This is a genomic window from Pseudomonas sp. AU12215 (assembly GCF_001675465.2).
GTDB classification, from domain to species: Bacteria; Pseudomonadota; Gammaproteobacteria; order Pseudomonadales; family Pseudomonadaceae; genus Pseudomonas; species Pseudomonas nitroreducens.
Genome location: NZ_MACM02000118.1, coordinates 1 through 55056 on the forward strand (window position 1 = coordinate 1; position 55056 = coordinate 55056).

Annotated in this window: 54 protein-coding genes and 1 rRNA gene (1 of these 55 only partly in view); 30 read left to right on the plus strand and 25 right to left on the minus strand. The window is 66.2% G+C overall.

What is annotated here, in order from left to right; all coding sequences use genetic code 11:
- Positions 1-156: 156 nt before the first annotated feature.
- Positions 157-272, plus strand: a 5S ribosomal RNA gene (rrf, locus tag A9513_RS15395).
- Positions 273-448: 176 nt separating this feature from the next.
- On the opposite strand, the gene A9513_RS15400 is transcribed toward rrf, so the two are convergent.
- The 6 genes from A9513_RS15400 to A9513_RS15425 all read right to left on the minus strand — a co-directional run bounded on the left by A9513_RS15400 (position 449) and on the right by A9513_RS15425 (position 7944).
- Positions 449-907 carry a GNAT family N-acetyltransferase gene (locus A9513_RS15400; protein WP_065327583.1) on the minus strand — a complete coding sequence of 153 codons (459 nt, stop codon included), beginning with the start codon at positions 905-907 and terminating at the stop codon, positions 449-451.
- A gap of 118 nt (positions 908-1025) precedes the next feature.
- A complete protein-coding gene (gene fabB, locus A9513_RS15405) occupies positions 1026-2243 on the minus strand; it encodes a beta-ketoacyl-ACP synthase I (protein WP_024766931.1) in 1218 nt (405 codons plus the stop codon).
- Positions 2244-2253: 10 nt separating this feature from the next.
- On the minus strand, positions 2254-2769 hold the full coding sequence (gene fabA, locus A9513_RS15410; RefSeq protein WP_017517389.1) for a 3-hydroxyacyl-[acyl-carrier-protein] dehydratase FabA: 516 nt from the start codon (positions 2767-2769) through the stop codon (positions 2254-2256).
- A 231-nt stretch (positions 2770-3000) separates the two neighbouring features.
- On the minus strand, positions 3001-4917 hold the full coding sequence (locus tag A9513_RS15415; RefSeq protein ID WP_024766930.1) for an ATP-binding protein: 1917 nt from the start codon (positions 4915-4917) through the stop codon (positions 3001-3003).
- Positions 4914-5834, minus strand: a complete 921-nt coding sequence (locus A9513_RS15420; protein ID WP_051445714.1) for an ABC transporter substrate-binding protein — start codon at positions 5832-5834, stop codon at positions 4914-4916. Before A9513_RS15420 ends, A9513_RS15415 begins: the two co-directional genes overlap by 4 nt.
- 1 nt (position 5835) lies before the next feature.
- Positions 5836-7944, minus strand: a complete 2109-nt coding sequence (locus tag A9513_RS15425) for a TonB-dependent siderophore receptor (RefSeq protein ID WP_065327584.1) — start codon at positions 7942-7944, stop codon at positions 5836-5838.
- Positions 7945-8126: 182 nt separating this feature from the next.
- On the opposite strand from A9513_RS15425, the gene A9513_RS15430 reads away from it, so the two are divergent.
- The 11 genes from A9513_RS15430 (at position 8127) to A9513_RS15480 (ending at position 17951) form a co-directional block, all read left to right on the plus strand.
- Positions 8127-9149 (plus strand): NAD(P)H-dependent glycerol-3-phosphate dehydrogenase, encoded by a 1023-nt coding sequence (locus A9513_RS15430; protein WP_037015951.1) that lies wholly within the window; start codon positions 8127-8129, stop codon positions 9147-9149.
- A gap of 12 nt (positions 9150-9161) precedes the next feature.
- Positions 9162-9518, plus strand: coding sequence for a DUF4389 domain-containing protein (locus tag A9513_RS15435; RefSeq protein WP_037015948.1), 357 nt, complete (start codon positions 9162-9164; stop codon positions 9516-9518).
- On the plus strand, positions 9515-9979 hold the full coding sequence (sixA, locus tag A9513_RS15440; protein WP_037015946.1) for a phosphohistidine phosphatase SixA: 465 nt from the start codon (positions 9515-9517) through the stop codon (positions 9977-9979). The genes A9513_RS15435 and sixA overlap by 4 nt, the downstream gene beginning before the upstream one ends.
- Before the next feature lie 257 nt (positions 9980-10236).
- Positions 10237-11904, plus strand: coding sequence for an AMP-binding protein (locus A9513_RS15445; RefSeq protein WP_065327585.1), 1668 nt, complete (start codon positions 10237-10239; stop codon positions 11902-11904).
- Positions 11905-11924: 20 nt separating this feature from the next.
- Positions 11925-12350 (plus strand): hotdog fold thioesterase, encoded by a 426-nt coding sequence (locus A9513_RS15450; RefSeq protein ID WP_017517381.1) that lies wholly within the window; start codon positions 11925-11927, stop codon positions 12348-12350.
- A gap of 196 nt (positions 12351-12546) precedes the next feature.
- Positions 12547-13350 carry an AraC family transcriptional regulator gene (locus tag A9513_RS15455; RefSeq protein WP_024766924.1) on the plus strand — a complete coding sequence of 268 codons (804 nt, stop codon included), beginning with the start codon at positions 12547-12549 and terminating at the stop codon, positions 13348-13350.
- A 44-nt stretch (positions 13351-13394) separates the two neighbouring features.
- A complete protein-coding gene (locus A9513_RS15460) occupies positions 13395-14042 on the plus strand; it encodes a LysE family translocator (RefSeq protein WP_065327586.1) in 648 nt (215 codons plus the stop codon).
- Positions 14043-14190: 148 nt separating this feature from the next.
- Entirely contained in the window at positions 14191-14991 is an 801-nt protein-coding gene (locus tag A9513_RS15465) for an alpha/beta fold hydrolase (protein WP_065327587.1), read from the plus strand.
- 9 nt (positions 14992-15000) lie between these two features.
- A complete protein-coding gene (locus tag A9513_RS15470) occupies positions 15001-15864 on the plus strand; it encodes an alpha/beta fold hydrolase (protein WP_065327588.1) in 864 nt (287 codons plus the stop codon).
- 81 nt (positions 15865-15945) lie between these two features.
- Positions 15946-16833, plus strand: a complete 888-nt coding sequence (locus A9513_RS15475) for a DUF4892 domain-containing protein (protein WP_083196146.1) — start codon at positions 15946-15948, stop codon at positions 16831-16833.
- 62 nt (positions 16834-16895) lie between these two features.
- The gene (locus A9513_RS15480; protein WP_065327589.1) at positions 16896-17951 is read left to right on the plus strand and encodes an AI-2E family transporter; all 1056 of its coding nucleotides are present in this window, start codon (positions 16896-16898) and stop codon (positions 17949-17951) included.
- A gap of 278 nt (positions 17952-18229) precedes the next feature.
- Here A9513_RS15480 and A9513_RS15485 read toward each other — a convergent pair whose 3' ends face one another.
- The 5 genes from A9513_RS15485 to A9513_RS15505 all read right to left on the minus strand — a co-directional run bounded on the left by A9513_RS15485 (position 18230) and on the right by A9513_RS15505 (position 23072).
- Complete coding sequence (locus tag A9513_RS15485) at positions 18230-19510, minus strand: MFS transporter (RefSeq protein ID WP_024766920.1); 1281 nt, start codon at positions 19508-19510, stop codon at positions 18230-18232.
- Between the two features lie 53 nt (positions 19511-19563).
- On the minus strand, positions 19564-20211 hold the full coding sequence (locus tag A9513_RS15490; protein ID WP_037016845.1) for a FadR/GntR family transcriptional regulator: 648 nt from the start codon (positions 20209-20211) through the stop codon (positions 19564-19566).
- 127 nt (positions 20212-20338) lie between these two features.
- Positions 20339-21121, minus strand: coding sequence for an EF-hand domain-containing protein (gene xopAW, locus A9513_RS15495; RefSeq protein ID WP_065327590.1), 783 nt, complete (start codon positions 21119-21121; stop codon positions 20339-20341).
- Between the two features lie 108 nt (positions 21122-21229).
- Positions 21230-22336, minus strand: a complete 1107-nt coding sequence (locus A9513_RS15500) for a cell wall metabolism sensor histidine kinase WalK (protein WP_065327591.1) — start codon at positions 22334-22336, stop codon at positions 21230-21232.
- Positions 22317-23072, minus strand: a complete 756-nt coding sequence (locus A9513_RS15505) for a response regulator (protein ID WP_037018411.1) — start codon at positions 23070-23072, stop codon at positions 22317-22319. The genes A9513_RS15500 and A9513_RS15505 overlap by 20 nt, the downstream gene beginning before the upstream one ends.
- A gap of 321 nt (positions 23073-23393) precedes the next feature.
- Between A9513_RS15505 and kdpF the strand changes: the two genes are divergently transcribed.
- The 6 genes from kdpF to A9513_RS15535 all read left to right on the plus strand — a co-directional run bounded on the left by kdpF (position 23394) and on the right by A9513_RS15535 (position 31661).
- The gene (gene kdpF, locus A9513_RS15510) at positions 23394-23483 is read left to right on the plus strand and encodes a K(+)-transporting ATPase subunit F (RefSeq protein ID WP_037007992.1); all 90 of its coding nucleotides are present in this window, start codon (positions 23394-23396) and stop codon (positions 23481-23483) included.
- An 8-nt stretch (positions 23484-23491) separates the two neighbouring features.
- Positions 23492-25186, plus strand: a complete 1695-nt coding sequence (kdpA, locus tag A9513_RS15515) for a potassium-transporting ATPase subunit KdpA (protein WP_065327592.1) — start codon at positions 23492-23494, stop codon at positions 25184-25186.
- Between the two features lie 12 nt (positions 25187-25198).
- A complete protein-coding gene (gene kdpB, locus A9513_RS15520) occupies positions 25199-27259 on the plus strand; it encodes a potassium-transporting ATPase subunit KdpB (protein WP_065327593.1) in 2061 nt (686 codons plus the stop codon).
- Positions 27260-27448: 189 nt separating this feature from the next.
- Positions 27449-27997, plus strand: a complete 549-nt coding sequence (gene kdpC, locus A9513_RS15525) for a potassium-transporting ATPase subunit KdpC (protein WP_024767301.1) — start codon at positions 27449-27451, stop codon at positions 27995-27997.
- A gap of 270 nt (positions 27998-28267) precedes the next feature.
- Positions 28268-30925: a sensor histidine kinase KdpD gene (locus tag A9513_RS15530; protein WP_065327594.1), complete on the plus strand. Its 2658-nt coding sequence runs from the start codon at positions 28268-28270 to the stop codon at positions 30923-30925.
- Between the two features lie 43 nt (positions 30926-30968).
- On the plus strand, positions 30969-31661 hold the full coding sequence (locus A9513_RS15535) for a response regulator (RefSeq protein WP_065327626.1): 693 nt from the start codon (positions 30969-30971) through the stop codon (positions 31659-31661).
- 473 nt (positions 31662-32134) lie between these two features.
- Here the strand turns inward: A9513_RS15535 and A9513_RS15540 are convergent, their stop codons facing one another.
- Together A9513_RS15540 and A9513_RS15545 are read right to left on the minus strand one after the other, a co-directional pair.
- Entirely contained in the window at positions 32135-32485 is a 351-nt protein-coding gene (locus tag A9513_RS15540) for a hypothetical protein (RefSeq protein WP_065327595.1), read from the minus strand.
- Positions 32482-33519 (minus strand): patatin-like phospholipase family protein, encoded by a 1038-nt coding sequence (locus A9513_RS15545; RefSeq protein WP_065327596.1) that lies wholly within the window; start codon positions 33517-33519, stop codon positions 32482-32484. Before A9513_RS15545 ends, A9513_RS15540 begins: the two co-directional genes overlap by 4 nt.
- Before the next feature lie 106 nt (positions 33520-33625).
- On the opposite strand from A9513_RS15545, the gene selD reads away from it, so the two are divergent.
- Both selD and mnmH read left to right on the plus strand, forming a co-directional pair.
- A complete protein-coding gene (gene selD / locus A9513_RS15550; protein WP_065327597.1) occupies positions 33626-34660 on the plus strand; it encodes a selenide, water dikinase SelD in 1035 nt (344 codons plus the stop codon).
- Positions 34660-35760: a tRNA 2-selenouridine(34) synthase MnmH gene (gene mnmH / locus A9513_RS15555; protein WP_024767320.1), complete on the plus strand. Its 1101-nt coding sequence runs from the start codon at positions 34660-34662 to the stop codon at positions 35758-35760. The genes selD and mnmH overlap by 1 nt, the downstream gene beginning before the upstream one ends.
- Positions 35761-35838: 78 nt before the next feature.
- Here mnmH and A9513_RS15560 read toward each other — a convergent pair whose 3' ends face one another.
- Positions 35839-36186 carry a GFA family protein gene (locus tag A9513_RS15560; RefSeq protein ID WP_065327598.1) on the minus strand — a complete coding sequence of 116 codons (348 nt, stop codon included), beginning with the start codon at positions 36184-36186 and terminating at the stop codon, positions 35839-35841.
- Between the two features lie 150 nt (positions 36187-36336).
- On the opposite strand from A9513_RS15560, the gene A9513_RS15565 reads away from it, so the two are divergent.
- Together A9513_RS15565 and A9513_RS15570 are read left to right on the plus strand one after the other, a co-directional pair.
- The gene (locus tag A9513_RS15565) at positions 36337-36615 is read left to right on the plus strand and encodes a hypothetical protein (RefSeq protein WP_024767322.1); all 279 of its coding nucleotides are present in this window, start codon (positions 36337-36339) and stop codon (positions 36613-36615) included.
- A gap of 64 nt (positions 36616-36679) precedes the next feature.
- Positions 36680-37288 carry a flavin reductase family protein gene (locus A9513_RS15570; protein ID WP_065327599.1) on the plus strand — a complete coding sequence of 203 codons (609 nt, stop codon included), beginning with the start codon at positions 36680-36682 and terminating at the stop codon, positions 37286-37288.
- A gap of 24 nt (positions 37289-37312) precedes the next feature.
- On the opposite strand, the gene A9513_RS15575 is transcribed toward A9513_RS15570, so the two are convergent.
- Positions 37313-37687, minus strand: a complete 375-nt coding sequence (locus tag A9513_RS15575; protein WP_065327600.1) for a hypothetical protein — start codon at positions 37685-37687, stop codon at positions 37313-37315.
- A gap of 274 nt (positions 37688-37961) precedes the next feature.
- On the opposite strand from A9513_RS15575, the gene A9513_RS15580 reads away from it, so the two are divergent.
- Positions 37962-39923 (plus strand): methyl-accepting chemotaxis protein, encoded by a 1962-nt coding sequence (locus tag A9513_RS15580; protein ID WP_065327601.1) that lies wholly within the window; start codon positions 37962-37964, stop codon positions 39921-39923.
- On the opposite strand, the gene A9513_RS15585 is transcribed toward A9513_RS15580, so the two are convergent.
- Both A9513_RS15585 and A9513_RS15590 read right to left on the minus strand, forming a co-directional pair.
- Positions 39891-41639: a SulP family inorganic anion transporter gene (locus A9513_RS15585; protein WP_065327602.1), complete on the minus strand. Its 1749-nt coding sequence runs from the start codon at positions 41637-41639 to the stop codon at positions 39891-39893. The two genes, A9513_RS15580 and A9513_RS15585, sit on opposite strands and share 33 nt — an antisense overlap.
- Before the next feature lie 190 nt (positions 41640-41829).
- Positions 41830-42834 carry an NADP-dependent oxidoreductase gene (locus A9513_RS15590; RefSeq protein ID WP_065327603.1) on the minus strand — a complete coding sequence of 335 codons (1005 nt, stop codon included), beginning with the start codon at positions 42832-42834 and terminating at the stop codon, positions 41830-41832.
- Between the two features lie 228 nt (positions 42835-43062).
- Between A9513_RS15590 and A9513_RS15595 the strand changes: the two genes are divergently transcribed.
- Together A9513_RS15595 and A9513_RS15600 are read left to right on the plus strand one after the other, a co-directional pair.
- Entirely contained in the window at positions 43063-43824 is a 762-nt protein-coding gene (locus tag A9513_RS15595) for an SDR family oxidoreductase (RefSeq protein WP_024765409.1), read from the plus strand.
- A gap of 434 nt (positions 43825-44258) precedes the next feature.
- The gene (locus A9513_RS15600; RefSeq protein ID WP_065327604.1) at positions 44259-45149 is read left to right on the plus strand and encodes a bile acid:sodium symporter family protein; all 891 of its coding nucleotides are present in this window, start codon (positions 44259-44261) and stop codon (positions 45147-45149) included.
- A gap of 113 nt (positions 45150-45262) precedes the next feature.
- Here A9513_RS15600 and A9513_RS15605 read toward each other — a convergent pair whose 3' ends face one another.
- Genes A9513_RS15605 through A9513_RS15615 form a run of 3 tightly spaced genes read right to left on the minus strand, consistent with a single transcriptional unit; the run spans position 45263 to position 48289 of the window.
- Positions 45263-46426: an AAA family ATPase gene (locus A9513_RS15605; RefSeq protein ID WP_024765411.1), complete on the minus strand. Its 1164-nt coding sequence runs from the start codon at positions 46424-46426 to the stop codon at positions 45263-45265.
- A gap of 47 nt (positions 46427-46473) precedes the next feature.
- Positions 46474-47673, minus strand: a complete 1200-nt coding sequence (locus A9513_RS15610) for a benzoate/H(+) symporter BenE family transporter (RefSeq protein WP_024765412.1) — start codon at positions 47671-47673, stop codon at positions 46474-46476.
- 13 nt (positions 47674-47686) lie between these two features.
- A complete protein-coding gene (locus tag A9513_RS15615) occupies positions 47687-48289 on the minus strand; it encodes a LysE family translocator (protein WP_024765413.1) in 603 nt (200 codons plus the stop codon).
- A 162-nt stretch (positions 48290-48451) separates the two neighbouring features.
- Here A9513_RS15615 and A9513_RS15620 point away from each other — a divergent pair, with 162 nt between their 5' ends.
- Positions 48452-49099, plus strand: a complete 648-nt coding sequence (locus A9513_RS15620) for a hypothetical protein (RefSeq protein WP_065327605.1) — start codon at positions 48452-48454, stop codon at positions 49097-49099.
- On the opposite strand, the gene A9513_RS15625 is transcribed toward A9513_RS15620, so the two are convergent.
- Positions 49096-49536, minus strand: coding sequence for a MarR family winged helix-turn-helix transcriptional regulator (locus tag A9513_RS15625; protein WP_024765415.1), 441 nt, complete (start codon positions 49534-49536; stop codon positions 49096-49098). The two genes, A9513_RS15620 and A9513_RS15625, sit on opposite strands and share 4 nt — an antisense overlap.
- Before the next feature lie 82 nt (positions 49537-49618).
- Between A9513_RS15625 and A9513_RS15630 the strand changes: the two genes are divergently transcribed.
- The 4 genes from A9513_RS15630 to A9513_RS15645 all read left to right on the plus strand — a co-directional run bounded on the left by A9513_RS15630 (position 49619) and on the right by A9513_RS15645 (position 53167).
- Complete coding sequence (locus A9513_RS15630; protein WP_024765416.1) at positions 49619-50776, plus strand: PLP-dependent aminotransferase family protein; 1158 nt, start codon at positions 49619-49621, stop codon at positions 50774-50776.
- A gap of 10 nt (positions 50777-50786) precedes the next feature.
- Positions 50787-51389 carry a glutathione S-transferase family protein gene (locus A9513_RS15635; protein WP_024765417.1) on the plus strand — a complete coding sequence of 201 codons (603 nt, stop codon included), beginning with the start codon at positions 50787-50789 and terminating at the stop codon, positions 51387-51389.
- A gap of 370 nt (positions 51390-51759) precedes the next feature.
- A complete protein-coding gene (locus A9513_RS15640; protein ID WP_024765418.1) occupies positions 51760-52221 on the plus strand; it encodes a bacteriohemerythrin in 462 nt (153 codons plus the stop codon).
- Positions 52222-52318: 97 nt separating this feature from the next.
- Positions 52319-53167, plus strand: a complete 849-nt coding sequence (locus A9513_RS15645; protein WP_065327606.1) for a cache domain-containing protein — start codon at positions 52319-52321, stop codon at positions 53165-53167.
- Between the two features lie 64 nt (positions 53168-53231).
- Here the strand turns inward: A9513_RS15645 and folE are convergent, their stop codons facing one another.
- The 4 genes from folE to A9513_RS15665 form a co-directional block, all read right to left on the minus strand.
- Positions 53232-53777 carry a GTP cyclohydrolase I FolE gene (folE, locus tag A9513_RS15650; RefSeq protein WP_024765420.1) on the minus strand — a complete coding sequence of 182 codons (546 nt, stop codon included), beginning with the start codon at positions 53775-53777 and terminating at the stop codon, positions 53232-53234.
- Between the two features lie 143 nt (positions 53778-53920).
- On the minus strand, positions 53921-54478 hold the full coding sequence (locus A9513_RS15655) for a Smr/MutS family protein (RefSeq protein ID WP_054908448.1): 558 nt from the start codon (positions 54476-54478) through the stop codon (positions 53921-53923).
- Positions 54479-54548: 70 nt separating this feature from the next.
- Entirely contained in the window at positions 54549-54869 is a 321-nt protein-coding gene (locus tag A9513_RS15660) for a hypothetical protein (protein WP_024765422.1), read from the minus strand.
- Positions 54870-55042: 173 nt separating this feature from the next.
- On the minus strand, positions 55043-55056 hold the 3' end of the coding sequence (locus A9513_RS15665) for a cysteine hydrolase family protein (RefSeq protein WP_024765423.1). 583 nt of this gene lie beyond the right edge of the window; the window shows 14 of its 597 coding nt (coding positions 584-597); the start codon falls outside the window, past its right edge; its stop codon occupies positions 55043-55045.

Genomic DNA, 55056 nt, shown 5'->3' on the forward strand with positions numbered 1-55056 from the left:
CGCCGATGGTAGTGTGGAGTTTCTCCATGTGAGAGTAGGTCATCGTCAAGCTCCTATCCCAAGACCCCTGGTCAGCTTCGCTGGCCGGGGGTTTTGCTTATTAGTGTAAGCAGCCCGAATTCGGATGAGCGCTTAGGCGAGCATCCAACCGAATTGCTTGACGACCATAGAGCATTGGAACCACCTGATCCCATCCCGAACTCAGTAGTGAAACGATGCATCGCCGATGGTAGTGTGGAGTTTCTCCATGTGAGAGTAGGTCATCGTCAAGCTTCTAATTCCAAAGCCCCTGATCAGCGAAAGCTGGTCGGGGGTTTTGTTTTTGGGGCGGAAAAAAATGCCGACAGGATGCTTCGGTATGGTGCTGCCCTCTCCCTGAGTGGAAAGGGGAAGGGAGTCGTTCCCGGGCTGGAACCTTGAGGGATTCGGTTCGCGAGCAAGCTCGCTCCTACAGAGGGACAAGGCGCTTGGTCATGATGATGGTGCGCTCTTCTCCCTGGAGTTGTTCGCGTACGACGTGATAGCCCAGATGCGAGTAGAGGCTCTCAGCGGTGAGGGAAGACGGGACCAACAGGGCGTCTATACCGCGCTCCAGGGCGGCCTTCTCGATTTTCCTCATCAGCCCCTGGCCGACGCCTTTGCGTTGCTGCTGAGGCGCTACGAAGAGGCTGCACACGGCATTGCCATCCAGTGCGCCTGTGCCGACCACCTGGTTGCCCAGCAGGGCGACGAACGCCAACCGATGTTCGAGTAATTCCATCACCCGTTCAGGCGTGAAGTGCGCCACCACCGACTCGATGACGCTCGTCGGGTAGTCCTGGCCGTTGCTCTCCCTGACCGCCGCCACGATCACCTGGCTGATGGCCTTGGCGTCGTTGCTGCGGGCTTGTCTGATCATCAAATCCATCTGCGTACTCCCTTTTATCAGCCTGTTCATCCTGACCGGATCGAGCGCGGGAGGGTAGGGCGGAATCGCAGGCAACAAAAAAGGCGCCCTGAGGCGCCTTTTTTGTTTGGATCACCGATCAGCCGTTGTGGCGTTTCAGGACCAGGGTGGCGTTGGTGCCGCCGAAGCCGAAGCTGTTGCTCATGACGGTGTCGATCTTCGCGTTTTCGCGGGTCTCGCGCAGGATCGGCAGGTCGGCGACCTCCGGGTCCAGTTCGTCGATGTTCGCGGAGCCGGCGATGAAGTTGCCTTCCATCATCAGCAGGCAGTAGATCGCTTCGTGAACGCCGGCAGCGCCCAGGGAGTGGCCGGACAGGCTCTTGGTGGAGCTGATGGCTGGGGCGTTGCTGCCGAACACTTCGCGCACACCACGGATTTCAGCGACGTCGCCGACCGGGGTGGAGGTGCCGTGGGTGTTCAGGTAGTCGATCGGGGTGTCGACGGTGGCCAGGGCCTGCTGCATGCAGCGGATGGCGCCTTCGCCGCTCGGGGCGACCATGTCGTAGCCGTCGGAAGTGGCGCCGTAGCCGACGATCTCGGCGTAGATCTTGGCACCACGCTTGAGGGCGTGTTCCAGCTCTTCGACCACGACCATGCCGCCGCCGCCGGCGATGACGAAGCCGTCACGCTTGGCGTCGTAGGCGCGGGAAGCCTTTTCCGGGGTGTCGTTGTACTGGGTGGAGAGGGCGCCCATGGCGTCGAACAGGCAGCTCTGGCTCCAGTGTTCTTCCTCACCGCCGCCAGCGAAGACGACGTCCTGCTTGCCCAGCTGGATCTGTTCCATGGCCTGGCCGATGCAATGCGCGCTGGTGGCGCAGGCCGAGGAGATGGAGTAGTTCACGCCCTTGATCTGGAAGGGAGTGGCCAGGCACGCGGATACGGTGCTGCCCATGGTGCGGGTCACGCGGTATGGGCCGATGCGCTTGACGCCCTTCTCGCGCAGGGTGTCGATGGCTTCCATCTGGTTCAGGGTGGAAGCACCGCCGGAGCCGGCGATCAGGCCGGTGCGCGGGTTGGAGATCTGCTCGGGGGTGAGGCCGGAGTCCTTGATCGCCTGTTCCATTGCCAGGTAGGCGTAAGCGGCGGCGTCGCCCATGAAGCGGAAGACCTTGCGGTCGATCAGCTCTTCCAGGTTCAGGTTGACCGAACCGGACACGTGGCTGCGCAGGCCCATCTCGGCGTAGCTGGGATTGTGGCGGATGCCAGCACGGCCTGCGCGAAGGTTGGCGGAGACGGTGTCTTTGTCATTGCCCAGGCAGGAAACGATGCCCAGACCGGTGATCACGACGCGACGCATGCGGATACCCTTAGAAGCTGTCAGTGGAAGTGAACAGGCCGACGCGGAGGCCTTCGGCGCTGTAGATTTCGCGGCCATCGACGCTGACGGTGCCGTCGGCGATGGCCAGGATCAGCGAACGATTGATCGTACGCTTGATGTGAATGTTGTAGGTGACTTTCTTGGCGGTCGGCAGGACCTGGCCGAAGAACTTCACTTCGCCCGAACCCAGGGCGCGGCCGCGGCCGGGATTGCCCTGCCAGCCGAGGTGGAAGCCTACCAGCTGCCACATGGCGTCGAGGCCCAGGCAGCCCGGCATGACGGGGTCGCCTTCGAAGTGGCAGGCGAAGAACCACAGGTCCGGGTTGATATCCAGCTCGGCGACCAGTTCGCCCTTGCCGTACTTGCCGCCGACATCACTGATGTGGGTGATGCGGTCGATCATCAGCATGTTCGGGGCGGGCAGTTGCGCATTACCCGGGCCGAAGAGCTCGCCGCGGCTGCAGCGCAGCAGGTCTTCTCGGGTGAAGGCGTTTTGTTTGGTCATGCGAGCTCCTCAAAAATCCTGGATAGCAGGCGTTGTTTGGCTTGTGCCTGCGGTGCCGCGTACCGTCGTACTTGTCACGGTGTCATGCGGCAGCCTAGTCATAGACTATTGCCTTTAAGTGAAAGTCACAGCAATCGGCGAACGCTTGTTCACTTTTCGCCGACGCCAGGTTTCCCTGTCGGGACGCAGGCCGTGGGCCGGTCCGCAGTTTGCGGGCAAGTGCTCCCTGGATCAACGACCTGGAGCAACCCAGCGCTGCAGAATCCGCTGCAACTCCGCACGTTTGAACGGCTTTGCGAGATAGTCGTTCATTCCCGCCTCAAGGCACGCTTCGCGATCGCCCTGTAGCGCATTGGCGGTCAGGGCGATGATCGGCACCTGTTCGCCGCCCGGTTTTGCGCGGATCTGCCGGGTAGCTTCGTAGCCGTTGAGCACGGGCAGGCGGCAGTCCATCAGGATCACCGCGAACTCGCCGCGCTCCGAGGTGCGCACTGCCTGGGCGCCGTCACCCACCAGCGTGACGCGATAGCCCAGGCTGCGCAACATAGCTTCTATGACTGTTTGATTCACCGGGTTGTCTTCCACCAGCAGCACGGACTGACCAGTGGCAAGCGCGGCGCCACCGTTCGTCCCGTCCTCCGCGGCGCTTTGACGCTCGCGGAAGGGCAGGGGAATCTCCAGGGTGAAAGTCGAACCGCAGCCTTCTTCGCTGACCGCACCCAGGGTGCCGCCCATCCGTTCGGCGAGGGTGCGCGCGATGGACAGGCCCAGCCCGGTGCCGCCATAGCGCCGCGAGGTGGATGAGTCTGCCTGCTGGAAGGCCTCGAACATGTGTTCCAGGCGTTCGTGAGAGATGCCGATGCCGCTGTCCTGCACCGAGCAACTGAGCCAGAGCACCTCTGCGTCCAGTGCCTGCCAGGTGGCCTCCAGTCGCACGCCGCCTTCTTCGGTGAATTTCAGCGCATTGCCCAACAGGTTGACGAGGATCTGCCGGATGCGCGTCGGGTCACCCTGCACCTCGAGATTGTCCAGCCCGTCCTGAACATTCATTTCCAGTGCCAGGCCGCGCTGCTGGGCGCTGTGCTGGAAGACCTGAATGGAACTCTGGATCAGTTCCAGCAGGTTGAACGGAATGCGCTCCAGTTCCAGAGCGCCGCGCTCGACGCGGGAGAAGTCGAGGATGTCGTTGATCACCTTGAGCAGGTGCTCGGTGGATTCGGTGGCCAGTGCGCTGTATTCGGCCTGCTCCTGGTTCAGTTCGGTGGTTTCCAGCAGTTGCAGCATGCCCAACACGCCGTTCATCGGAGTGCGCAGCTCGTGGCTCATCATCGCCAGGAAGTCGGATTTGGCACGGTTGGCCTCCTCGGCCTCCTCCCGCGCCGCCACCAGTTGGGCAATGCTGCGCTCCTGCTCCAGGCTGGCCTGTTGCAGGCCGCGGGCGAGGTTGTTGATGTGGCGGGCGAGGTCACCGACTTCGCCGTCGTCCGGCACCGGCAGGGTGGTGTGGTAGTCGCCGGTCTGGATCGCCTGCACGGCGCGACCCATGGTGCGGATCGGCGCGGCGAGGCGACGGGCGAGACGGCGCGCCAGCAGGTAGGTGAGGATCAGGGCGAACAGGGCGAGCAGGCTGGCCTTGAGGAGGATCTCCTGCTGCCGCTCGCTGAAGGCGTCGCTGGCCATGCCGACCACCACGCGGCCCAGGTAGTCGCCGCTGGGCGGAGCGGCGGCCGGCAGCATGTCGTTGGAGCCGCCCAGCTCGCTGCCATTGAGGGCGATGTTCTCGCGCTGGATCGAGGCGTGGAAGATTTCCACCTTGGTACTCGCCTGCGCGGGATCGGCTGCGTGCTCGACGTAGACGAGGATGTTGTCGCCCCGGTCGCGCACCTCGATGAAGCGCACGTGGGCGGTGCTCAGGGTCGCCCGCAGGAGGCTCTGCAGCACGGGCAGGTTGCCGGAGATCACCCCGTATTCCGCCGCCGGGGCGAGCTGGTTGGCAATCAGTTGGCCGGTATGGTTGGACTCCAGGCGCAGGTCCTGCAGACGCGAGTAGGTGAAGTAGCCGGTCAGCAGCACGGTCAACAGCAGTGCGGGCCCCAGGCTGATGGCCAGCATCCGCGTCTGGATGTTCCAGCTCTTGCGGGAGCTCATGGTTTCTCTCCTTCGGCCAGGCGCTGCGCAAGCTGCGCGTCGTCCGGCAGGTCGATGCCCAGCGAACGCGCCACCTGGCGGTTGCTCTGCACCTTGAAGCGTTCGGGGTAGAGGCTGCGCGGCCATTGCTCCGCCGGCCGGTCGAGCAGGGTGTCCAGGGTCTCCAGCCAGTCGCTCTGGTCGCTGTAGCTGCTGGCCAGGCTGCCGGCCTTGACGAAGGCGGCGGTAGGGCCGATCAGCGCCCGGTTCTCGGCGTAGGCGCTGAGGAGGATGCCCTTGATGGTCTGTGCGTTATAAAGCTGTTTGTCGTCCAGCCCGAGCAGCAGGTCACTGCGACCGAGCAATTCTCGCAACGGGCGGCTGTCGTCGGGGCGGGTTTGCCGTTCGCTGATGAGCTCGACGCCGAGCTCCCGCGCAGCCTGGTCGAGCTCCGGCAGGAGGAACTCGCTGGCAGGGCCGAGCAGTACGCCAATGCGCTGCGGACGCGGGCTGAGTTGCAGGGCGAGTTGCAGTTGCCGGGCCGGCGGCGGGTCGCTCCAGAGCAGGCTGAGATGCGGTGGCTCGCGCTCGCCCAGGACCTGCCGGGCTTCGACGCGGCTGACCAGTAGCGTCAGTGCCGGCGGTGCGTCGTGGCTGGCCAGGCGCCAGTTCAGCGCGCCGCTGCCGAGCAGCAGCAGGCGCGTCTGGCCATCGAGGTTGGCGGCGGGGGGCAGGTTTTCCGGGGTCTCCAGTCGCACCTGGTCATTCGGCCGATGTTGCGCCAGCGCTTCGGCGAAGTCCTGCAGGGCTGGGCTCTGCTCGGTGCTGACCAGCAGGATGTCGCGGGCCTGGGCCGGCAGCGCGAAGAGGCAGGCCAACCAGAGCAGCAGGGCGGCGAAGAGGGGGCCGGGGCTCGTCCATGAGCGGCGGGCAGACATGCTAGAAGGCCACCTCGGCGCTGAAGTAGAGCAGGTGGCGGTTGTCGTAGCGGTTTTCCGGCCAGGTCAGTGGTTCGTCGTCCAGGCGCTGCTGCAGGGCGCCGGCCAGTTCCAGCGCGGCGCGGCCCAGGGGAATGCGCTTGGCCACGCGCAGGTCGATGCGCTCGAAGCGGTGTTCGTTCAGCGCATCGTCGCCATAGTAGAAGACCGAGCTGGACCAGCCGTGGCCCCAGTCGCGCATCCACCCGGCCGAGCCGCTGTTGCGCGCGGTGAGGCGCCGGTCGAATCGGCTGCTGGCGTCATAGTCGACATAGGCATAGGTCAGCCGCACGCGGTCCTGCCGCGTCAGGCGCCAGTCCAGCTGAGTTTCGGCGCCGCTGAAGCGGATGTCGTTGTCGTTGGTCGGTTCGAAGTCGGATACCTGCAAGGGATCGCTGATCAGCCCGTGGATTTCGTCGTAGTAGGCTTTGATGTCCACCGCCAGCCCGAGTTCGTCGAACTGGCCGTTGTAACCGATTTCCCGCGAGCGCATGCGCTCCTGGTCCAGGTCGCCTGGGCCGTGGGCGCGGGCAAAGTAGTAGGCGCTGGACTGGCCATACGCGAGCGGCGAGAGGTGGCGCGCCCGGTAGCTCCAGTTCACGTCGTTCTCGTACATGTCCGGCGAGCGCACGGCTTCGGAATACACCGCTCGCAGGCTGTGGCGCGGATTGATCAGGTAGTTCAGCGCGAGGCGCGGGCTGACCGAACTGCCGGAAAGCTGGTCGTCCTCCGCCATCGCACCGCCCTGCAGCAGCCAGTGCGGCGACAGGTGCCATTCCAGCTGGCCGAACAGGCGCCAGATGTCGTTGTTCACCGTGCCGTCGAAGTAGGTCTCCGAGGTGGCCTGGTCGTGCCGATAACTCATGCCGCTGACCAGCCGCACGCTTTCGGCGAGGCTCAGGGTGTCCTGGATTTCCAGGTCGTAGCGGGTCTCGCGAATGTTCTGGTTCACCTGCCCGCACACCGGCAGGTAGGCGCCATTGGCCAGTTGCTGCAGAACCTGCCCGGCCAGTGCCTGTTCCTGAGCGGTCCCGCGGGGAATCCTGGGCAGCGACTCGGCCAGGTCGTCGACGTACTTCGGGTTCAGCGACCAGAGCTGCGCCAGCTGGGGGCTGAAGGCGACCTGGGCCTCGCAGGCGCCGAAGTCCTGCAGGCGCTCCCAGTGCTCGGCGTAGCCCTGCACATAGAAGCTGTGCTCGGGATTCACGTCGAAGGTCCAGCGCATCGAGCCCGCGTAGTCGCGCGCGGTCAGGTCGGAGTTGTCGTCGCCGGGGGCGATGTCGCCGAAGATCGGCTCGTAGCTGTAGGGCCGCTGGTTCGTGCCTTCCTTGGCCGCCAATTGCCAGTCCAGGCTGTTGCGCAGGTCGAGGTTGTGGCTGGCCACCAGGTTGAAACGGTTCAGGCGCCGGCCATCGCGGTAGTCGCGATCGAACTGGTCATGGTCGAAGCCGTCGTCTTCCTGGCCGGACAACGACAACCGGTAATCGCCCGAGCGGTCGTGGATGCCCTGGCTCGCATACCAGTCGCGCACGCCGTTCTGCCCGGCGGTGTATTTCAACCGCGTGCCCTGGCTGTCGGCCGGGTGGCGGGTGAGGATGTTGATGACGCCCATCAGCGCGTTGGCGCCGTAGCTCACCGCGTTGGGGCCGCGGAAGACCTCGATGCGGTCGATGTCCTCGATGGCCACCGGGATGTCGCTCCAGTCCACCGTCGCCAGGCCCGGGCGGTATACCGAACGGCCGTCCACCAGCACCTGCAGGCGCCGCGCCTCGGTGACGTTGGTGCCGTGGTAGTTCACCGTCGCCTGGTTGCCCGACAGGTAGCCGACCATCATGCCCGGTACCAGGCGCATCAGCTCCGGAATGTCGCGAGCGCCGGAAGCCTTGATCAGGTCGCGGTCGAGTACCGTCATGCTGCCGGGCACCTCCGCGGGGGACTGTTTGAGCCGCGTCGCGGTCAGAACCTGGGGAACGTCGAGGCTGTCCACGAACAGATCGCCCGCCATGGCCTTGCCGGCCAGCAGCGCGGCAAGCAGGGTAAGCGGCAAAGGGACGCGGGCGGGATGCTGCACGGAACGACCTTGTTCTCGGTTTTTATCAGATGTGTCGACGTCTGGAGTTAGACGTTTTCTGTCAGACGGATGTTAAACGAGGCAGCGCTGATTGCCAGTCCGGCGATCCGGGCTGGTCGCTCGCCGATGCGGCCTTATAATGCCCCAATCGCTGCCTCAGGGCGGCCACCAATGGAACAGACATGACACAGCAGCAACCGATCGCCGTCCTCGGTGGTGGCAGTTTCGGCACCGCCTTCGCCAATCTGCTGGCAGAAAACGGGCAGCGCGTTCGTCAATGGATGCGCGACGAGGAGCAGGCCGAGGCGATCCGCACCCGCCGCGAGAATCCCAACTACCTCAAGGGCGTGCGTATCCATGACGGCGTGGAGCCGACCACGGACCTGGTGGCGACCCTGGCCGAGTGCGAGATGATTTTCGTCGCAGTGCCTTCCAGCGCCCTGCGCAAGGTGCTCGATGGCCGCAGCGAAGAGCTGGCGGGCAAGATGCTGGTCAGCCTGACCAAGGGCATCGAAGCGCAGAGCTTCAAGCTGATGAGTCAGGTGCTCGAAGAGATCGCACCGAAATCCCGCATCGCGGTGATTTCCGGCCCGAACCTGGCGCGCGAGATCGCCGAGCACGAGCTGACCGCCACCGTGGTCGCCAGCGAGGACGAAGACCTCTGTGCCCAGGTGCAGCAGGCCCTGCACGGCCGCACTTTCCGCGTCTACGCCAGTGGCGACCGCTTTGGCGTCGAACTGGGCGGCGCGCTGAAGAACGTCTACGCCATTATTGCCGGGATGGCTGCCGCGCTGGGCATGGGCGAGAACACCAAGGGCATGCTGATCACCCGCGCCCTGGCGGAGATGACCCGCTTCGCCGTCAAGCTCGGCGCCAACCCCATGACCTTCCTCGGCCTGGCCGGTGTGGGCGACCTGATCGTCACCTGTTCGTCACCCAAGAGTCGTAACTATCAGGTGGGCTTCGCCCTAGGCGAAGGCCTGACCCTGGAGGACGCCGTGGCGCGCATGGGCGAGACTGCCGAGGGCGTGAATACCCTCAAGGTGCTCAAGGCCAAGGCCGACGAGCTGCAGGTCTACATGCCGCTGGTGGCCGGCCTCAACGCCATCCTGTTCGGCGGCCGTACACTGGAGCAGGTCATCGGAGCGCTGATGAGCGGCGAGCCGAAGACCGACGTCGACTTCATTCCCACCACCGGTTTCTGAGGAGGTTTCGCCATGTCCGCTGAACGTCAGCCCGCTGACCGTCTAGAGAAGGAATCCCTGGTCCTGCGCGTCGTCTGGATGCTGGTCTTCGCGCTGGTCTGGTTCGTCGCCGAGATGATCCTCGGCGCCGTGGTGATCATCCAGTTGATCTACCGCGTCATCTACGGTTCGCCCAGCGGCAGCCTGATGGGCTTCGGCGACAGCCTGAGCCAGTACTTTGCGCAGATTGGCCGCTTCGGCACCTTCCAGACCGAAGAGAAGCCCTGGCCGTTCGCCGACTGGCCAACTGCCCGTGCCCCAGAAGGCGAGGCCCCGCACGACGTGCCGCCGGCGCCGCACCCGGTGCGTGACGAGGAGCCGAAGCTTTGAAGCTCTGGCTGCTGCGCCATGGCGAGGCCGAGCCCCAGGCCCGCCGTGATGCCGAGCGCCGACTGACGGCCCATGGCATCAAGGAGGCGCTGAAAAGCGCCGCCCAGTTGGCCGGCCAGCCGCTGGACGGCATCCTCGCCAGCCCCTACGTGCGCGCCCAGGAAACCGCCGAGCTGGTTCGCGAGGCGCTGGGTTTCGAGGGGGCGGTCGGCACCGCGCCCTGGCTGACTCCGGATGACGATCCGAAAGACGTGCTGCGTTTCCTCGATGGCCGCAACGAGCAGAACCTGCTGCTGGTCACGCATCAGCCTCTGGTCGGTGCGCTGGCCGGCCTGCTGGTGCATGGCAGCCGCAGCGATGCCGTGCCGTTCAGCACCGCCACGCTGGCGGAACTGGAAGGCGAGGTGCCGGTGGCGGGATTGATGGAGCTGGTGTCGCTCTACCATCCGCGGCATTCCTGAGTCGTCCGTTTCCGAAAAAGGCCCCGAAAGGGGCCTTTTGCATTTCCATTGCCGGCAAATCGTGCCTGGATGTTTCTTCGCGAGCCCCGTTGCAGAGCGGCTGGTGGCCAATCCTTCGGCTAAATCCTACAAAAGTTCACACGACCAGCCTTGTCTGCCGCTGCGCTGCGTGGAATATTCAACCAAGCAAGTGCTTGGTTGATCCATCGCTATATCCCTGAGCTACACCTCTGACAAAAAAAACAAAGGAGGGGCACGTGGTTAAAGCAGTCCGATTACCACTCGACCTGTTCTATCAGCGCGAGAAGGGCCACCCGAACAAGCGCTACCTGGTGCAGCCGCTCACTGGCGGCCAAGTGCAGACCCTGACCTGGGGCGAAGTGGGCGACCAGGCCCGCCGCGCCGCCGCCTGGCTGCGCAGCCTTGACCTGCCCGAAGGCAGCCGGGTAGCGATTATTTCGAAGAACTGTGCGCACTGGATAGTTGCCGACGTCGCCATCTGGATGGCCGGCCACGTCTCGGTGCCGCTGTATCCCAACCTCACCGCCGACTCCATGCGCCAGGTGATGACCCACTCCGAAGCGCGGGTGGCCTTCATCGGCAAGCTGGACGACTGGCCTGCGATGGTCGACGGTATTCCCGAGGGCGTGCCCACGGTGGCTTTGCCGCTGCATCCGGAAGGGCGATTCGACCACCAGTGGGGCGATCTCCAGCAGCAGGCGCCGATCAGCGATGATCCGCGCCCGGACACCACCACCCTGGCGACCCTCATCTACACCTCCGGCACCACCGGTACGCCCAAGGGCGTGATGCACACCTTCGGCAACTTCGCCTTCGCCGCCAGCCATGCCATCGACCTGTTCGGTGTCGGCGAGGAGGACCGGCTGCTGTCGTACCTGCCGCTGTGCCATGTGGCCGAGCGGATGTTCGTGCAGATGGCGTCGATCTATGCCGGGCAGACGATCTTCTTCGCCGAGAGCCTGGACACCTTCGTTGCCGACATGCGCCGGGCGCGGCCCACGGTGTTCTTCGGCGTGCCGCGCATCTGGACCAAGTTCCAGATGGGCGTCTACGCGCAGATGCCGGCGAAAAAGCTCGACCGCCTGCTGCGCCTGCCCATCGTCGGCCGCCTAGTCGGTCGCAAGGTACTCGCCGGCCTTGGCCTGGACGCCGTGCGCTACGCCCTGTGCGGTGCCGCGCCGGTGCCCGAGGCGCTGCTGAACTGGTACCAGCGCCTGGGCCTGAATGTGCTCGAGGTCTACGGCATGACCGAGAACTGCGGTTACTCCCACGTCTGCAGACCGGGCGAGCAGAAGACCGGCTGGATCGGCCGCAACAGCCCCGGCGTGGAAGTGCGCATCAGCGACGAGGGCGAAGTGCAGGTGCGCAGCGGCGCGACCATGGTCGGCTACTTCAAGGACCCGGAGCGCACTGCCGAGACCATCACCGAGGACGGCTTCCTGCGTACCGGCGACAAGGGCGAGCAGGATGCCGAAGGCCACCTGCGCCTGACCGGACGCATCAAGGAAATCTTCAAGACCGCCAAGGGCAAGTACGTGGCCCCGGCGCCCATCGAGAACCGCCTGGCCGTGCATTCGCGGATCGAGCAGATCTGTGTGGTCGGCGACGGCCTGATCGCCCCGCTGGGCCTGTGCGTGCTCTCCGAGGTGGGCCGCCAGGAAGCCGCCAACGGCTCGCGCATCGAGCTCGAACAGAGCCTGCAGGCGCTGCTGACGGAGGTGAACGAGGCGCTGGACAAGCACGAACGCCTGGCCGGACTGGTGCTGGTCAAGGACGTCTGGACGGTGGATAACGGCTTCCTCACGCCCACTCTGAAGATCAAGCGCAACGTGGTGGAAGGCGCCTACGGTCAGCGCTTCAATGAATGGGCGGAGCGCCGCGAGGCGGTGCAATGGCATGAATGAGACGACATGAGGGGAATGGCATGACCTGGCGCACCACGCCCGATCTGGAAAAGCTCAATGCGAACCTGAAGAACACCATCGGTGAAGTGCTCGATATCCGCTTCGAGGCGTTCGACGACGACTCGCTGACCGCCAGCATGGTGGTGGATTCGCGTACCCACCAGCCCTACGGCCTGCTGCACGGCGGCGCCTCGGTGGTGCTGGCGGAGACCGTCGGCTCCACCGCCAGCTACCTGTGCCTGGATACGTCCAAGTACTACTGCGTTGGCCTGGAGGTGAACGCCAACCACCTGCGCGGCCTGCGCAGCGGGCGGGTGACGGCGGTGGCCAAGGCGGTGCACATCGGTCGCTCGACCCATGTCTGGGAAATCCGCCTGCACGGGGATGATGGCAAGCCGAGCTGCATCTCGCGGCTGACCATGGCGGTGGTGCCGCTGGAGCGTTGAGGAGGCCGGGAACTGGCTCGAACGTGGGATGGCGTAGAGCGAAGCAATACCCATCAATTACTGCTCCGGCAGCATGGGTATCGCCTAGGCTCCACCCATCCTACAAGGGCGCTCCCTGCGGTTGCATCTGACTGGAGGAGCGGGCGCTCGCAATTTTGTCCAAGACCCGCCGTTCCTGCGCCGGTAAAGTAGGCCCATGGAACGTATCGAACACCACAGCAGCGGCTTGCCCGGCGTCCGTTTCATCGACGCCGAGTACCGCCGTTTCGCCTTTCCGCGGCATTTTCACCTCGACTATCACGTCGGGTTGATGCTCGACGGTCGCCAGCGCTACACCCATCGCGGTGAGCGCTCGCTGGCCGGGAATGGCGACATCCTGCTGATGAGCCCCGAGAGTATCCACGACGGCTCCAGCGACGGTGAGGACGGCTATCGCATCCGCGTGCTGTCCATCGACCCGCACTGGCTGGACGATGCCTGCCGCGCCTTCAGCGATGGCCGCCAGGGCGCGCCGCGGCTGACGGCCGCGCAACTGCGCGATCCACGGCTGCAGGCCGAACTGCAACAAGCCCATGCCCTGATGCTGGGTGGCGAGCGGCTGGAGCAGGAAGGCCAGCTGTGGCAGGCGCTGGCCGCCTTGCTGGAGCGCGCCTCCAGCCTGCGCATCCGTGAGCCGGGGCAGGGTTTCGACGCGCCGACCTGGGCACGTATCCGCGAATGGCTGGAGTCGCGCCTGGAAACGCCGCCGACGCTGGAGGAGATCGCCGAGTTCTGCGACCTCAGCCCCTGGCAGGTATTGCGCCGCTTCCGCCACCAGTGCGGATTGCCGCCGCACCAGTGGCTGACGCACCTGCGACTCGAGCGCGCCTTGCCGCGGGTGCTCAAGGGCCAGCCGCTGTCGGAGATCGCCCTGAGCCTGGGCTTCTATGACCAGGCGCACTTCAGCCGCCTGTTCCGCCGCACCTACGGATTGCCGCCCGCGCGACTGCGCCAGCGCTGATCCACCCACCGATCCCGTTTCCTTTCCCACTGGAGAATCCCGCGATGCAGGAGGTTCACGTCTTGCTCATGCTCACCGCCGTGTTTGCCGTCGCCCTGGTCAGCCCCGGCCCGGACGTCGCGCTGGTGGTGCGCACGTCACTGCACCAGGGCCGCCGCGCCGGCGTGCTTAGCGCCCTGGGGCTGGCCTGCGGCATCCTGGTCCACGGCACGTTGGTGCTGACCGGCGTGTCGCTGCTGCTCAGCCGTTCGCCGCTGCTGTTCAGTGCGTTGCAGCTGGTGGGCGCGTTCTATCTCGGCTGGCTGGGCATCGGTGCTCTGCGTGCCCTGCGCAAGCCGGGCGGGGCAGGGCGGATCGACGGCGAGCTGGCTGAATCCAGGCTTGGCCCCTGGCTGCGCGGGTTGGCGACCAACCTGTTCAATCCCAAGGCGCTGGTGTTCTTCCTCGCATTGCTGACCAGCCTGATCCCGGTAGACATGTCGGCACCTGGCAAGGTGGCGGTGGCTGTGATGCTGTTCGGCACTGGTTTCCTCTGGTTCAGCCTGCTCAGCGTGATCCTCACCCGACCGGTCTGGCAGAAGCGCCTGCTGCGGGCGGTGCCGGTGATCGATGGAGCGTGTGGGCTGGTATTCCTGCTGGTGGCTGGCGGCATCCTGTTCAGCGTGGTGAACCACGCGGTGCAGTGGGTCTGAGTCGCGCCGCAAGAGGGCGGGAAGGGCAAATCCGCCGGAGCGCCATGGACTTTGGCCGTAGTGCCGTCATTCGCGGGAATGCGGGTCATTGCCGCACTCGGGTTGCTGTCGGAAAATCCGGGCTGTCATTCCCCCGAGTTCACCCAGCATGTCGCAAGCGGTCTTCTTCGCCCACGCCAACGGTTTCCCCTCGGGTACCTATGGCAAGTTGTTCGACGCCCTGGAGCCGGATTACCGGGTCCATCGGCTGGACATGCACGGCCATGACCCGCGCTTCCCGGTGAACGCCAACTGGGAAAACCTGGTGGAGGAACTGCTGCATCACCTGGAGGCGCTGGATGAGCCGGTGTGGGGCGTCGGCCATTCTCTGGGCGGCGTGCTGCATTACCACGCGGCGCTGCGCAGGCCCGAGCTGTATCGCGGGGTGGTCATGCTCGATTCGCCCCTGCTGACCTTGGCCGATCAACTGGTGATCCGTGTCGCCAAGCGCTTCGGCTTCATCGACCGGCTGACGCCCGCCGGCCGCACGCTCGGTCGCCGCGAGGATTTCGACGATTTTGCCGAGGCGCTGGAGTATTTCGCCGGCAAGCCGCTGTTCAAGCGTTTCGACCGCGATTGCCTGGAAGCTTACGTGCGCCACGGGCTGGCACCGGCCGACGCAAGGGGCCTGCGGTTGAAGTTCGACCCGGCCACGGAAATCTCCATCTACCGCAACGTGCCACACACCAGCCCCGGCCGCGCGAAGCAGCTCGCCGTGCCGTTGACCATGGTGCGCGGCCGCCACAGTTGGGTGGTGCTGCCGCACCACGCCCGTATGATCGGCCGCATCCCCATGGGGGAGAGCCTGTCGCTGCCCGGTGGGCACATGTTCCCGCTGGAGCGCCCGCAGGACACCGCCGCTCTGCTCAAGACCGTCTTCGCCCGCTGGCAACAGCGCACCAACGCCTGAGGAACCGCCATGACCGCCAAAGTCCAGGAAATCCGCCTGAACCTGCCGCATATCGAGCTGGCTGCGCACCTGTTCGGCCCGGAAGACGGCCGGCCGGTGATTGCCCTGCACGGTTGGCTGGACAACGCCATGAGCTTCGCCCGCCTGGCACCGAAGCTCGAAGGCGTGCGCATCCTCGCCCTCGATTTCGCCGGCCACGGCCACTCGGGCCACCGCGCACCGGGGGCCAGCTACCTGCTCTGGGATTACGCGCTGGACGTGCTGATGGTGGCCGACCAGATGGGCTGGGAGCGTTTCTCCCTGCTCGGGCACTCCATGGGCGCGATCGTCTCGGTGCTGCTGGCCGGCGCCATGCCCGAGCGCATCGAGCGCCTGGCGCTGATCGACGGCCTGGTGCCCTACACCGGTGAACCGGACACCTCGCCGCAGAAGCTTGGCGAAGCCTTGCGCGCGCAACTGGCCCTGCCGAACAAGCGCAAACCGGTGTACGAGGCTATCGACCGTGCCGTGGAAGCGCGCATGAAGGGCGTCGGCGCGGTGAGCCGGGAAGCCGCCGAGCTGCTGGCATCCCGTGGCCTGGTGCCGGTGCCCGGCGGCTACACCTGGCGTACCGACGCGCGCCTGACACTGCCGTCGCCGCTGCGCCTGACCCGTGCCCATGCGCGACAATTCGTCCAGTCCGTGCAGTGCCCGACCAGCCTGGTGCTGGCGCAGCAGGGGTTGATGCTGGTCGAGCCGGCCACCCGCGAACTGCTCAAGGACAGGCCCTTCGAGGTCCATGAACTGCCGGGCCAGCACCACCTGCACCTGGATGACGAGGCGGGCGCCGAGGCGGTTGCCGCGATCTTCCGGCCGTTCCTGCTGGCGGACTGAGCAATACCCTGTAGCGGCGCGCAGCTTGACTAAAGCGGGGCCTGCCGCGAGTCTGCACGGATCGTTTCAGGGAGATTGTGCATGCTCGACGTCCAGACCACCGCGCGCCAAGACGGCAAAAACCTTTCGGCGGACGCGCAGAAGGCCCGGATCTCGCGGCTCCTTCACTCCCTGATCTTCACCGGTCTGCTCGGTGTCAGCGCCGTTGCCGGCGCCGCCGACCTGCCCGACAGCCACGACCTGGACATCCTCCCGCGCTTCCCGCGTTCGGAAATCGTCGACTTCAACCAGGCTGCCGGCCAGGAGCGCATCTACCCACAGGGTTCGATCAGTCGTATCAGCGGGCGCCTGCGCATGGAAGGCGAGGTACGCGCCATCGGTGACCTGACCGCCGTGACCTATCGCCTGCCCGACGAGGACTCCAGCCAGAGCGCCTTCGCCGCCGCGCGTAAGGACCTGCTCAAGGCCGACGCCACGCCGCTGTTCTGGTGCGAGAGCCGCGATTGCGGCTCCAGCAACCTGCTGGCCAATTCGGTGTTCGGCAACTCCAAGCTGTTCGGCCCGGACGACCAGCAGGCCTACCTGCTGGTACGCCTTGCCGCGCCTCACGAGGACAGCCTGGTAGCGGTCTACACCATCACCCGCGGCAACCGCCGCGCCTACCTGCATGCCGAACAGCTGGACAGCGGCGCCGCCCTCGGCGAGTTGTTGCCCAGCCCGGCGACCCTGATGCGCCTGCTCAAGGCCAACGGCGAGCTGACCCTCAGCCATGTGCCGCAGGAGCCGGGCGGTGCCTGGCTCGACCTGCTGGTGCGTACCCTGCGCCTGGATACCGGGGTGCGCGTCGAGCTGGCCGGCAAGCATGCCAGTGACTGGCGCGCAGCACTCACCGCCCAGGGCGTGCGCGATGCGCGTCTTGAGCAAGGCAAGGACGATAGTGACGGCCTGCACCTGACCTGGCTGCGCTGATTCCCCTACGCTGAAGGGCGAAACGCCCTACACTGGGGCTTTCGAGCCAACCGGGGTTTCCAATGTTCGACAATGATCGCCTGTTGCTGCGCCTGCTGTTGCTGGGCCTGCTTGCGGCCAGCATCTGGGTGTTGCTGCCCTTCTGGTCGGCATTGGTCTGGGCCGCAGTGCTGGCTTTCGCCAGCTGGCCGCTGATGCGCCTGCTCACCCAACTGCTGGGCGGCCGCCAGGCAGCGGCGGCCGGCGTGCTCACCGTCTGCTGGATCGTGCTGGTGGCGCTGCCATTGGTATGGCTGGGCTTCGGGCTGGTGGACCGGGTGCGCGAAGGCGTGGAGCTGGTGAAGAACCTGCAGGTCTCCGGCCTGCCGCCGCCGCCGGAGTGGATGGCCCGCGTGCCGCTGATCGGCGATCGCCTGATCGGCTGGTGGTACCAGGCCGACCAGCAGGGCGTGGCAATGTTCTCCGCGCTCAAGCCGTACATGGGTGAGGTCGGTAACTGGGTGCTGGCGCGCAGCGCCAAACTGGGGGCGGGGATCTTCGAGCTGGTACTCAGCCTGGTGCTGATCTTCTTCTTCTACCGTGACGGCCTGCGCCTGCAGGCTTTTGCCCACGGCATGCTGCAGCGCCTCATCGGCGACACCGCACAGCAGTACATGGACATCATCGCCGGTACCGTGCAACGGGTGGTCAACGGGGTGATCGGCACCGCCGCCGCACAAGGGGTGCTGGCGACCGTCGGCTTCCTCATCGCCGGCGTGCCGGGCCCGCTGGTGCTGGGCTTGCTGACCTTCGTCTGTAGCCTGCTGATGGTGCCACCGCTGATCTGGGGGCCGGCCGTGCTCTGGCTGTTCTACCAGGAGAGCTATGGCTATGGCGTGTTCATGGCCATCTGGGGCTTCTTCGTGATCAGTGGCGTGGACAACATCCTCAAGCCCTACCTGATCAGCCGGGGCGGCAACCTGCCGCTGGTGGTGGTGCTGCTGGGCGTGCTTGGCGGCTTGCTCAGCTTCGGCTTCATCGGTTTGTTCCTCGGGCCGGTGCTGCTGGCGGTGGTCTACAACCTGATCAGCGCATGGGTCGAGAGCTCGCGCCGGCCGCCGTCACCGCCTGTAGTTTGATGGTTCGGAGCAGGGTTTTGCCCTCTCCCTAACCCTCTCCCTGAAGGGCGAGGCGACTGTCCGGCGTGTGCCGAAAGCGCGGCACTCGCCGGCTGACTCCGTAGAAGAGCCCCGCGCCGAGCGGCTCCCTCGCCCTGCGGAGCGGGGCGCGCAGCCATGGCGGGGGAGAGGGCGCAACGGCCGCTTCGGAGCTGACGGGAAGCTCCATTCGCGAGCAAGCTCGCTCCAATAGGTAAGGCGCAATCCCGAACGGGTTATGCGCCCTGCGGCTTCAGGTGTCAGACGTGCTCGCTCTTCACCTGCACCAACCGATCCCGCCCGGCGCCCAGGCCGAAGATGATCGCCGCCACCGTCACCACCACGAAGATCACCCCGGTTGCCGCCCAGCCGCCGGTGAGGTCGTGCACCACGCCGACCAGGAAAGGTCCGCAGGCCGCCAGCGTGTAGCCCACGCCCTGGGCCATGCCGGAGAGGTTGGAGGCGACGTGGGAGTCCGGCGAGCGCAGCACGATCAGCGCCAGGGCGATGCTGAAGGTGCCGCCCTGGCCGAGGCCGAGCACCACCGCCCAGCCCCAGATACCCGAGAGCGGGGCGAGCAGCAGGCCGAGCAGGCCGGCCAGGGTCAGGCTCATGACGATCACCACGGCGAGGCGCTGGTCCTTGCCGCGGGTGGCCAGCCAGGGGGCGGCCAGGGCGCTGAACAGCTGCACCATCACCGAACCGGAGAGCACCAGTCCGGCTTCCACCGCACTGAGTCCACGGTCGATGAGAATCGACGGCACCCAGCCGAAGACGATGTAGGCCAGCGACGATTGCAGGCCCATGTACAGCGTCACCTGCCAGGCCAGCGGGTCGCGCCACAGGCCCTTCACCTTGTACACCGCACGGTGGGCGTGGTGGTTCTGGCGCGTCTGCGGCAGCCAGATCGCCGCCGCGACCACGGCGGGAATCGCCCAGAACGCCAGGGCCAGTTGCCAGCTGTTGCCCATCAGCCCGGCCAGCGGCACGGTGGAGCCCGCGGCGGTGGCGGCGCCCAGGCACAGGGCCATGGTGTAGACGCCGGTCATGGTCCCGGCGATATGCGGGAAGTCGCGCTTGACGATGCCCGGCAGCAGCACGCCGATGATGCCGATGCTGGCGCCGGCCACCAGGCTGCCGAGGAACAGCCCGGCCACCGGGAACAGGCTGCGCAGGACGATGCCGCCGGCCAGGGTGAAGAGGATCAGCAGCACGGTGCGCTCGGCGCCCAGGCGCCGCGCGAGCATCGGCGCCAGCGGCGCGAACAGGCCCAGGCAGAGCACCGGCAGGGTGGTCAGCAGGCCGGCGGCGGCAGCGGAAAGGCCGGTGCCGTCGCGCACGGTGTTGAGCAGCGGCGACAGGCTGGAAAGCGCCGGGCGCAGGTTGATCGCCACCAGCACCAGGCCCAGCAGCAACAGCCAGGTACGTTGCGGGCGCGGTCCGCTCTTCGGCGCGCTGTCGTCTTCGGCGTCGATCAGCAGTTCTTCGGGCGGGCAGGACACCTTGTGTTCGATGTCTTTCGGGTCATTGGGCAGGGACATGGTGGGCATTCCAGGGCAGCAAGGCAGAAAGCGTTCGGTATAGGAAATGGGAGTCAGATCAGCAGCGCGCGGTTCGCTTTCGCGGCGGCTTCGGCGTCGCCACGGGCAATGGCGTCCACCAGCTCGCGGTGCAGCTCGAAGCTCGGCTGCGGCCGGCTCGGGTCGCCGATGGTGCGCTCCAGCCCGGCGCGGATGACCTGGGAGAAGTAGCGGTACAGCTCGCTGAGCACCGGGTTGTGGGCGCTGTCCACCACGCGTTGGTGGAAGGCCAGGTCGTGGGCGATGTATTCGTCCAGCGATCCGCCGTGGTGCACGGCGGAAGCTTCGAGGGCCTCATGCAGCGCGGCGAGGTCGGTTTCGCTGCGGCGCTCGGCGGCCAGTCGGCTGGCTTCCACCTCGATGATGCCGCGTGCCTCCAGCGCCTGCTCCACCGAGCTGCGGGCGAGCACCAGCATGGCGTCCAGCGGGTTGGCGCAGGCGCGCACGTAGGTGCCATCGCCCTGGCGCACTTCCAGTACACCGGAGAAGGTCAGCACGCGCACGGCCTCTCGAACCGTATTGCGGCTCATGCCGAGAGCTTCGGCCAGTTCGGGTTCGGGGGGCAGGCGCTGGCCCAGCGGCCAGGTGCCGTCGCCGATGCGCTGATGGATCTGCTCCAGGGCGATGTCGACCAGGGAGCGCTTTTGAAGAGGGCTTGGCATGGAAACATCCAATCATCGGATGAATTTGAAGAGGCCAAGACTAGGCCAGGCACGGGGTCGCTGGCAATGCGGGACTATCGGGTGATACCGCCGGAGCGGGGGGCTCCGGCGGTGGGTACGACGCGGATCAGGCGGCGATGTTCACCAGGCTGCCGCTGGTAGCCTGGAGTGCGGTGACCTCGCTGCTCTGGTATTGCTTGAGCAGGTTGGCCACCAGCTTCTGGTAGGCAGCGCCGGTGTTGGCGCTGCTTGCGGAGTTGCTGGAGGCGGTGGTCGTCGAGCTGTCCGAGGAACCGCTGGAAGAATCGCTGGACGAGCCACTGGAGGCCGAAGGCGGCGGTGGCGGCGGACCGTCGCTGCGTTGCGCCTGCAGTGCGCTGGCGAGTTCGTCGCTGCTGATGGAGCCGTTGCCGTCGGCGTCGAGCTGGCTGAACAGTTCGCTCAGGCGCTCGCTGTCGTCGCTGCTGCCCAGAGCGGAAAGCTCGTCGCTGATGAGGCTGCCGTCGCCGTCGCTGTCCAGGGCGCTGATCAGGTCGTCGGCGGACTCCCCCGCATCGGCCATTCCCCCCATGCCGCCCGGCGGTGGGGGAGGCGGGGGCATGGCGGCGGAGAGTTCGTCCTGGGAGATGCCGCCGCTGGCATCGCTGTCCAACTCGCTGAGCAGGGCGTCGATGTCGATATCGCTGCTGTCCGAGTCGTCGCCGGACGACAGCGCGCTGGTCAGTTCGTCCTTGCTGATGTTGCCGTCGCCATCGCTGTCGATGGACTTGAACAGGTCTTCCTGGAACTTCGCCGCGCCCTGGGACGCGCCAGTGCTACCGCTCTGTGTGGCGGTGCTGCTGGCGGTCTGGGTCCGGGCGAGCGAGCTGGTGTAGAAGCTCGCATAGCTGCTGCTCACGCCGCTGATCATAGGAGAGTCTCCATGGTTGCCAAGCCGGAGGGTTCTCCGGTGATGACAGCCTCGGGCGCGCCTGTGTCGCGGGTTTGTGCGCTTTGTTTGCTGGCGGCTACAACGGCGTTACGCAGCCGCGCTTCTGGGCAGGCGCAGCACGGCGGTGGCGCCGCCGCCAGGGGTTTCCTCGAAGAACAGGTCGCCGCCCTGGCGCCGCGCGGCATCGCGGGCGATGGCCAGGCCCAGGCCGACGCCGCCGGAATTGCGGTTGCGTGAGCCTTCCAGGCGGAAGAACGGCTCGAACACCTGCTCGCGCAGCTCCGCGGGAATGCCCGGGCCGTGGTCGCGTACGCGGATTTCCAGCTCGCGGGTGCCGTCACGCAGCTCGATGCTGACATCGCCGGCATAGCGCAGCGCATTGTCCAGCAGGTTGTTCAGGCAGGAGCGCAGTGCCATCGGCTGCACCTTGAGCGGCGCGCAGTAGCCTTCCACGCCGACATCGGAGCCGCGCTCGCAGGCGTCCTCGGCGAGGGAGTCGGCCAGCGCCTTCACGTCGAACCACTGCAGGGGTTCGCTGGCGCGCTCCTGCTGCAGGTAGTGCAGGGTGGAGTCGAGCATGCCGATCATTTCGGCCAGGTCCTGGCTGATGCGGGTGCGCAACTGCGGGTTGTCGACTTCCTCGACGCGCAGGCGCAGGCGCGAGAGCGGCGTGCGCAGGTCATGGGAAACCGCCACCAGCATGCGGCTGCGCTGCTGCACCTGTTCGCGAATGCGCTCGCGCATGCGGTTGAAGGCGCGCGCGGCCTGGCGCGCTTCACGCGTGCCGGTCTCCGGCAGGGGCGGGCTGTCCAGGTCTTCGGAGAGGCGCAGCGCAGCGTCGCCCATATGCTGCACCGGGCGGGCCAGCAGGCGCGCGCCGATGTAGGCGGCGAGGATCAGGGTCAGCAACTGGAAGGCGAACGGCACGCTCCAGAACGGCAGGCGCGGGCCGGGCGGTGGCGGCGGCATCATGCCGGGGGGCGGCGGGCCGCGCTCGAAGCCGTGCTCCGCTGGCGGCGGAGGCGGTGGCTCGTGACGCGGCCCGTAGTGATGGAACCAGGCGAAGGCCAGCAGGTGCGCGACCACGATGGCCAACAGGAACACGCCGAACAGCCGGGCGAACAGGCTGTCGGCGCGCTCCAGGGGTTTTTCCTTCGCGCGCACGGGCGCGGACTCAGGCGATGTCGCGGACATCGAACAGGTACCCTTCGCCGCGCACGGTCTTGATCAGCCGGGGAGAGCGCGGATCGTCGCCGAGCTTCTGCCGCAGGCGCGAGACCAGCAGGTCGATGCTGCGGTCGAAGGCCTCGATGGCGCGGCCACGGGCGGCGTCCAGCAGCAGTTCACGGTTGAGCACCCGCCGCGGGCGTTCGAGGAACACCCAGAGCAGGCGGAATTCGGCGTTGGACAGCGGCACCACCAGGCCATCCGGGGCATGCAGCTGGCGCAGCACGCTGTCCAGCCGCCACTGGTCGAAGCGCACCTGGGCACGCGGTTCGCCGCGGGTGCCTTCCTCGCTGGGGAGACTGGTGCCGCGCACGCGGCGCAGGATGGTCTGGATGCGCGCTACCAGCTCGCGCGGTTCGAAGGGCTTGGCCATGTAGTCGTCGGCGCCCAGTTCCAGGCCGATGATGCGGTCCGCCGGCTCGCAGCGGGCGGTGAGCATGAGGATCGGGATGTCCGACTCGGCGCGCAGGTAGCGGCACAGGGACAGGCCGTCTTCGCCGGGCAGCATCAGGTCGAGTACCACGACATCGAAGTTTTCGTTTTCCAGCGCACGGCGCATCTCGACGCCGTCGGCCACGCCATGGGCCTCGATGTTGAAGCGCGCGAGGTAGCCGCAGAGCAGCTCGCGGATCGGCTGGTCGTCGTCCACCAGCAGGGCGCGGGTGGTCCAGCGGCGCGGATCGTCGGAAGTGGTCGGGTGCATGAAGAAACCTGTCGCGGGAGAACGTGGGGCAGGATGGCCAGGGGCCGCCAGGGGCATGCGACGCACGCATGCTAACCCGTCAGCGCGTGCGCGGGCCATGGTCGGCGAGGCTGCGGTGCGCGGGTGTCGTCAGCGTGTCGGCTGTGTATCGGTCCGGATACATAAGCGCCAATCGCCGCGCCAGAGCGGCTTTTTACGCTTTCTTTATGCCGCCCGGCACGCTCGGGAATCGCTCCTTTACGCGTTGCTTGCGGAGAATTTCCGTCAAGCGGCAAACAGCCGCGCAAGCGATGGAATCGCCCGCGTGAGGAGAAATAGATCATGAGCGTGCTCGACGCTGTGTCACTGGTCCTGGCCACGGGACTGTTCATCTACCTGCTGGTGGCGCTGCTGCGCGCCGACCGTTCCTAGGAGCGTTCATGAACAGTCATGACGTGCTGCTGATCATTGCCTTCCTGGCGTTGGTGCTGGTGCCAGCGCCGTTCCTCGGGCGCTTCTACTACAGGGTGATGGAGGGCCAGCGGACCTTCCTCAGCCCGGTCTTCCTGCCAGTGGAGCGGGCCATTTACCGCGTGTGCGGCATCCACCCTGACGACGAACAGGACTGGAAGAGCTACACCCTGGCCCTGCTGGTCTTCAACCTGGTAGGGCTGGTGTTGCTGTTCGCCATCCTCCTGCTGCAGGGCGGCCTGCCGCTCAACCCGCAGCACCTGCCGGGTCTGGAGTGGACGCTGGCGTTCAATACCGCGGTGAGTTTCGTCACCAATACCAACTGGCAGGCATACAGCGGTGAGGCTTCGCTGAGCTACCTGAGCCAGATGCTCGGCCTGACCGTGCAGAATTTCGTCAGCGCCGCCGTCGGCCTGGCCGTGCTGGTGGCGCTGGCCCGCGGCATCTCGCGCAAGTCGACGAACAACCTCGGCAACTTCTGGGTCGACCTGACCCGCGCCACCCTCTACGGGCTGATCCCGCTGTGCCTGCTGCTGGCGCTGCTGCTGGTCTGGCAGGGCGTGCCGCAGACCTTCCTCGACTACGCCCACGCGCTGACCGTGCAGGGCGCCGACCAGTCCATCCCGCTGGGCCCGGCGGCCAGCCAGATCGCCATCAAGCAATTGGGCACCAACGGCGGTGGCTTCTTCGGCGTGAACTCGGCGCACCCGTTCGAGAACCCGACCATCTGGAGCAACCTGTTCGAAGTCGTCTCGATCATCCTGATCCCGGCCGCGCTGGTGTTCACCTTCGGCCACTACGTGAAGGACCTGCGCCAGAGCCGCGCCATCCTCGGCTGCATGCTGGTGCTGTTCGCCCTCGGCCTGGGCGCCTCGCTGTGGGCCGAGTACCAGCCCAACCCGGCGCTCAGCGCGCTGCCGGTGGAGCAGGTCGCCCCGCTGGAAGGCAAGGAAAGCCGCTTCGGCACCACGGCCAGCGTGCTCTGGGCTGTGACCACCACCGCGGCCTCCAACGGCTCGGTGAACGCCATGCATGACAGCCTGAATCCGCTGTCCGGAATGGTGGCGATGCTCAACATGATGGTCGGCGAAGTGATCTTCGGCGGCGTCGGTGCGGGGCTCTACGGCATGCTGCTGTTCGTCCTGATCGCCGTGTTCCTCGCCGGGTTGATGGTCGGCCGCACCCCGGAATACCTCGGCAAGAAGCTCGAAGCCCGCGAAGTCCGCCTGCTGGTGGCAACCCTGCTGGTGATGCCGGTGGGCGTGCTGGTGCTCGGCGCCATCGCCGCCAGCCTGCCCGGCCCGGCCGCCTCGGTGAGCAACCCCGGCGCCCACGGCTTCAGCCAACTGCTCTACGCCTATACCTCGGGCACCGCGAACAACGGCTCGGCCTTCGGTGGCTTCGGCGCCAACACGCCGTTCCACAACCTGATGATCGCCCTGGCCATGCTGATCGGCCGCTTCGGCTACATCCTGCCGGTGCTGGCGATCGCCGGCAGCCTGGCGGCGAAGAAGGCCACGCCGGTCGGCCCCAACAGCTTCCCGACCCACGGCCTGCTGTTCGTCAGCCTGCTGACCGCGACCATCCTGCTGGTCGGCGGCCTGAACTTCCTGCCGACGCTGGTGCTGGGCCCGGTGGCCGACCACCTGACGCTTGGTTTCTGAGGAGCTCCTTGAATGAACGCACATACCCGGGAACTCGCAATGAAAAAGGCCGTTGAAAAACGCCCGACCACCGCGCTGTCCGCCCTCTGGAAGCCGGCACTGCTGCAGGCCTTCATCAAGCTCGACCCACGCCAGCTGCAACGCTCGCCGGTGATGCTGGTGGTCGCCCTGACCGCCGTGCTGACCACCGTGCTGTGTGTGGTCGGCGGCGAGGCGGTGCCCACCTTCGTCGCCGTGCAGATCGCCGTGTGGCTGTGGTTCACCGTGCTCTTCGCCAACTTCGCCGAAGCCCTTGCCGAAGGCCGCGGCAAGGCCCGCGCCGACAGCCTCAAGGCCGGTACCCAGGGCCTGCAGGCCATGCGCATGGCGGTGACCGGCAAGTTCGAGAAAGTCGCCGCCAGCAGCCTGCGCAAGGGCGACGTGGTACGCGTCGAAGCCGGCGAGCTGATCCCCGGCGACGGCGAGGTGATCGAAGGCGTGGCGGCGGTCAACGAGGCCGCTATCACTGGCGAATCCGCGCCGGTGATCCGCGAATCCGGCGGCGACCGTTCGGCCGTCACCGGCAACACCCGGCTGGTCTCCGACTGGCTGCTGGTGAAGATCACCGCCAACCCCGGTGAATCCACCCTCGACCGCATGATCGCGCTGGTGGAGGGCGCCAAGCGCCAGAAGACCCCCAACGAAGTGGCGCTGGACATCCTGCTGATCGGCCTGACGCTGATCTTCCTGCTGGTGGTCGTGACCCTTAAGCCCTTCGCCCTGTTCGCCGGCGGCAACCTGCCGCTGGTGTTCCTGGTGGCGCTGCTGGTGACCCTGATCCCCACCACCATCGGCGGCCTGCTCTCGGCCATCGGCATCGCCGGCATGGACCGACTGGTGCGCCTGAATGTCATCGCCAAGTCCGGCCGCGCCGTGGAGGCGGCGGGGGATGTGCACGTGCTGATGCTCGACAAGACCGGCACCATCACCTTCGGCAACCGCCGCTGCAGCGCGCTGCACACCGCGCCCGGCGTGCAGCCGCTGGAACTGGCCGAGGGCGCGTTCCTCGCCTCACTGGCGGACGATACGCCGGAAGGCAAATCCATCGTGGAGTTCCTGCGCGCGCAGATCGTCCTTCCGGAGCCGGAGCGCAGCCGCGTGACGCCGATCGCCTTCAGCGCCGAGACGCGCCTGTCGGGCATCGACATGGACGGCCACATCTACCGCAAGGGCGCCGTCGACGCCGCGCTGGCCTTCGTTGGCCTGGAGCGCGCGCAGATGCCGGAAAGCCTGGCCAAGGAAATCGAACGGATCGCCCAGAGCGGCGGCACGCCGCTGCTGGTAGTAGCCGACGGCAAGCTGCTGGGCACCATTCACCTCAAGGACGTGGTCAAGCCGGGCATCCGCGAGCGCTTCGCCGAGCTGCGCCGCCTGGGCATCCGCACCGTGATGGTGACCGGCGACAACCCGCTGACCGCCGCCGCCATCGCCGCCGAAGCCGGCGTGGACGACGTGATCGCCGAAGCCACGCCGGAGAAGAAACTGGTGCGCATCCGCCAGGAGCAGGGCGAGGGGCGCATGGTCGCCATGTGCGGCGACGGCGCCAACGACGCTCCGGCCCTGGCCCAGGCGGATGTCGGCATGGCCATGAACGACGGCACCCAGGCCGCCCGCGAGGCCGCCAACCTGGTGGATCTGGACAGCGACCCGACCAAGCTGCTGGACGTGGTGCAGGTCGGCAAGGAACTGCTGGTGACCCGTGGCGCGCTGACCACCTTCTCGGTGGCCAACGACGTGGCCAAGTACTTCGCCATCCTTCCCGCGCTGTTCGCCGGCATCTACCCGCAGCTGGGCGTGCTCAACGTGATGAAGCTGGCCAGCCCGCAGAGCGCCATCCTCTCGGCCATCGTGTTCAACGCGCTGATCATCGTCGCGCTGATCCCCCTGGCCCTGCGCGGCGTGCGTGTGCAGGCCAGCGACGCCTCGCAGCTGCTGCGGCGCAACCTGCTGATCTACGGCGTGGGCGGGCTGGTCGCGCCGTTCGTGGGGATCAAGGTGATTGACATGCTGCTCGTCGCCATCGGCCTCGCCTGACTGCTGAGCGGCTTTTCGTAGGAGCGAGCTTGCTCGCGAACCGCCCGAGCGCGGGAGCAGCCGGATGACTGTTCGCGAGCAAGCTCGCTCCTACAGTTAAGGTCCGGCGCCGAATTACCCCCTCTCCCTAGGGAGAGGGCTGGGGTGAGGGGAAGCCTCTCGCTCCCGACCCAACAGAGGAACACCAACATGCTCAACCAACTCCGCCCCGCCATCGCCTCGCTGGTCCTGCTCAGCGCGATCACCGGTGTTGTCTACCCGCTGGCCGTCACCGGCATCGCCCAGGTGGCCTTCCACGACCAGGCCAATGGCAGCCTGGTGCGCGACGATCAGGGCAATGTCCGCGGCTCGGCCCTGATCGCGCAGAAATTCGACGGCGCCCAGTGGTTCCATTCGCGCCCCTCGGCCGGTGATTTCGCCACCGTCTCCAGCAGCGCCAGCAACCTTGCGCCCGGCAACCCGGCGCTGGCCGAACGCATCGCGAAGGATGCCGCCGCCCAGCAGATTGGCGGCCAGCCGGTGCCGCTGGCGCTGGTCACCACCTCCGGCAGTGGCCTCGACCCGCAGCTGCCGCCCGCCGCCGCGCTGTACCAGGTGCCGCGCATCGCCCTGGAACGCGGCGTACCGGCGGCGAGCCTGGAGAAGCTGGTGGAGGCGAACACCGAGCGCCCGCTGATCGGCCCCGCCGTGGTCAACGTGCTGGCGCTGAACATGGCCCTGGCCAGCCTGCCTCGCTAGACTCCAGCGCCTGTGTAGCAGGGTGCAGCCAGGGTTGGACCGTAGGGCGAATAACCTGGAACAGGTTATCCGCCGGCTCTGATCGTGGTGGGTAACGCTGGCGCGTTATGCACCCTACAAAAGCACGCGCGCGTTGTTCTGGTAGGAGCGCCGTCGACGCTATGCAGGAAGGCGGCGCTGGCTGACGGTATCTTCCCGTGGGAAAGAGGTTTCGGCCCCTTCTCCAGCAACACATGAACGAGCGCCATCAGGCACTTCGAGGATAGCCACATGACCGACCCCAACCGCGCCGATGCCCTGCTGGCCGACCTGCCTGCCATGGGCCGTGGCCGCCTCAAGGTTTTCCTTGGCGCCGCGCCGGGCGTCGGCAAGACCTACGCCATGCTCCTGGCCGCCCAGAGCCAGTTGCGCCAGGGCGTCAAGCTGCGCGTCGGCATCGTCGAAACCCACGGCCGCGCCGAAACCGAAGCACTGCTCGCCGGTCTGCCGCAGCAGGCGCTCAAGCGCTCCGTCTACCGTGGCATCACCCTCGAAGAAATGGACCTCGACGGCCTGCTCGCCGACCCGCCCACGCTGGCGCTGGTGGACGAACTGGCCCACAGCAATGCACCCGGCAGCCGCCACGCCAAGCGCTGGCAGGACATCCAGGAGCTGCTCTCCGCCGGCATCGACGTCTACACCACGGTCAACGTCCAGCACCTGGAAAGCCTCAACGACCACGTCCGCGACATCACCGGCGTGCAGGTGCGCGAAACCGTGCCCGATTGGGTCCTGCAGGAAGCCTACGAACTGTTGCTGGTGGACCTGCCGCCGCGCGAACTGCTGGAGCGCTTGCGCGAGGGCAAGGTCTACGTGCCCGAACAGGCGCGCGCCGCCATCGATGCCTTCTTCAGCCAGACCAACCTGACCGCGCTGCGCGAGCTGGCCATGCAGACGGCCGCCGCGCGGGTCGATGCCGACCTTACCCATCGCTACCGCCAGCAGGGCGGCGAGGCGCCCGCCGTGCGTGGGCGCCTGCTGGTCGGCGTGGATGGCGAACACAACGCCGAACGCCTGGTGCGCCACGCCAGTCGCGTAGCCGAACGCCGGCACCTGCCCTGGTCGCTGGTGCATGTCGACACCGGCGAGGCGCGCAGCGAAGAGTCGCGCATGCAATTGCAGAGCGCCCAGCAACTCGCTGAGCGCTTAGGCGGCGATGTCGTCGAACTGCGCGGTGGCGAAGTCGCGCGAACCCTGGTCGAACATGCCAAGGAGCGTCGCGCCACGCTGTTGCTGGTTGGCCGTTCTCGACAACGCTGGTATCGCCAGCTGTTCGGCGGCGGCCTGGCGGCGCGCCTGCTGCGCCTGGGCGACGGGCTGGAAATCAGCGTGCTCGACAGCGAGGCTGATCTCACGCCACCCAAGGTTCGCGCGCAGACGCCCTGGCCCTGGGGCAATTACCTGCTCGCCGCGCTGGCCGCTGCCTGTGCCAGCGCGCTGGCCTGGGGCGTGGCCAGCGTGCTGGAACTGCCGAACATCTCCCTGGTGTTCCTCGCCGCCGTGCTGCTGGTGGCGGTGCGCAGCAGCCTCGGCCCGGCGCTGGCCTGCGCGGTGCTGTCGTTCCTGGCTTACGACTTCCTGTTCATCCCGCCGCATTTCTCCTTCTCCATCCAGCGCGAAGAAGACGTGCTGACGCTGCTGTTCTTCCTGCTCATGGCCGGCCTCACCGGCAACCTTGCCGCCCGCCAGCGCCGGCAATTGCAGGCGTTGCGTGAGACGCAGGAAGAGACCAGCCAACTGCTCGACCTGTCGCGCAAGCTCACCGCCGCCACCGACCGCCAGGCGGTGATGGCCGCCGCCGCGCAACAACTGGGTGGCTGGGATGGGCTGGACATCTGCCTGCTCGGGCAGGTCAACCGCGAGTGGAAAGTCGAAGGAGGATTGAACCGGCCTTTCGACGACCAGGAGCGCGCCGCCGCCGACTGGGCCTGGCAACACGACCAGCCCGCCGGGCTGGGTACCGGCACGCTGCCGGGGGGGCGCTGGTGGTGGTGGCCGCTGTTCGGCGAGGATGGCCCTTTGGCTCTGCTGGGTGTCAGCCCGCGCGATGGCCAACCGCTGCCAGGCTCGCGCCGCCGTCTGCTCGCTGCCCTCGGCCAGCCGCTGGGGCAGGCCCTGGCCCGTGCGCGTCTGGCCGAAGACCTGGAAGCCGCGCGCCTGCACGGCGAAACCGAACAACTGCGCAGCGCGCTGCTGGCCTCGGTCAGCCATGACCTGCGCACGCCACTGACCTCCATGCGCGGCGCCATCGACAGCCTGCTGGCATTGGGCGACGCGATCCCGCCGCCGGACCGCCGCGAACTGCTGGAAAGCACCCGCGACGAGGCCGAACGCCTGGACCGCTACATCCAGAACCTGCTGGACATGACCCGCCTCGGCCACGGCGGCCTGAAACTCTCGCGCGACTGGGTATCGCCCGGCGACATCGTCGGCAGCGCGCTCAACCGCCTGCGCGCCGTGGTTGCCCCGTACCGCGTGGAAACCCGCGTGCCGCCGGAGTTGCCGCTGCTCTACGTGCACGCCGCGCTGATCGAGCAGGCGCTGGTCAACGTGCTGGAAAACGCCGCACGCTTTTCGCCGCCACAGGGCCGCTTGCGCGTTGCAGTGGATTCCATCGAGGACGAGTTGCGCTTCTCGGTCAGCGACGAAGGGCCGGGCATTCCGCCGGCGGAGCGGGAGAAGATCTTCGACATGTTCTACACCGCGGCCCGCGGTGACCGAGGCGGGCAGGGCACCGGGCTGGGCCTGGCGATCTGCCAGGGCATGGTCGGTGCCCACGGCGGGCGGATCACCGTCGAGGATGGCATCGACGGGCGCGGCACCACCCTCGTGCTGCACCTGCCGCTGCAGCAGCAGCCGGATATGGAGGAGCTTGATGCTGCTGTCTGAAAGGCTCAAGCTGAACGCTTCCGCCAGCCAGCCCAACACCCCGATGAACGCCAGCGCCGCCACGATTCTGGTCGTCGACGACGAACCGCAGATCCGCAAGTTTCTCCGCATCAGCCTCAGCGCTGGCGGCTACAAGGTGCTGGAAGCCGGTAGCGGCGAGGAGGGTCTGGCCCAGGCCGCGCTGGGGCGACCGGACCTGGTGGTGCTCGACCTTGGCCTGCCGGACAAGGACGGCCAGGACGTGCTGCGTGAGCTGCGCGAGTGGTCGCAGGTACCGGTACTGGTGCTGTCGGTGCGCGCCAGCGAAAGCGAGAAGGTGCTGGCGCTGGACAGCGGCGCCAACGACTACGTGACCAAGCCCTTCGGCATCCAGGAGTTTCTTGCGCGCATCCGTGTGTTGCTGCGTCAGGGCGGCAGTGGCGAGGCGCAGGAAGCGGTGGTGGCGGTCGGGCCGCTGAGCGTGGATTTCTCCTACCGCCGTGTGCTGCTCGACGGTGACGAAGTCTCGCTGACGCGCAAGGAGTACTCGGTGCTTTCGACCCTCGCTCGGCACGTCGGGCGGGTGGTTACCCAGCAGCAACTGCTCAAGGATATCTGGGGGCCGACGCATACCGAGGACACGCACTATCTGCGGGTGGTGGTTGGGCATCTGCGGCAGAAGCTCGCCGATGATCCGGCGACGCCGCGATTCATTGTCACTGAAGCCGGTGTTGGCTACCGCTTGCGCGAGGCCTGATCGCGCGACGTAAGTTCCCGCGTAGGAGCGGACTTCGTCCGCGATGTGTCTGCCTCGCGCCTTTGTTTCCCGCGTCGCGCCGGAGTGCGCGCGAACTTCCTGTTTCGCCCCCTCGGGCGACCTACTTTGCCAAACGACGGATGGCCGCCCCACGCAAAGTAGGCAAAGGTCTTGTCCCAATCATCCGGTTGTTCGCTTAGGCGAAAAATACCCTCGTTGAATCGCAATTTCAGGGGCACGAACTAGGCGTCCCCCCACGAAGGGCCGTCCCTGGCCCATCGCAGCTCTCGCGACATCCATGCCGCTCAACCCCTGAAACTCCAATTCAACGAGGCCTCCTGAACGGGGCGATTCGGAGTTTGGGGATGTTTCTCTGGAAATCTTCAAGAGCCAGAGCCAGAACAGAGTGGCTTTTCGTAGCGAGCTTGCTCGCGAATTGCATAACACCTAACTCGGCCGCCTTACGAAATCGGCTATGGTGGGCCTGCTCTAACCAGTGAGTATCCCTCACTGAGCAGATTCTGAAGCGATTGAACCGTCTCAACCAGCGAGTCTTGGTTGCAGAAATACTCTTCAATAACACCGAATTGGCGGTAGACAGAGATATTGAATCCGCGCTCTATGTCGTTGTACCAGAGCACTTGCTGTCCAATCACAGCAACCACCCAGAAGCCGCCACTCCGTTGGCCATAGGGAACTTGTTGCCACTTCTCGGGCGCAATCTGAATGGCCTCCCATAGTCGGTACAGAGACGGCCGCATTGTACTTTCCGCCTCATTGATCAGATTCCAAAGTTCGAATTCAGATAACGGTGCCCATGTCATAGGGGATTCTCCGCCTCATACCTATCCAGCGTATCGCTGGCGATCTGCCGGCCGAGGGCGATGAGTTCCGGGGCCTTGTAGAACTCGAAGAAGCGGCACACGCGCTTGGGCACGTTGATCAGGATATCCGGCGGGTAGCCGGCGATCTTGTACTGCGCCAGCGACGTCTGCATCACCTCGAAGCTCTGGTTCACCAGTTCCAGCAAGGAGGCCGGGCTGCTGCTGTCGATCACGTGGCTGCCGGTCGCGGAGCGTGGCGAGCCCTTGGCCTGCGGGGCGGCGGCGGGTTGCTGCATTTCCGGCTCGGCGGGCTCCTCGGCGGCGGCCGGGACCGGGTGGAGCAGGGCGTCGGCGATCAGCTCGGGTGGCGGCTCGGACTCCCCTTTACGGAAGAAGCTCAGCTTGTTGGACAGCCCGGAGAGCACCGCATCGAAGCGGCCTTTCAGGGCGGCGGGGCGCTCGATCACCGGCAGTGAGTACTGGCGCTGGTTGGTGGCGTTGAGGTTGACCGCGACGATCAGGTCGGCGTGGGTCGAGACCACCGGGACGATCGGCAGCGGGTTGAGCAGGCCGCCGTCCACCAGCATGCGGGTGCCCTGCATGACCGGGGTGAACAGGCTGGGAATCGCCGCCGAGGCGCGCATGGCCTGGTGCAGGCAGCCTTCCTGGAACCAGATTTCCTGCTGGTTGGTCAGGTCGGTGGCGACCGCCGTGTAGGGGATGGGCAAGTCCTCGATATTGATCTCGCCGAGCAGTTCGTGAATCTTGCCGAACACCCGCTCGCCGCGGATGGCGCCGAGGCGGAAGCTGACGTCCAGCAGGCGCAGCACGTCGAGGTAGTCCAGGCTTTCCACCCAGTCGCGGTATTCGCCCAGTTTGCCGGCGGCGTAGATGCCGCCGATCACCGCGCCCATGGAGCAGCCGGCGATGCACACCACTTCATAGCCACGCCGCTCGATCTCCTCGATTACGCCAATGTGCGCATAACCTCGGGCTCCGCCGGAGCCAAGCACCAGCGCAATCTGTTTTGACATAGGGCAACTCCGCGTTACGAACTGCCTGACGATACGCCGGGCACACCGGTCGAGCCAAGCCGGGCTTTGCTAGAATCGGCGTTTGTTTCCCTGCCGGAGCCTCCCGATGAGCGAACCGATCCGCCTGACCCAGTACAGCCATGGTGCCGGTTGCGGCTGCAAGATTTCCCCCAAGGTGCTGGAGGTGATCCTCGCCGGCAGCGGCGCGCAGAACCTCGACCCGAAGCTGTGGGTCGGCAATGCCTCGCGCGATGACGCTGCGGTTTATGCTATCGACGCCGAACGCGGCGTGGTGTCCACCACCGACTTCTTCATGCCGATCGTCGACGATCCCTTCGATTTCGGTCGCATCGCCGCCACCAACGCGATCAGCGACATCTACGCCATGGGGGGGGACCCGCTGATGGCGATCGCCATTCTCGGCTGGCCGGTGAACGTGCTGGCGCCGGAAATCGCCCGTGAAGTGATCGCCGGTGGCCGCAAGGTCTGCGACGAAGCCGGTATCCCGCTGGCCGGCGGGCATTCCATCGACGCGCCCGAGCCGATCTTCGGCCTGGCCGTCACCGGGCTGGTGGAGAAGCGCTTCATGAAGCGCAACGACACCGCCACCGCCGGCTGCAAGTTGTACCTGACCAAGCCGCTGGGCATCGGCATCCTCACCACCGCCGAGAAGAAGGCCAGGCTGCGCGCCGAAGACGTGGGCGTCGCCCGCGACTGGATGTGCACCCTGAACAAACCCGGCGCGCGCTTCGGCAAGCTCGACGGCGTGAAGGCGATGACCGACGTCACCGGCTTCGGCCTGCTCGGCCACCTGGTGGAAATGGCCGACGGTAGCGGGCTGACCGCTCGCGTGCGCTACGACGCCGTGCCGCGCCTGGCCAGCGTCGAGCATTACCTGGAAGCCGGCTGCGTGCCCGGCGGCACCCTGCGCAACTTCGACAGCTACGGCGAGCGCATCGCGCCGTTGTCCGAGCTGCACAAGCTGCTGCTGTGCGACCCGCAGACCAGCGGCGGCCTGCTGGTGGCAGTGGAGCCGGAGGGAGAAGCGCAATTCCTCGCCACGGCGAAGGAACTGGGCATGGACCTGGCGCCCATCGGCGAACTGGTTGGCCGACAGCGCCACGCGGTCGAGGTGGAGTGATGCGCGACAACACCCGCCACTACCGCGAGCTGTTCCTCGGCGATGTGAAGATGATGGACGTGCGTGCCCCCGTCGAATTCGGCAAGGGCGCCTTCCCCAATGTGATCAACCTGCCGCTGATGAACGACATCGAGCGGCAGAAGGTCGGCACCAGCTACAAGCAACATGGCCAACAGGCGGCCATTGCCCTGGGCCACGAACTGGTCTGCGGCCAGATCAAGGCCGAGCGGATCGAAGCCTGGGCGAATTTCGCCAAGGCCAACCCCGAAGGTTACCTGTACTGCTTCCGCGGTGGCCTGCGGTCGCAGATCACCCAGCAGTGGCTGAAGACCGAGGCTGGCATCGATTACCCGCGGGTTGTCGGCGGCTACAAGGCGATGCGTGGATTCCTCTTCGATACCACTCGTGCGGCCACCGAGGAATGCCAGTTCGTGCTGGTGGGCGGCTTGACCGGCACCGGCAAGACCGAGGTCATCGCCCAACTGGCCAACAGCCTGGACCTTGAAGGCCACGCCAACCACCGCGGCTCCGCCTTCGGCCGCCGCGCCACGCCGCAGCCCGCGCAGATCGATTTCGAGAACCGCCTGGCCATCGACATCCTGAAGAAGCGCCACGCCGGCATGGAGCAGTTCGTGCTGGAGGATGAGGGCCGCATCGTTGGCAGCTGTTCGGTGCCGCTGGAGCTGTACCAGGGCATGCAGCACTACCCGCTGGTGTGGCTGGAGGACAGCTTCGAGCAGCGCGTGGAGCGCATCCTCAAGGACTACGTGGTGAATCTGTGCGCCGACCATGTCCAGGTGGTGGGCGAGGAGGGGGGCTTCGACTCCTTCGCGGCTTACCTGCGCAAGAGCCTGTCGGGCATCGTCAAGCGGCTGGGCGGCGAGCGCTACCAGCGCCTGGCGGCGATCATGGACGCAGCGCTGGACGAGCAGAAGGTGACGGGCGCGGTGGACCTGCACCGGGGCTGGATCGAGGGACTGCTGGGCGAATACTACGACCCGATGTACGCCTTCCAGCGCGAAAGCAAGGGCGAGCGCGTGGAGTTCCGCGGCACCCAGGACGAGGTGGTGGAATACCTGCGGTTCCGCGCGGAGCGTTGATCGAATCTTCTGCAGCGGCTGGCTGATCGCGGACTCCGTCCGCGATGATTTCAAGGCCGCAGCGGGGCATTGGTCTGTTCACCGGCTCTTGCCGTCGTATTCCTTCACCGTCAGCCCGGCGAGCTCCACTCCCGGCAGGCAGCGCACATTGATCGCCGCCATCGGCGTGCCGTCCGGCGCGCTGGCGTAGGCCAGCGGTGCGCAGCCGCAGGTGGGGCAGAAGCGATGCTCGATGCGATGGGTGTTGAACGTATAGGTGCTCATCGCACTCTCAGGAGTCGTCAGCTTCAGCTTGCCGCGCGACACGAACCAGAGCAGCGAGCCCTTGCGCCGGCAGATCGAGCAGTTGCATGACACGACCTCACCGACATCCCCTTCCACTTCGAACGCGATCTGCCCGCAATGGCAACTGCCCTGATGCACCATGATCCTTCTCCTGTCGGGATATCCCGTGGGCAGTCAGTGTAGTAGTCGCTTGAACGCCATCCGTCCGATGGCATACTGCGGCGCCATCCGGCAGGCCCCCGCGCCGCGTTCTAAGCTGGATTCACCGCGAATATTCCCAGGAGTTCCGTCATGCCGCGCATTCCCCTGATCATCGCCCTGGCGCTGGCCGTCGCTGGCTGCTCGGGCAAGACCGTCAACCGCGACAGTTGCGCCTCGCAACTGGATGCCGCCTGGCACGAACTGGACCTGGCCAAAGCCGAAGGCTTCGCCGGCACAGTCAGCTACTCCAAGGCCCTGGGCCTGCTGACCGCCGCCAAGACCCAGCAGCAGGTCGAGGCGTACACCGGTTGCTCCGACAAGGCCAGCCGCGCGCGTTTCTACATCAAGGAATCCCGCGCCGGCCGCTGAGCCGCGCACCGCCGGGCCGCCTGGCGCGGTCCGCGTCTTCCCACCGATTTGTCCGGATCTGCCCATGCAACTCGACTTCACCCAACTGCCCAAGGCCGAGGCCTATCGCTGGCTGGCTTCCACCGTCACGCCGCGGCCCATCGCCTGGGTCTCCACGCTGTCGAAAGAGGGACAAAGCAACCTCGCGCCGTTCAGCTTCTTCCAGGTCATCAGCGATTCGCCGCCGACCCTGCTGGTCAACACCAGCGTGCGCGACGACGGCAGCGTCAAGGACACCTTGCGCAACGTGCGCGAGACCGGCGAGCTGGTGATCCACCTGGTCAGCGCCGCGCAGGCCGAAGCCATGAACGCTACCGCCGCCTGGCTGCCCCACGGCGTCAGCGAGATCGAGCACGCCAGCATCGCCACCGTGCCCAGCGAGCGTGTTGCTCCACCCCGCGTCGTGGGCGCGCCGGTGGCCTTCGAATGCCAGTTGGCGGAAATCATGCCCTACCCGGCGGAAAACCCCTCGAGCATGCTGATCTTCGCCCGAGTGCTACTGGCGCATATCGACGATGCGGTGATGCAGGACGAACGCCACATCGACCCGGCGCGGCTGGACCTGGTGGGCCGTCTGGGCGGCACCCAGTACAGCTACACCCGTGACACCTTCAGCATGATTCGTCCGAAGTAGGGCTGCGCGCCTGGCGCTGCGACGTCAGGCAAATTCCAGCTCCAGGCCGAGTTGCCAGCGGATGTCGCCGAGGCGCGCCTCGTCCAGCCGCTCGCCGAGGGCGAAGAGTTCCGAGAGCAATGCGTCGCGGTGGGTGAATTCCAGCATACTGCCGTGAACCAGGCTGACGACGACCCGTACCAGGCGCCAGCCGGCCTGCGCCTCGAACCAGCAGTCCAGCCATTCGCCCTTGCTCTCGTCGTAGGTCTGCGGGCAGACGAAATGCCGAATCGGCAGATGCCCGCGCGTCAGCAGCAGGGGGTCGAGGCGGCGTTGCTCGCGGTACAGCTCCGGCAGGAAGAGTTGGTCGGCGAATCCTGTCAGCGGGCGCTGCAGGACCAGTTGATAGAAGGCGTTCATCCGCGCACCTGGAGTGGAAGGGCAGGTGTCGGAATCTGAATGGTCGGGCAGGCAGGTCGCTGTCGGCGATTTCCGTATCCGTGCCAGGAAAGTCCTGTTCAGTGTTCTGGATACGACCTCCACGTATCCCTGCGCAGCATCACCGTGCCATCACCGTCGCGCCCTCTATCCAGTCGATGGGCAGCGCTCCTAATGTTCCGCCCACAAGCACCGATAACGAGCAGGAGACCTACGAGGATTTCCTGCAACGCCATTGCGGATGGGGGGAGTAGCCATGGTTGCCTTCGTGCAGCGTCGTCTGGCCGACATGGGCACGGCGAAGAAACTGGCCATCGGCTTCGGCCTGGTGCTGTTGCTCACGGCGCTGGTGGCGGTCATCGGCGTGACGTCGTTGCGCGCCATTTCCCAGCGCTTCGACCTGCTCGGCGACATGTCGACCATCAACCGCGAACTGCTGGAGATGCGCCAGAGTGAGAAGGATTTCGTCATCGATGCCAGCGATGCTTCCGCCAAGCGCCTGCGCGAGCACGCCGGCAATCTCGGCGAGGCGGTGGCGCGGCTCAAGGCCCGGCCGGACCAGGCGGCAGCCATGGCCCGGGTGGAGCAGGGCATCGCCGATTACCTGGCGGCATTCGAGAAGTTCGAAAAGTCCAGCAAAAGCCGGCGGCTGTCGCTGGACGCCGCCACCTGGTCGGTGAACGGTGCGTCCAACAGCCTGGACATCCTGCAATCCAGCCTGGCCGATGACGGCGCCTACGAACTCAAGGAATCCCAGGGCCAGAAGGGTGAGGAGTTGCTGCAGCAGGCCGCCCAGGTCAGCCAGCTCTACCGTCTGGTGCTGCAGGGCCTGAACGAGGCGCGCTCGCGCATGGCGGTCGGCGGCGAGAGCGGCGAGAAGGCCGAGGGTGGGCGCATCAAGTCCGCCGCCGAGGCGCTGGAACTGTCCGCCAAGCTGCAGGAGGCCATCACCGACCCGACCTACGTCTCGGTGCTCAAGGACGTGATCACCAACATCAACGCCTTCGTCGAGAAGCTCGACGAATACACCGCCAGCCTCGAGCAGGAAAAACAGGTCCACGCGCAGATGAACGACCGCGCGGCCCAGGTCATGCAGCAGGTCGATGACGCCTATGCGGCGCAGCGGGCGGCCATGCAGACGCAGCTACGCACCAATACGCTGCTGATCGTCTCTTCGGCGGCGCTGGCGCTGCTGGTGGGCGCACTGGCTTCGCTGCTGATCACCTGGATGATCGTGCGGCCGCTGCGCCAGGTGATCGGCATGGCCAGCCGCATCGCCGAGGGCGATCTGAGTGTGAGTGTCGAAGTGCGGCGCAAGGACGAAGTCGGCCAATTGATGGGCGCGGTGGGCAGCATGGCCGACAGCCTGCGCGGCATTGTCAGCCGCCTCAGCGATGGCGTGGGGCAGATCACCGCGTCGGCGCAGGCGCTTTCCAGCGTCACCGAGCGCACCCAGCACGGGGTGAACTCGCAGAAGGCCGAGACCGATCAGGTCGCCACGGCGATGAACCAGATGGCGGCCACCGTGCATGATGTCGCGCGCAACGCCGAGGAAGCCGCCAGTTCCGCCGAACAGGCCGATGGCAAGGTCGCCAGCGGGCAGGATGTGGTACGCCAGACCCTTGGCCGTATCGAGCAACTGGCCGACGCCGTGCGCGCGGCCACCGAAAGCATCGAGCAGCTCGGCCGCGAGAGCCAGAGCATCGGCAGCGTGCTGGTGGTGATCAAGAACGTCGCCGAGCAGACCAACCTGCTGGCGCTCAATGCTGCCATCGAGGCGGCGCGGGCCGGCGAGCAGGGCCGGGGCTTTGCCGTGGTGGCCGACGAAGTGCGGGCGCTGGCGCGGCGCACCCAGCAGTCCACCGCCGAAATCGAGACGTTGATCGCCGCCCTGCAGAGCGGCGCGACCACGTCGGTCCAGCGCATGCAGCGCAGTCACGCGCTGGTGGAGATGACCGTGGGCGACGCGGTACAGACCGAGGCCGCGCTGGGCAACATCGCCTCGGCGGTGGCGGTGATCCACCAGATGAACCAGCAGATCGCCGCCGCTTCCGAACAGCAGAGCGCGGTCGCCGAGGAGATCAGCCGCAGCGTCACCAGCATCCGTGGCATCGCCGACGAATCGGCGCAGGCCATGGAGTCCACCGCATCGTCCAGCGTCGAGCTGGCGCAGCTCAGTCGCGAGCTACAGGGGCTGGTGGGGCAGTTCCGGCTGTGACGCCGCTGCGGCACGTTCGGCCGCCTCCTGCTCGCGCTTGCGCTGCTGGTGCCAGCGCCGGTAGGCGTTGACACCCGCACGCACGGAGCTGAACACCAGCGGCGGCTTGACCTCGCCCAGCAGTTGCGAGCGTTTGAGCAGGGCCAGCGTTTCGCCGGTGACCCGCGCCAGCGACAGGTAAACGCCCCGGGCCTCCAGGGTCTGCTGCACTTCGCGTAGCGTGGTCAGGCCGCTGATGTCCAGGTTGAGGATGCCTTCGGCGTTGAGCAGCACGGCGCGGGCGTTCGGCGTCTGGGCCACCACCTCGAGGATGCGTTGCTTGAAGTAGTCGGCATTGAAGAACAGGATCGGCGCGTCGAAGCGGTAGATCACCAGCCCCGGCAAGGTGCGCGCGTTGGGGTATTGCTCGATTTCCACCTGGCCGTCGATGCCATGCACCCAGCCCATTACCGCGTCGTGCGGGCGGTAGGTGAGATAGAGCAGGCGCAGCAGGGCCAGCATGATGGCGACGAAGATGCCCGGCAGCACGCCGACGCTGAGCACGCCGACCGTGGTCAGCACGCACAGGCCGAACTCGAACCGGCTCAGCGCCCAGAAACCGCGCAGTGCGCGGAAGTCGATCAGGCCCCAGCCGGCCATCAGCAGCACCGCGCCCAGCGCCGGCATCGGCACCCAGCCCAGCGGCTTGCTGAACAGCAGCAGGACCAGGCCGATCACCAGGGCGGCGACCACGCCGACCATCTGGCTCTTGCCGCCGACCATGTCGTTCACCGCGGTACGCGAGTCGGCGCCGCTGATGACGAAGCCCTGGGAAATCCCCGCGCCGATGTTGGCCATGCCCAGCGCCATGAACTCGTGGTTGGCGTCGATGGCGTAGCCGTGGCGGGCGGCGAAGCTGCGCGCGGTGAGCATCGCGCTGCAGAAGCTGACGATGGTGATGCCCATGGCATCGCGGAACAGGCTGCCGGCCTCCTCGACGCTGGTCTTCGGCCAGGTCAGGTGGGGCAGGCCTTGCGGCACCTCGCCCAGCAGCTTGATGCCGTACTGGTCCAGGCCGAACAGGGCGGCGATGACCGAGGCGAATAACACGCCGACCAGCGCGCCGGGAATCTTCGGGTAGCGACGTGGTAACAGGATCATCAGTGCCAGGGTGCCGACGCCCAGCGCCAGCGTCGGCAGGTGCGTATCGGCGAGATTGCGCACCAGCGCGATCAGGCCGCGGACGAAACCGCTGGTCTCGCTGTGGTAGCCGAGGATCTTGCCGAGCTGACCGGCGATCAGGCTCAGGCCGATACCGTTGAGGTAACCCACCAGCGTCGGCCGCGACAGGAAGCTGGCGACGAAGCCCGCACGCGCGAAACCGGCGGCGATGGACAGCGCGCCCACCAGCACCGCGACTATCATCGACAGTTGCAGCAGCCGCTCCGGGTTGCCTGCCGCCAGCGGCGTGATGGCCGCCGCGACCATGGCGGCGGTGGCGGCATCCGGGCCGACCATCAATTGCCGCGAGCTGCCGACGATGGCGTAGATCAGCATCGGCAGGATGCAGGCGTAGAGCCCGACCTGCGGTGGAAAGCCGATGATCTGCGAGTACGCAATGGCAGTAGGAATCTGCACCGCAGCCACCGACAGGCCGGCCTGGATATCGCGCAGCAGCCAGTCGGAGCGGTAGTGCAGCAGGCTGTCCAGACCGGGCAGCCAGCGGGCGAGGGACATCGGGGGTCTTCCTTGGAATCGGCCAAGGGAAATCCTAGCTGGAAAGGCGCCTCAGAGCTTGTCGGAAATCATTGAGATAGAGGGCGCATAGCCATCCCAGCAACTCACGGCAACTTCAGTGCTGGGTTTACCCCTCACCCCAACTCTCTCCCGCTAGCGGGAGAGAGGGGCTTTGGGGCTGAGGGGCGGATCAGACCTTGAGCACCAGCTTGCCGAAGTTCTCGCCGCTGAACAGCTTGGCCAGGGTCTCGGGGAAGGTTTCCAGGCCTTCGACGATGTCTTCCTTCGATTTCAGCTTGCCTTCGCCGATCCAGGTCGCCATGTCCTTGAAACCTTCCTGGAAGCGGTGGGCGTAATCCATCACCACCATGCCTTCCATGCGCGCGCGGTTGACCAGCAGGGAGAGGTAGTTGGCCGGGCCGCGCACGGCTTCCTTGTTGTTGTACTGGCTGATCGCGCCACAGATCACCACCCGCGCCTTGGGCGCCAGGCGGGCCAGCACGGCGTCGAGGATGTCGCCGCCGACGTTGTCGAAGAACACGTTCACGCCCTTGGGACATTCGCGCTTGAGGCCGGCATTGACGTCCTCGGCCTTGTAGTCGATGGCGCCGTCGAAGCCCAGCTCATCCACCAGATAGCGGCACTTGTCGGTGCCGCCGGCGATGCCCACCACGCGGCAACCCTTGATCTTGGCGATCTGCCCGACCACGCTGCCCACCGCGCCGGCGGCGCCGGAGACGACCACGGTATCACCGGCCTGGGGCAGGCCGACGTCGAGGAAGCCGAAGTAGGCGGTCATGCCGGTCATGCCCAGTGCCGACAGGTAGAGCGGCAGGGGCGCGCGCTGGCTGTCGACCTTGTAGAAACCCTTCGGCTCGCCGAGGAAGTAATCCTGCACGCCGAGGGCGCCGTTCACCTCGTCGCCGACCTTGAAGTCCGGATGCTGCGAGGCGATCACCGTGCCCACGCCGAGGGCACGCATCACGTCGCCGATGGCCACCGGGGCAATATAGGACTTGGCGTCGTTCATCCAGCCGCGCATGGCCGGGTCCAGCGACAGGTACTGGTTCTTCACCAGAATCTGCCCCGGGCCGGGTTCGCCGATCGGGGTTTCCACATAGGTGAAGGTGTCGCGGGTGGCGGCACCGACCGGGCGCTGGGCGAGCTGGAACTGGCGGTTGATCTGGGCAGACATGGCAGTGGACTCAGTCAGGGGGAAAGCCTAGGTGATAGTCCGCCTGCTGCGCCGGGGCAAGTTTCGTCCGCCGGAGGAATGTTCACCCATCGGTTCCAGTGATCCGGATTTGCAGGAATCATCATTGCCATGGATGCAGGAACGTCGCCCCGCCTGATAGTGCTTCGCGCCGCTGGAGCGCTGGCTAGACTGCGACGGTTATCTCCCAAACCGCTTCGAGGTTCGCTCATGAGTCAGCTGCTTTCCGGCCAGGTTGCCCTGGTCACTGGCGCCGGTAACGGTATCGGCCGCGCCACCGCCCAGGCCTTTGCCCAGCAGGGTGTGAAGGTCGTGGTTTCCGACGTCGACGCCAAGGGCGGCGAAGCTACCGTCGAGCTGATCCGCGCCGCCGGTGGCGAGGCCACCTTCATCCGTTGCGACGTGACCCGCGACGCCGAGGTCAAGGCGCTGGTGGAAGGCACCGTGGCCGCATACGGCCGCCTGGACTACGCCTTCAACAATGCCGGCATCGAGATCGAGAAGGGCAAGCTGGCCGACGGCGAGGAGAGCGAGTTCGACGCCATCATGGGCGTCAACGTCAAGGGTGTCTGGCTGTGCATGAAGCACCAGATCCCGGTGATGCTGGAGCAGGGCGGCGGCGCCATCGTCAACACTGCCTCGGTCGCTGGCCTGGGCGCCGCGCCGAAGATGAGCATCTACGCTGCCTCCAAGCATGCGGTGATCGGCCTGACCAAGTCCGCCGCCATCGAGTACGCGAAGAAGAAAATCCGCGTCAACGCCGTCTGCCCGGCGGTGATCGACACCGACATGTTCCGCCGTGCCTACGAGGCCGACCCGAAGAAGGCCGAGTTCGCCGCTGCCATGCATCCGGTGGGGCGTGTGGGGCGCGTCGAGGAAATCGCCAGTGCGGTGCTGTACCTGTGCAGCGACCACGCCGGCTTCACCACGGGCATTGCGCTGCCGGTGGATGGCGGGGCCACGGCGATCTGATCGTCTCGGGGGAGCGGTGCGTTCGAGTGTTCCCTCTCCCCAACCCTCTCCCTGAAGGGAGAGGGGCTGTTCGGCATGCGGGTGACACGCCCGTTTAGCCGGCTCGTCCCCCGTTTCATGTAACCGAAACGGTGTCAGGTGAGCGACGAACTGAATGTGGCGGAGGACGAATCCCTCTCCCTTCAGGGAGAGGGTGTTCCCAGTCCTATTACTTCATGAATCACCTGTAGGAGCGCATTTACCAGCCGATTCGGCGCTGGGCGGTTCGCGAGCAAGCGCGCTCCTACAAAAAGCGTACCCGCCGACGATCCCGACCCGTGCGCAACAAGACTTTGCATTCTGTTACAGGATGAAGTGGTTTTGGCCTGCAAGGCCAGTTACAAGCGCCCAAGAGGCCGAAACAATCGGCCCACCCCAGTTGGAGAATAATGACAATGACCAACGATCCCTTGCTGACGCTCTTCATGCCCATCGCCCTGGGCATCATCATGCTGGGCCTCGGCCTGTCCCTGACCGTCGCCGACTTCGCCCGCGTGGTGCGCTATCCCAAGCCGGTGCTCATTGGCCTGGTCTGCCAGATCATCCTGCTGCCCCTGGCGTGCTTCCTCATTACCGTCGGCTTTGCCCTCGAAGCCGCACTGGCGGTGGGCATGATGCTGCTCGCCGCATCGCCCGGCGGCACCACCGCGAACCTCTACAGCCACCTGGCCCACGGTGACGTGGCGCTGAACATCACGCTGACCGCGGTGAACTCGGTGATCGCCATCCTCACCATGCCGCTGATCGTCAACATGTCTCTGCTCTATTTCATGAACGATGGCCAGACCATCCCGCTGCAATTCGGCAAGGTGCTGCAGGTGTTCGTCATCGTCCTGGGACCGGTCGCCATCGGCATGATCGTGCGGCGCCTGCTGCCGAGCGTGGCGGCGGCGCTGCAGAAGCCGGTGAAGATCCTCTCGGCGCTGCTGCTGGCGGTGATCATCGGCGTGGCCGTGACCAAGGACTGGCAGACCTTCCTGACCTACGCCCCCATCGTTGGCGCGGCCGCCCTGAGCTTCAACCTGCTGAGCCTCGCCGTGGGCTACTGGGTGCCACGCCTGCTCAAATTGTCCAAGCCGCAGTCCATCGCCATCGGCATGGAGATCGGCATCCACAACGGCACCCTGGCCATTGCCCTGGCGCTCAGCCCGATGCTGCTGAACAACAGCACCATGGCGATTCCGGCGGCGATCTACGGCGTGCTGATGTTCTTCACCGCTGGTCTGTTCGGCTGGTGGGTCAGCCGTGGAGTGGGCAAGACAGCCGCGGCGCAGGCGCCTGCCTGATCCGCTACCGCACCCGCCATCGGGTGTCCATTGTTCTCGTGAGCGCAGGAGCGGACTCCATCCGCGATTGTTTTCCCGTCGCTCCTACGCCATATCGTTGCCTGACTCCGAGCTCAATCCGCCCAATGCCACGCCGGGGCATCGAACATGCCCTGGTCGCGGATGCGCGTCTGGCCCAGTTCCTTGTCCAGGTGCAGGCAATTGCACTCGGGGTGTTCCTCCAGCGTGGCGATCAGCCGGCTGGCGTGGGACACGACCCAGACCTGGGTGTGTTTCGACGCCGCGATGATCAACCGTCCCAGCGCGGGCAGCAGGTCCGGGTGCAGGCTGGTTTCCGGCTCGTTGAGCACCATCAGCGACGGCGGCCGCGGAGTGAGCAGGGCGGCCACCAGCAGCAGGTAGCGTAACGTACCGTCGGAGAGTTCCGCCGCGCTCAGGGGCCGCAGCAGCCCGTGCTGTTTCAGCGCGACGGCGAAGCGCCCGCCAAGCTGGCAATCGATCTGTAGTTCGGCGCCTGGGAAGGCGTCGCTGATGGCGGCTTCCAGGGCATTGGCATCGCCGATTTCCCGAATCGTCTGCAGCGCGGCGGCCAGGTCGCGGCCGTCGTGGTGCAGCACCGGCGTGCGGGTGCCCAGTTGCGGCTGGCGTGCGGGGGCGTCGGCGTCGGTGCGGAAGTGGTCGTAGAAGCGCCAGCCGCGAATCTGCTCGCGCAGCAGCAGTGCTTCGGGGCAGTCCGAGCCACTGCCGATCTGGGTGAACAGGCTGTCGAAGGTCGGGATGTGCTGTTCCAGCACCTGCCAGCTGCGGCCTTCGCGGGCACGCAGCATCGGACCGTTGCGTTCCACCAGTTGCGAGGCGGGGCGATACCAGGGACCGGCCCAGATGCTTTCGTGCTTGATTTCCGGGTCCAGGCCGAAGGCGCTGACCACCGGCGGGGGCGGCAGGCCGAGGGCGATGGCGTAACCGAAGTCCTCACCGGCGAAGCCCAGGCGCAGGCGCTTCACTTCGTTGCGCGGGCCGCCCTGGACTTCCACTTCGCCCGAGCGCATGCGCCGCGAGTGGTTTTCCGGGCCGGCCCAGAAGGTGGATTCCAGCCCGCCTTCGCGCGCCAATGCATTCACCACGCCGCCCTGGGCGGTCTCGGCGAGCAGGCGCAGGGCACGGTAGAGGTTGGACTTGCCGCTGCCGTTGGCACCGGTGATCAGGTTCAGCCGGCCCAGCGGCAGCACCAGCGAGTTGATCGAGCGGTAATTGGCGACGGCCAGGGTGTGCAGCATGCGGGCGATCCGGTTCGGGCAAACGCCCGCATGCTAGCAGAAGGGTCTTACGCGGAACGACGCCAGTTCAGTACCAGCTGTGTCAGCAGGCCTGCAACCAATCCCCAGAAGGCGGAACCCACGGAGAACAGGGTGAAACCGGAGGCTGTGACCAGGAAGGTGACCATCGCCGCTTCGCGCTGGCGCGCATCGGCCATGGCGTTGGTCAGGCCATTGGTGATCGAACCAAGCAGCGCCAGCGCGGCGATCGACAGCACCAGCGCCTTCGGCAGCGCGGCGAACAGCGCTGCCAGGGTGGCGCCGAAGATGCCGGCGATGCCGTAGAACAGCCCGCACCAGAGTGCGGCGGTGTAGCGCTTGTGCGGGTTCTCGTGGGCTTCCGGGCCGGTGCAGATCGCCGCGCTGATGGCCGCCAGGTTGATGCCGTGGGAGCCGAAGGGCGCCAGCAGCAGCGAGGCGATGCCGGTGGTGGAGATCAGCGGCGAGGCAGGCACCTGGTAGCCGTCGGCCCGCAGTACGGCGAGGCCCGGCATGTTCTGCGAGGCCATGGCGACGATGAACAGCGGGATGCCGATGCTGATGGTGGCGGCCAGGGAGAAGCTCGGCGTGGTCCACACCGGACGGGCGATCTCCAGCTGGAAGTGGCTGAAGTTGAGCAGGCCGAGGAATCCGGCCAGGGCGACGCCAACCAGCAACGCAGCGAACACCGCGTAACGTGGCGAAAGACGCTTGGCGACGAGGTAGCTGACGAACATCGCCACTACCAGCGCCGTCTGCTGCTGCGCGGCGTTGCAGATCTCGATGCAGATGCGGAACAGCACGCCGGCCAGCAGCGCCGAGGCCAGCGAGCCGGGCACCTGGCGCATCAGGCGGTCGAAGCTGCCGGTGACGCCGCAGATCGTGATCAGCGCGGCGCAGACAATGAACGCGCCGATGGCCTCGCCATACGGCACGCCGGGCAGGCTGCTGATCAGCAGCGCCGCGCCGGGGGTGGACCAGGCGATGACGATGGGGGTGCGGTAGCGCAGGGTGAGGCCGATGGTGGTCAGTGCCATGCCGATGGACAGCGCCCAGATCCACGAAGAAATCTGCGCGGTGGTCAGCCCCGCCGCCTGGCCGGCCTGGAACATCAGCACCAGCGAGCTGGTGTAGCCGGTAAGCATGGCGACGAACCCGGCGACGATGGCGGCGGGGGAAGAATCGGCCAGCGGGCGCAAGGGCGCGGCGGCGGGAGTGGTGTCAGTCATGCACGAACTTCCATCAGGTGCGGGTGAATAGCGGGTAGAGCGAGGCTACCAGCAGGGCGGCCATGCCGACATTGAACAGGCGCAGCCGCAGTGGGTCTTCCAGCCAGCGCCGCAGCAGGCTGCCGAGTATGGTCCAGACGCCCACGCTGGGCAGGTTGACCACGGCGAACAGGGTGGCGATCAGCACGACGTTGCCGATCCAGCTGTTGGCCGGCAGGTAGGTGGCGATGGCGCCGACGGCCATCACCCAGGCCTTGGGGTTGACCCACTGGAAGGCGGCTGCCTGGAGAAAGGTCATGGGTCTGGCGGCGTTCTCACCCTTCGCTTCGGGCGCGCCGGAGCGGGCAATCTTCCATGCCAGGTAGAGCAGGTAGGCGCCACCGGCATAGCGCAGCGCCGTGTAGGTCGCCGGGAAACGCTCGAACAGCTGGTGCAGGCCCAGGCCCACGGCGACCACCAGCAGCAGGAAGCCGATGCTGATGCCGAGCATGTGCGGGATGGTCCGGCGCACGCCGAAGTTCACGCCCGAGGCCAGCAGCATCATGTTGTTGGGGCCGGGGGTGATGGAGGTGACGAAGGCGAACAGCACGAAAGCGCCGAGGAGTTCGAGGGGCATGGCGGAGTACCGGTCTAATTGTAGGGCCAGACTAATCCTGCCAACGCAGGGCTGTCCCATAACAGCCAGTGGCCGAGTGGCCCGTACAGTGGCGGCATCGCTGGCACGGCCCGCATGCCCGCAGTATGTTGCACACTCCCGACAGACAGGAGTCAGCCGTTCATGGAGCAGAACCCATACGCCGCGCCGCAGGTGGAATTGGTCGACACGCGCGCGCCCACGCCTTTCCTCGTCGGCGACTGGTCGTCCGGCAAGCTGCGGCTGCTGGCGGGACTCACGCTTGCTCTGCTGCTGACGGACCTGACGCTGATCGGTATCGGCATGGTCGCTCGCCTGCCGGGTGGCCCGAAGTTCCTGATGCCGTATGAGGAGTGGCTGGGTGCGCTGAGTATGCTGCTGGGGTGTTTTCTGGCCTGGCGCAGCACGCGTCTGCTTGAGGATCGATTCGCGGCCCGCGGGCTCCGCTGGCCAATGTGGATTCTCATCGTCATCGCCGTGGTGATGCAGGTGTTTTCCATGCTTTTCGACGTCGACCTGACCGGCTCGCGCCAAAGCAACGCGACGGTGTATTTCATGATGATGTACCTGCCCAGCGGCCTGGTGCAGCTCTGGTATGGCATTCGTGTGCTGAAGATCCAGCTGCCGTTCACCTCGGTGAAGGTCATGGGCTGGTTCGACGTCGTGAGCGGCATCTGCCTGGCGAGCATCGTACTGTTCGCCTTTGGCACCTTGCTGTCGATCATCAACACCATCCCCTTGGCGCTGATTTTCCTGCGCGCCGCCGGCGAGCAGGAGCGGGCCGTCCGCTAATCGTCCGGCGAGCGGGCAATGGCCTGGTTCACCGCCAGCCAGCCTTTCACCGCTTCTTCCCCGGCCTCGCCGAAGGCGCGCTGCAGCAGGCGGTCCTGCTCGCGGCGCAGGGCCTTTTCCAGCTTGCCGCCTTCAGCGGTCAGCCCCAGCCGCCGCTTGCGCTTGTCGTTGCCGCAGGCCTCACTGCTGATCAGTTCGCGCTCGAGCAACTGACGCAGCGGCAGGTTCAGTGCCTGCTTGGTCACGCCCAGGGCGGCCAGCAGTTGGCTGACACTCAGCCCCGGATTACGCGCGATGAAGAACAGGATGCGGTGGTGCACCCGGCTCAGCCCGCGGCGGGCGAGCATCTCGTCGGGTTTCGCGGTGAAGGCCCGGTAGCTGTAGAAGAAGGCCTGGATCGCTTCGAGTTGCAGGCTGTTTTTTGTTAGGTCAGGCATATTGACGTATCCATCCCGGGCGTCGTAGCTTCGGTCAAGCAGTTTGACTCATTCTTCCGTGCTCCCGCTACCGGTGACCCCCATGGCCTTCTCCGAACGCATCGCCCGACTGAAAAGCTCTCTGATCCGTGAAATCCTCGCCGCGGCGCAGCGCCCGGAGGTGATGTCCTTTGCCGGCGGCCTGCCCGCCGAGCCGATGTTGCCGAAGGTGAATTGGGACGACATGCCGGTGAGCATGGGCCAGTACGGCATGAGCGAAGGGGAGCCGGCGCTGCGCGAGGCCATCGCCGCCGAGGCGCGAGCGTTGGGCGTGCCCTGCGAAGCGAGCCAGGTATTGATCGTCAGCGGTTCGCAGCAGACGCTCGACCTGGCCAGCAAGCTGTTCATCGATCCGGGCACCGAGGTATTGCTCGAAGCGCCGACCTATCTTGCTGCGCTGCAGGCCTTCCAGCTGTTCGGCGCGAACTGCCTGACCGTGCCGCTGGGCGCCGAAGGCCCGGATGTCGCCGCGCTGCGCCAGCGCCTGCAGGCCAGCAAGCCGGCCTTCGCCTACCTGATCCCGACTTTCCAGAACCCGTCCGGCGTGCGCTACAGCGAGCAACGCCGCGATGAAGTGGCCGCCGTGCTCGACGAGTTCGGCGTGACCCTGATCGAGGACGAGCCTTACCGCGAGCTGGTGTTCGATGCGGGCGCCGCGACTCCGCTGGTCAGTCGCCTGAAGAAATCCAGCTGGATCTACACCGGTACCGTTTCCAAGACGCTGCTGCCGGGGCTGCGCGTGGGCTTCCTGATCGCCACGCCGGACCTGTTCCCGCACCTGCTGCGCCTGAAGCAGTCCGCCGACCTGCACACCAACCGCGTCGGCCAGTGGCAGGCACTGCAGTGGTTCGGCACCGAGGCCTATCGCGGCCACCTGGCCGAGCTGCGCGATTTCTATCGCATTCGCCGCGACGCCATGCAGCAGCAGCTGGAAGAGCATTTCGCCGAGCTGGCGGAGTGGAATGTGCCCCAGGGCGGCTTGTTCTTCTGGCTCAAGCTCAAGCAGCCGCTGGATACCCGCACACTGCTGGACGCGGCGTTGGCGCAGAACGTGGCCTTCATGCCGGGCGAGCCTTTCTTCACGCAACCGGATGCCAATCCCGGCTATTTGCGGCTTAACTTCAGCCACGTGGCGCCGGAACGTGCCGGCGAAGGTTTGCGCCGTCTGGCGACGGTCATCCGCGAAGCCCAGGCCCAATGAGGAGATGAGCATGTACACCGTCTACGGCGATCGACTGTCCGGCAACTGCTACAAGGTCAAGCTGGCCCTGCACCTGCTCGGCCTGCCTTACCAGTGGCGCGAGATCGATATCCTCAAGGGCGAGACGCAGACCGCCGAGTTCCTGGCGATGAACCCCAACGGCAAGGTGCCGGTGCTGCAGCTGGAAGATGGCACCTGCCTGTGGGAGTCCAACGCCATCCTCAACTTCCTCGCCGATGGCAGCGATCTCCTGCCACGTGAACCGCGCCTGCGCACCCAGGTGCTGCAATGGCAGTTCTTCGAGCAATACAGCCATGAGCCCTACGTGGCGGTGGCGCGTTTCATCGAGTTCTACCTGGGCCTGCCCGAAGAGCGCCGCGAGGAGTATGTGCGCTGCCAGAAGGGCGGTTACAAGGCGCTGAAAGTGATGGAAAAGCAGCTGCAGCAGACGCCTTACCTGGTGGGTGACCAGTACTCCATCGCCGACATCACCCTGTATGCCTACACCCATGTGGCGCACCAGGGCGGCTTCGACCTGTCGAACTTCCCGGCCATCAATGCCTGGCTGGCGCGGGTGGCGGACCATCCGCGGCACGTGGCGATGCAGGACTGATCATCCCGCCCGGCCATTGAAAACGCCGCTTCCCTCGAAGCGGCGTTTTTCGTTGGCAGACCCAATGACGCGGAAGCGGATTCGGTCCGCGATCGTTTTCTCGTCGATTCGAGGTGGCCGGATAGCACTCGCGAACGGAGTCTGCTCCTACGCAAGGTTTCGCTTTGTGCGAAGCGAGAACAGGCAATTTGCCATCAGATAAGTCCGAAAAGCCGCTCTAAACCGCTGATTTGGGTACTTTGGGGTTGACCGGCATCATGGCGGCGTTTTGTCGCCCTCCCTAATCTGGACGGGCTGCCATGCGGGACGTACCGATGTGGCCGGGCGCGAGCGGCAGGCAGTGTCGTCGCCCGGCGTGGGGAGGGGAAAGATGGCCTATCTGGTCTGGCAGGCGGATCTCGACACCGGGATCGGAGTGATCGACGCGCAGCACAAACGCATCGTCGAAATGATCAACCAGCTGCACGAGGCCCAGGCCCATCACGACCGAGCCATGCTCGGCGGCGTGATCGAGGAACTGGTCGACTACACCATCTCGCACTTCGCCTTCGAGGAGACGCTGCTGGAGGATTCCGGCTACCAGTTCACCCGTGCGCACAAGAAGGTCCACGAACTCTTCATCAAGCGTGTTTCCGACTACCGCCTGCGCTTCGACGCCGGCGAGGACGTCGCCGAGGAACTCAAGGGCCTGCTCGGACGCTGGCTGTTCAACCATATCCGTAATGACGACGCCAACTACGTGGAGTCGGTGATGGCCAGCATGCACGAGCTGACCCGCGACCAGAGCCACGGTGGCTGGCTGTCGCGCTCGATGAAGCGATTCTTCGGCTGAATTTTCAGTCACTTCGGCGGTGAATGCCGACGCGAATCCCCTTCGGCTGGCTATGCTCTGTGCACAACTACAAGCAATGCCACGGGGGTATTCGCGCATGAAGACGCTGTTGAAGTCACTGCTGCTGCTTTCTTTCCTCTCATCCTTCCCATTGTTCGCCGCCCAGCCGACGACCTCGCCAACGGACGACCAGCGCGCCAAGGCGTTGCTGTCCAAGGCGGTGGCCGCCTACAAGCAGGAGGGCGACAAGGCCTTCGCTGCGTTCAGCCGCCAGGGCGAGTTCATCGATGGGGACCTGTATGTGTTCGTCGTGGACAGCAAGGGCACCATGCTTGCCAGCGGCGGGCCGTCGGTGGTGCTGATCGATCGGGATGTGTCGACCACACTCGATCCGTCGTTGCAGAAGCAGTTTGCGCAGGCGCTGAAATCGCCGGAGACCGGCAAGGTGCAACAGGCCGACTACCGCTGGAAGAACTGGGCGGACGGCAAGGTCGAGCGCAAGCACGTCTATTACCAGCGTGTGGGTGAGCGCTTCCTCGCGGTGGGCTACTACATCCCGCGCGCGTCGGCGCAGCAGGCGGCGGCCATGCTGGACAAGGCGGTGAAGGCCGTCGCGGCCGATCCGCAGGACACCTTCAAGAAGATCACCGCGCGCGATCCCGCATTTATCCAGGATGACCTCTACGTCTTCGTTGTCGACCTGGATACGTCGAAATTCGTTGCCCATGGCTTCAATACGCGGATGGTCGGCACGGACTTCGATTCGCTGAAGGACCCGGGCGGCAACCCGATCGGCCACGCCATGCTGGAACTGGCCAAGTCCAAGGGCGAGGCGGAATTCGAGTACCAGTGGCGCAACCCGGTGACCAGCAAGGTGGAGAACAAGCACGCCTTTCTGCGCAAGGCCGGCCATTACCTCGTTGCGGTGGGTTACTACACGCGCTGATTGCAGCGATTCACAGGCACAAAAAAAACCGGCCCGAGGGCCGGTTTTTTCATGACGGCGGCTGTCAGCGGATCAGGCTGAGGAACTCGCTGCGGGTGGCGGCGTTCTCGCGGAACTCGCCGAGCATCACCGAGGTGACCATGGAGGAATTCTGCTTCTCCACGCCGCGCATCATCATGCACATGTGCTTGGCCTCGATCACCACGGCCACGCCCAGCGCGCCGGTGACCTGCTGGACCGCCTCGGCGATCTGCCGCGACATGTTTTCCTGGATCTGCAGGCGGCGGGCGTACATGTCGACGATGCGCGCCACCTTGGACAGCCCCAGCACCTTGCCGTTGGGGATGTAGGCCACGTGGGCCTTGCCAATGAATGGCAGCAGGTGGTGTTCGCACAGCGAGTAGAGCTCGATGTCCTTGACCAGCACCATCTCGCTGTTGTCGGAGCTGAACAGGGCGCCGTTGACGATCTCCTCCAGCGTCTGCTGGTAGCCGCGGCAAAGGTACTGCATGGCTTTGGCGGCGCGCTTGGGCGTGTCCACCAGGCCTTCGCGGGTGACGTCCTCACCGAGCTGGCTGAGGATCGCGGAGTAGTTTTGTTCCAGGGACATGATCTACCTGTGGCAATGACAAAAATAAAAACCGTGGCGCAGGGTAGGGCGCTCAGCCTTGGCTGGCAAGGCCCGAGCGCCGGTTGGCGCGTTATGGCAGGCGGATTGTCGCCGGACGCGAGTGCTAGCCGGGGGCAGGGCTTTTACTCGTCGCGGCCTTCGAGCATGTTGCGGCGCAGCATCACGTAGATGGCGCCGGTACCGCCGTGGCGCGGCAGGCAGGAGGTGAAGCCGAGTACCTGCGGGTGCTGGCGCAGCCAGGTGTTCACATGGCTCTTCACCATCGGGCTGCGGCCGTCGACGCGCGCCGCCTTGCCGTGGGTAACGCGGACGCAGCGGATCTCGAAGCGCGTGGCTTCGGCGATGAAGTCCCAGAGGGTTTCGCGGGCCGTTTCGATCTTCATGCCGTGCAGGTCGAGGCTGCCCTCGAAACTGATCTGGCCGGCCTTGAGCTTGCGTATCTGGCCTTCCTGGACGCCGTCGCGGGCCCAGTAGAGTTCGTCCTCGGGGCCGACGTCGATGACGAACTGGTCGGAGAGGCCGTCGACCCGGATGTTCTCGGTGCGTACGGTCGCGTTCTGTCGCAGCTCCTTGAGCTGCTTGCGGTCGGCCTTGGGTTTACCGGTGTCGGCCTGGTCCACGGTGATCCGTCTGACGCCGCGCATTTCGCTGGCGAATTGGGAAAAATCGTCGTCTTGCATGCGCACCTCCTCAAACAGCCGCGCAGTCTAACGGATCGCGCCGGTCCTGCGGAAATGCGCCGTGCGGGGATCAGTCGCGGCGCTTCATCAGCCGGGGCGACAGGCTCAGGCCTTCACGGCCACGGGCGCGGCGGCGCGCGGCGCGCCAGAATGTGACGCCCAGCCACAGACAGAACAGTCCGATTACCAGCAGCACGGCACCGGCTCCCGGTTCGATGTGCAGCACGCCCACCGCGGGCTGGCGGCGGAGCAGGGCGGCGACGCCGGCCATGGCGGACAGGATGCCCAAGGTGGCGATTACCGCGGCGATCGCGGCGGCGAAGCGCCAGCGCCAGCGACCCGGACGCTTCGGGCGCAGGCTGGGTGGATCGAATTTATCGGTCATCTTCATCCCGACTTCCTCATCTATTGAACGAGGCTATGACCGGTGGGGAGGGGTGGGGTTCCAACCCCAGGGTCGGGAAGCGCGGCGAACCCGCTGGGTGAGCGGGTTCGCGGGCTGTCGCGCCTAAGCTGAGCCTAACCCCGGGTGCTTGTCGTTGCCGCCCGTCGGGACGAATGGCTTCAGACCAGCGCCT

Excerpts from the sequence above, each read along its gene's own strand:
- A9513_RS15400 (WP_065327583.1), bottom strand. The coding sequence starts at position 907 with ATGGATTTGATGATCAGACAAGCCCGCAGCAACGACGCCAAGGCCATC.
- fabB (WP_024766931.1), bottom strand. The coding sequence starts at position 2,243 with ATGCGTCGCGTCGTGATCACCGGTCTGGGCATCGTTTCCTGCCTGGGC.
- fabA (WP_017517389.1), bottom strand. The coding sequence starts at position 2,769 with ATGACCAAACAAAACGCCTTCACCCGAGAAGACCTGCTGCGCTGCAGC.
- A9513_RS15415 (WP_024766930.1), bottom strand. The coding sequence starts at position 4,917 with ATGAGCTCCCGCAAGAGCTGGAACATCCAGACGCGGATGCTGGCCATC.
- A9513_RS15420 (WP_051445714.1), bottom strand. The coding sequence starts at position 5,834 with ATGTCTGCCCGCCGCTCATGGACGAGCCCCGGCCCCCTCTTCGCCGCC.
- A9513_RS15430 (WP_037015951.1), top strand. The coding sequence starts at position 8,127 with ATGACACAGCAGCAACCGATCGCCGTCCTCGGTGGTGGCAGTTTCGGC.
- A9513_RS15435 (WP_037015948.1), top strand. The coding sequence starts at position 9,162 with ATGTCCGCTGAACGTCAGCCCGCTGACCGTCTAGAGAAGGAATCCCTG.
- A9513_RS15450 (WP_017517381.1), top strand. The coding sequence starts at position 11,925 with ATGACCTGGCGCACCACGCCCGATCTGGAAAAGCTCAATGCGAACCTG.
- A9513_RS15455 (WP_024766924.1), top strand. The coding sequence starts at position 12,547 with ATGGAACGTATCGAACACCACAGCAGCGGCTTGCCCGGCGTCCGTTTC.
- A9513_RS15460 (WP_065327586.1), top strand. The coding sequence starts at position 13,395 with ATGCAGGAGGTTCACGTCTTGCTCATGCTCACCGCCGTGTTTGCCGTC.
- A9513_RS15465 (WP_065327587.1), top strand. The coding sequence starts at position 14,191 with ATGTCGCAAGCGGTCTTCTTCGCCCACGCCAACGGTTTCCCCTCGGGT.
- A9513_RS15470 (WP_065327588.1), top strand. The coding sequence starts at position 15,001 with ATGACCGCCAAAGTCCAGGAAATCCGCCTGAACCTGCCGCATATCGAG.
- A9513_RS15475 (WP_083196146.1), top strand. The coding sequence starts at position 15,946 with ATGCTCGACGTCCAGACCACCGCGCGCCAAGACGGCAAAAACCTTTCG.
- A9513_RS15480 (WP_065327589.1), top strand. The coding sequence starts at position 16,896 with ATGTTCGACAATGATCGCCTGTTGCTGCGCCTGCTGTTGCTGGGCCTG.
- A9513_RS15485 (WP_024766920.1), bottom strand. The coding sequence starts at position 19,510 with ATGTCCCTGCCCAATGACCCGAAAGACATCGAACACAAGGTGTCCTGC.
- A9513_RS15490 (WP_037016845.1), bottom strand. The coding sequence starts at position 20,211 with ATGCCAAGCCCTCTTCAAAAGCGCTCCCTGGTCGACATCGCCCTGGAG.
- xopAW (WP_065327590.1), bottom strand. The coding sequence starts at position 21,121 with ATGATCAGCGGCGTGAGCAGCAGCTATGCGAGCTTCTACACCAGCTCG.
- A9513_RS15500 (WP_065327591.1), bottom strand. The coding sequence starts at position 22,336 with ATGTCCGCGACATCGCCTGAGTCCGCGCCCGTGCGCGCGAAGGAAAAA.
- A9513_RS15505 (WP_037018411.1), bottom strand. The coding sequence starts at position 23,072 with ATGCACCCGACCACTTCCGACGATCCGCGCCGCTGGACCACCCGCGCC.
- kdpF (WP_037007992.1), top strand. The coding sequence starts at position 23,394 with ATGAGCGTGCTCGACGCTGTGTCACTGGTCCTGGCCACGGGACTGTTC.
- kdpA (WP_065327592.1), top strand. The coding sequence starts at position 23,492 with ATGAACAGTCATGACGTGCTGCTGATCATTGCCTTCCTGGCGTTGGTG.
- kdpB (WP_065327593.1), top strand. The coding sequence starts at position 25,199 with ATGAACGCACATACCCGGGAACTCGCAATGAAAAAGGCCGTTGAAAAA.
- kdpC (WP_024767301.1), top strand. The coding sequence starts at position 27,449 with ATGCTCAACCAACTCCGCCCCGCCATCGCCTCGCTGGTCCTGCTCAGC.
- A9513_RS15530 (WP_065327594.1), top strand. The coding sequence starts at position 28,268 with ATGACCGACCCCAACCGCGCCGATGCCCTGCTGGCCGACCTGCCTGCC.
- A9513_RS15535 (WP_065327626.1), top strand. The coding sequence starts at position 30,969 with ATGAACGCCAGCGCCGCCACGATTCTGGTCGTCGACGACGAACCGCAG.
- A9513_RS15540 (WP_065327595.1), bottom strand. The coding sequence starts at position 32,485 with ATGACATGGGCACCGTTATCTGAATTCGAACTTTGGAATCTGATCAAT.
- A9513_RS15545 (WP_065327596.1), bottom strand. The coding sequence starts at position 33,519 with ATGTCAAAACAGATTGCGCTGGTGCTTGGCTCCGGCGGAGCCCGAGGT.
- selD (WP_065327597.1), top strand. The coding sequence starts at position 33,626 with ATGAGCGAACCGATCCGCCTGACCCAGTACAGCCATGGTGCCGGTTGC.
- mnmH (WP_024767320.1), top strand. The coding sequence starts at position 34,660 with ATGCGCGACAACACCCGCCACTACCGCGAGCTGTTCCTCGGCGATGTG.
- A9513_RS15560 (WP_065327598.1), bottom strand. The coding sequence starts at position 36,186 with ATGGTGCATCAGGGCAGTTGCCATTGCGGGCAGATCGCGTTCGAAGTG.
- A9513_RS15565 (WP_024767322.1), top strand. The coding sequence starts at position 36,337 with ATGCCGCGCATTCCCCTGATCATCGCCCTGGCGCTGGCCGTCGCTGGC.
- A9513_RS15570 (WP_065327599.1), top strand. The coding sequence starts at position 36,680 with ATGCAACTCGACTTCACCCAACTGCCCAAGGCCGAGGCCTATCGCTGG.
- A9513_RS15575 (WP_065327600.1), bottom strand. The coding sequence starts at position 37,687 with ATGAACGCCTTCTATCAACTGGTCCTGCAGCGCCCGCTGACAGGATTC.
- A9513_RS15580 (WP_065327601.1), top strand. The coding sequence starts at position 37,962 with ATGGTTGCCTTCGTGCAGCGTCGTCTGGCCGACATGGGCACGGCGAAG.
- A9513_RS15585 (WP_065327602.1), bottom strand. The coding sequence starts at position 41,639 with ATGTCCCTCGCCCGCTGGCTGCCCGGTCTGGACAGCCTGCTGCACTAC.
- A9513_RS15590 (WP_065327603.1), bottom strand. The coding sequence starts at position 42,834 with ATGTCTGCCCAGATCAACCGCCAGTTCCAGCTCGCCCAGCGCCCGGTC.
- A9513_RS15595 (WP_024765409.1), top strand. The coding sequence starts at position 43,063 with ATGAGTCAGCTGCTTTCCGGCCAGGTTGCCCTGGTCACTGGCGCCGGT.
- A9513_RS15600 (WP_065327604.1), top strand. The coding sequence starts at position 44,259 with ATGACCAACGATCCCTTGCTGACGCTCTTCATGCCCATCGCCCTGGGC.
- A9513_RS15605 (WP_024765411.1), bottom strand. The coding sequence starts at position 46,426 with ATGCTGCACACCCTGGCCGTCGCCAATTACCGCTCGATCAACTCGCTG.
- A9513_RS15610 (WP_024765412.1), bottom strand. The coding sequence starts at position 47,673 with ATGACTGACACCACTCCCGCCGCCGCGCCCTTGCGCCCGCTGGCCGAT.
- A9513_RS15615 (WP_024765413.1), bottom strand. The coding sequence starts at position 48,289 with ATGCCCCTCGAACTCCTCGGCGCTTTCGTGCTGTTCGCCTTCGTCACC.
- A9513_RS15620 (WP_065327605.1), top strand. The coding sequence starts at position 48,452 with ATGGAGCAGAACCCATACGCCGCGCCGCAGGTGGAATTGGTCGACACG.
- A9513_RS15625 (WP_024765415.1), bottom strand. The coding sequence starts at position 49,536 with ATGCCTGACCTAACAAAAAACAGCCTGCAACTCGAAGCGATCCAGGCC.
- A9513_RS15630 (WP_024765416.1), top strand. The coding sequence starts at position 49,619 with ATGGCCTTCTCCGAACGCATCGCCCGACTGAAAAGCTCTCTGATCCGT.
- A9513_RS15635 (WP_024765417.1), top strand. The coding sequence starts at position 50,787 with ATGTACACCGTCTACGGCGATCGACTGTCCGGCAACTGCTACAAGGTC.
- A9513_RS15640 (WP_024765418.1), top strand. The coding sequence starts at position 51,760 with ATGGCCTATCTGGTCTGGCAGGCGGATCTCGACACCGGGATCGGAGTG.
- A9513_RS15645 (WP_065327606.1), top strand. The coding sequence starts at position 52,319 with ATGAAGACGCTGTTGAAGTCACTGCTGCTGCTTTCTTTCCTCTCATCC.
- folE (WP_024765420.1), bottom strand. The coding sequence starts at position 53,777 with ATGTCCCTGGAACAAAACTACTCCGCGATCCTCAGCCAGCTCGGTGAG.
- A9513_RS15655 (WP_054908448.1), bottom strand. The coding sequence starts at position 54,478 with ATGCAAGACGACGATTTTTCCCAATTCGCCAGCGAAATGCGCGGCGTC.
- A9513_RS15660 (WP_024765422.1), bottom strand. The coding sequence starts at position 54,869 with ATGAAGATGACCGATAAATTCGATCCACCCAGCCTGCGCCCGAAGCGT.